Below are 57,321 nucleotides of genomic sequence, written 5' to 3'. Positions count from 1 at the left end.
GGAGCGGGCACGTGGGTTTCCCCGCACCGTGCACCACGCGCGTGCGGGTGTGCCGCGCCGTCTCGCGGAGACCCACAGCCTGTGGACAACCGGACGTGCCCCGAACCAATCGCGTTAACATGACGAGAAATCGTCCGGTACCCCGAGCGGACTGGAACGGGAAGGCCGCCGTCGCGTGAACACAACCCCACAGCCAGACCCCAAGGACCGCCCCGCGCGGCTCACCGTAGGCGTCGTCGGCGCCGGACGCGTGGGCCCCGCGCTGGCCGCGTCACTCCAGCTCGCCGGACACCGCCCGGTGGCCGTCTCCGGGGTCTCCGACGCCTCCAGACGGCGTGCCGCGGAGCTGCTCCCGGACGTGCCGCTCGTGTCGCCCGCCGAGGTCCTCCAGCGCGCCGAGCTGGTCCTGCTGACGGTCCCCGACGACGCCCTGCCCGGCCTGGTGACGGGGCTCGCCGAGACCGGGTCGGTGCGGCCTGGCCAACTGCTCGTGCACACCTCCGGGCGGTACGGCGCGAGGGTCCTGGACCCGGCGCTGCGGGCCGGCGCCCTGCCGCTGGCCCTGCACCCGGCGATGACCTTCACCGGCGCCCCCGTGGACGTCCAGCGCCTGGCCGGCTGCTCCTTCGGCGTCACCGCGCCCGAGGAACTGCGGCTGGCCGCCGAGGCACTGGTCATCGAGATGGGCGGCGAGCCGGAGTGGATCGCGGAGGACAAGCGCCCGCTGTACCACGCGGCGCTGGCCCTCGGCGCCAACCACCTGGTCACCCTGGTCGCACAGTCCATGGAGCTGCTGCGCACGGCGGGTGTCGAGGCTCCCGACCGGATGCTGGGCCCGCTGCTGGGCGCCTCCCTGGACAACGCCCTGCGCTCCGGCGACGCGGCCCTCACCGGCCCCGTCGCGCGCGGGGACGCGGGCACGGTCGCCGCGCACATCGTGGAGCTGCGCGCGCACGCCCCGCAGGCCGTCGCCGGCTATCTCGCGATGGCCCGCGCGACCGCCGACCGGGCGCTGGACCACGGGCTGCTGAAAGCCGAACTCGCCGAGGACCTGCTCGTGGTACTCGCCGACGGGACGGGCGGGACGAGCGGGACGGCCGGCCCCGAAGGCACCACCCGCGCCACCGATACCGACAGTACCGACCGCACTGACAGCACCACCGGCACCGATGACCCTGACGGCACCGATGACCCCGACGGCACCGACGGCACCGACGGCACCGAGGGAGACGCCCGATGACCACCACCCAGCCCGACCTGCTGCGCACCGCCGCCGAGCTGCACGCGCGCGTGCGGCACGGCCGCCGGGCCGTCGTGATGACCATGGGCGCCCTGCACACCGGCCACGCCACCCTGATCCGCACGGCCCGCGACCTCGTGGGCCCGGACGGCGAGGTCGTCGTCACCGTCTTCGTCAACCCGCTGCAGTTCGGCGCCGGCGAGGACCTCGACCGCTACCCGCGCACCCTGGACGCCGACCTGGAGATCGCCGGACGGGCGGGCGCGGACGCCGTCTTCGCCCCTGCCGTCGACGAGGTCTACCCGGGCGGCGAACCCCAGGTACGCGTCACAGCCGGCCCCATGGGCGAACGCCTGGAGGGCGCCTCCCGTCCCGGCCACTTCGACGGCATGCTCACCGTCGTCGCCAAGCTGCTCCACCTCACCCGCCCCGACCTGGCCCTCTACGGCCAGAAGGACGCCCAGCAGCTCGCCCTGATCCGCCGCATGGTCCGCGACCTGAACTTCGGCGTGGAGATCGTCGGCGTCCCCACCGTGCGCGAGGAGGACGGCCTGGCGCTGTCCAGCCGCAACCGCTACCTCTCGACCCGGGAGCGGCGCACCGCCCTCGCGCTCTCCCAGGCGCTGTTCGCCGGCCTGGACCGGCACGCGGCCCAGGAGGCGCTGTGCGCGAGGGCCCGCGAAGTGCCCGCCACCCAGGCGCGTGCCGAGGCGCTGAGCGCCCTGGGCGAGTCCCGCGCGGCGGCCGACGCCCACGCCGTCGCCACGTCCGCCCCGGGCAGTGCCACGGCCGTCCGGGCCGCCGCCCGCCTCGTACTGGACGACGCGGCCCGCGCCGACCCTCCGCTGGAGCTGGACTACCTCGCCCTGGTCGACCCCTCCGACTTCACCGAGATCGGTGACGACCACACCGGCGAGGCCGTTCTCGCCGTCGCCGCCCGGGTCGGCGCGACCCGGCTGATCGACAACGTCCCCCTCACCTTCGGAACGTTCGGAGCCGCCTCGTGACCAGCACAGGCATACGACTGCACGCCCCCGCGCCCGGCTGGGCCATCGCCGCGGACGTGGTCGTCGTCGGCTCCGGCGTCGCCGGCCTCACCACCGCCCTGCGCTGCGAGGCGGCCGGCCTGCGGACGGTCGTGGTCACCAAGGCCCGACTCGACGACGGCTCCACCCGCTGGGCGCAGGGCGGCATCGCGGCGGCCCTGGGCGAGGGCGACACCCCCGAGCAGCACCTGGACGACACCCTGGTCGCCGGCGCGGGCCTGTGCGACGAGGAGGCGGTCCGCACCCTGGTCACCGAGGGCCCCGACGCCGTACGCCGCCTCATCGCCACCGGCGCGCGGTTCGACGAGTCCGCCGAGGGCGGCCTGGAACTGACCCGCGAGGGCGGCCACCACCGCCGCCGCATCGCCCACGCCGGCGGCGACGCCACGGGTGCGGAGATCTCCCGGGCCCTGGTCGAGGCGGTCGACGACGTGATGCCGTCGGACACCCGCGCGCGCGGGATCCGCACGATCGAGAACGCCCTCGTCCTGGACCTCCTCACGGACGCCGACGGCCGCACCGCCGGCGTCACCCTGCACGTCATGGGCGAGGGCCAGCACGACGGCGTGGGAGCGGTCCACGCCCCCGCCGTCGTCCTCGCCACCGGCGGCATGGGCCAGGTCTTCTCGGCGACGACGAACCCGTCCGTCTCCACGGGCGACGGCGTCGCGCTCGCCCTGCGCGCGGGCGCGGAGGTGAGCGACCTCGAATTCGTCCAGTTCCACCCGACCGTCCTCTTCCTCGGCCCGGACGCCGAGGGCCAGCAGCCCCTCGTCTCGGAGGCGGTACGCGGCGAGGGCGCCCACCTGGTCGACGCGGACGGCGTGCGCTTCATGGTGGGACAGCACGAGCTGGCGGAACTGGCCCCCCGCGACATCGTCGCCAAGGGCATCACGCGCCGCATGCAGGAGCAGGGCGCCGAGCACATGTACCTGGACGCCCGGCACTTCGGCGCCGACATGTGGGAGCACCGCTTCCCGACGATCCTCGCCGCCTGCCGCGCGCACGGCATCGACCCGGTCACCGAGCCGGTCCCGGTCGCCCCGGCCGCCCACTACGCCTCCGGCGGCGTCCGCACCGACGCCCGCGGCCGTACGACGGTCGCCGGCCTGTACGCGTGCGGAGAGGTCGCCTGCACCGGCGTGCACGGAGCCAACCGCCTGGCCTCCAACTCACTCCTCGAAGGCCTGGTCTACGCCGAGCGCATCGCCGCGGACATAGCGGCCGGCCACGCGGACGGCACCCTCCACGCGCGGGTGCCGGCGCCCATCCAGCACCCCGACCACCCGGCCCACCCCCTCCTGCCGCCCGAGGCCCGCCTCACGATCCAGCGGACCATGACCGAGGGCGCCGGAGTCCTGCGCTCGGCCGGCTCCCTCACCCGGGCCGCCGACCAGCTGCGCCACCTGCACGACGAGGCCCGCGAAGCCCTGCACGAGAACGGCAAGACGTCCGAGCCGGGCGTCGACACCTGGGAGGCCACCAACCTCCTGTGCGTGGCCCGCGTCCTGGTCGCCGCGGCGGAGCGGCGCGAGGAGACCCGCGGCTGTCACTGGCGCGAGGACCACGCGGACCGCGACGACACGACGTGGCGCCGCCACATCGTCGTACGCCTGAACCCGGACCGATCCCTCGCCGTGCACACCACGGACACGCCAGAATTCCCCCCGACCACCCATGGCCCCCAGCCGGCGCACCGTCCCCAGGAGCAGTGACAGCAGTGAACACCCCCGATCTTCCCCTCGCCTCCACCGGAGGCTGCGGCGACGGCTGCGCCTGCGGCGCGGACACCGACGAAGAGACCTTCATGGAGTGCGGCCTCGACCCCGCGCTCGCGGCACTCATGCTGGACTCCGGACTCGACCCCGTGGAGGTCGAGGACCTCGCGAACCTCGCCATCCAGGAGGACCTGGCGGGCGGCGTGGACGTGACGACGGTCGCGACCATCCCCGAGGAGGCCGTGGCCACCGCCGACTTCACCGCGCGCGAGGCGGGCGTGGTGGCGGGCCTCAGGATCGCCGAGGCCGTGATGTCGGTGGTCTGCACGGACGAGTTCGAGGTGGAACGCCACGTCGAGGACGGCGACCGCGTCGAAGCGGGCCAGAAGCTCCTCTCCGTCACCACCCGCACCCGCGACATCCTCACCGCCGAGCGCAGCGCGCTGAACCTCCTGTGCCGCATGTCGGGCATCGCGACGGCCACGCGCGCGTGGGCGGACGTCCTGGACGGCACGAAGGCCAAGGTCCGCGACACCCGCAAGACGACCCCGGGCCTGCGCTCACTCGAGAAGTTCGCCGTCCGCTGCGGCGGCGGCGTCAACCACCGCATGTCCCTCTCGGACGCGGCCCTGGTCAAGGACAACCACGTGGTGGCCGCGGGCGGCGTGGCGGCGGCCTTCCAGGCCGTGCGCGAACGCTTCCCGGACGTCCCCATCGAGGTCGAGGTCGACACCCTGCACCAGCTCCGCGAGGTCGTGGACGCGGGCGCCGACCTGATCCTCCTGGACAACTTCACCCCGGACGAGTGCGAGGAGGCGGTCGCCCTGGTCGCCGGCCGAGCCGCCCTGGAGGCGTCCGGCCGCCTCGCCCTGGACAACGCCAAGGCGTACGCGGCCACGGGCGTCGACTACCTGGCCGTGGGCGCCCTCACCCACAGCTCCCCGATCCTGGACATCGGCCTGGACCTGCGAGCGGCGGAGTAGATCCCATGCTGCTGACGATCGACGTAGGCAACACACACACCGTCCTGGGCCTCTTCGACGGCGAGGACATCGTCGAACACTGGCGCATCTCCACGGACTCGCGCCGCACGGCCGACGAGCTGGCGGTGCTCCTCCAGGGCCTGATGGGCATGCACCCCCTCCTCGGCGACGAGCTGGGCGACGGCATCGACGGCATCGCCATCTGCGCGACCGTCCCCTCGGTCCTGCACGAACTGCGCGAGGTCACGCGCCGCTACTACGGGGACGTCCCCGCGGTCCTCGTCGAACCGGGCGTGAAGACGGGCGTGCCGATCCTCACCGACCACCCCAAGGAGGTCGGCGCCGACCGCATCATCAACGCGGTCGCCGCGGTGGAGCTCTACGGCGGCCCGGCGATCGTCGTGGACTTCGGTACGGCGACGACGTTCGACGCGGTCAGCGCGCGCGGGGAGTACATCGGCGGGGTCATCGCCCCCGGCATCGAGATCTCGGTCGAGGCGCTCGGCGTCAAGGGCGCCCAGCTCCGCAAGATCGAGGTGGCCCGGCCGCGCAGCGTGATCGGCAAGAACACGGTCGAGGCGATGCAGTCCGGCATCGTCTACGGCTTCGCCGGCCAGGTCGACGGGGTCGTCAACCGCATGGCCCGCGAGCTGGCCGACGACCCGGACGACGTCACGGTCATCGCGACGGGCGGACTGGCGCCGATGGTGCTGGGGGAGTCCTCGGTCATCGACGAACACGAGCCGTGGCTGACGCTGATGGGGCTGCGCCTGGTGTACGAGCGGAACGTGTCCCGCATGTAGGTGTACGGACGCGGACGGGCACGGGTGGACGCGGGGCGGGGCGGTTCGGGAGCGGGGACGAAGCGGCCCGCCTCCGGCCCGCCTCCGACCCGGCCCGCCGACGCGCCCACCCGCACCACCGCCGGACGCCCACGCCGGACGCCCACGCCGGATGCCCGGGCCGGATGCTCACGCCTCAGGCCCGGGCATCCGAGTGGCCCCCACGCCACACCCGCCCCCTATGCCAGGTTTGTCTGATTAGCGCGTATCGTCGCCGCATGCCCACGCCCTACGGATCCCGCGGCGGCATGGCGTTCGGTGCTCAGGAGCTGCGTGTGCTCCGGCGCGCCCTCGCCCTCGCCCTGAACCCCAGCCCCGTCTCGGCGGAGGAGGCCCAGGACTGTCTCCGCCTCGCCCGGTCGCTCGACGAGGCGATGCGGGAGAGCGCCCGGCTACGCGCCTTCCTGGTGGCCGACCTCGCCAGGTACCGCGCCGCCCTCCCCGGCACCGTCACCGGCTATCTCACGCTGCTGGACGAGGCGCTGGGTGCCGGACACCGGCCGGGCGCGGACGACCTCGCCGCCCTCGGAGCCCTGCGCGGCAACCCCGCGGCGGCCGCCCTCCTCGCCCGCTGCGGGCCCACGGCGGCCACGGCGGCCGCCGCGACCGGAGCGGCCACGGCGGCCACGGCGTCCACCGCGGTCACCATCACTCTGCCCGCCGCGCGCACCCACCTCCACGCTCTCCCCGGCGGTCAGCAGCCCGACAAGAAACCCGCGCAGAAGCCCGCCCAGAAACCGGCCCCCCAGCCCGTCCCCGCCGCCCCCAGGCGCCCCGTCCCCACCCCGGGCGAGGTCTTCCCCCGCCGCAGGCCGGCCCCGCCCGTCCCCGGCTCCCGGCACCACCTCGTCGCCGGCTGAGGCGGGCTGGCTACCCTGGTTCCATGGACTACGTCTCCGCGCTCCTGCCCCCGGCCGTCATGGCCGTGTTCTTCATCGGCGTGATCAGGGTGATCGTGAAGACCCAGGGTGGCGCCAACAAGGCCAAGGAGGACGCGGCCGTCGACGCCGCCCTCGCGCGAGCGGAGGGTGCCCGACAGGCGCCCGCGCACCCCGAGGCCTGACCGGGCCGCCCCGCGACGGGCATCGGCCCCCACCGCGTACGACTCCCCGCCCACCGAGGAGTCGTACGCCCTTTTTGTGACCGTTTGCCCGCAAAAGTGCACGTCCGGCACGCGGTCGCCGGGATCTCCCACTATCGTTCGGAGCGTGCCTCGCCCATTGGGAGAACTCGAAGACGCGGTCATGACGAGGGTGTGGAAGTGGAACCGCCTCGTGACCGTTCGAGAAGTCCTGGAAGACCTGCAACGGGAACGGTCCATCGCGTACACCACCGTGATGACCGTTTTGGACAATCTCCATCAGAAGGGCTGGGTGCGCCGCGAGGCGGAAGGCCGGGCCTATCGATATGAGGCGGTCTCCACCCGCGCTGCCTACGCCGCCGCGCTGATGAACGACGCGTGGTCCCAGAGCGACAACCCCACCGCCGCCCTCATCGCCTTCTTCGGCATGATGAGCGAGGAACAACGCGAGGCGCTCAGAGACGCCATCCGCATCGTGCAGGGACCGGAAACGTCCGCGCCCAACCCCGGCTCGGTGCCGGACGCGGGCGAGCGATAGCGTCCCCACATGTCAAAAGCCATCACCGTCCGGCGGGCCCGCACCAGCGATGTCCCCGACGTGCGCCGGCTCCTCGACGCGTACGTCCGTGACCGCATCCTGCTCGACAAAGCGATGGTGACGCTTTACGAGAGCATCCAGGAGTTCTGGATCGCCGAACGGGACGACAACGCCGAGGTGGTCGGCTGCGGTGCCCTGCACGTGATGTGGGAAGACCTCGCGGAAGTGCGGACTCTCGCGGTGAAGCCCGGCCTGAAGGGCGTCGGTGTCGGCCATCAGTTGCTGGAGAAGTTGCTGGAGACCGCGCGCTGGCTCGGTGTTCGACGCGTTTTCTGTCTGACCTTCGAAGTGGACTTCTTCGTCAAGCACGGCTTCGTGGAGATCGGGGAGACGCCGGTCGACACCGATGTCTACGCGGAGCTGCTGCGTTCCTATGACGAGGGCGTAGCGGAGTTCCTGGGTCTCGAACGAGTGAAACCGAACACCCTGGGCAACAGCCGGATGCTTCTGCATCTGTGATCGTCGGGCATCGGCAGGCATCCGCCGCTCTTCCCGGCCGTTCGTAGTCCTTGACGGACCATCGCAGCCCTTCGCATCCCTTCGCCAGGTTTATTCCACTGACGGAGCGTTCGCGGGTTCCCTATGTCCGAAACGCGTATCTTTCCGGCCCCGAGCCGGACTGCCGGTCTCCACCGGGGGTTTGTGTTTTTCCGGCAAAAGCGGTTTGCTTTCCGACGTACTGCAGTACTGCATATAACAAGGGACGGCGATACGGCGGACGCCGGCGGATCTCCGTCCCTCACGTTATCGATGAAAGGAAATCCAGTGGCACAGAAGGTTCAGGTCCTTCTTGTCGACGACCTCGACGGCGGCGAGGCAGACGAGACCGTGACGTTCGCGCTGGACGGCAAGACCTACGAGATCGATCTCACCACCGCCAATGCGGACAAGCTCCGTGGGCTTCTCGATCCCTACCTGAAGGGCGGTCGTCGTACCGGGGGCCGTGCTTCGGGCGGACGCGGCAAGGCGCGCGCTTCTTCCGGTGGCAGCCAGGACACCGCGGCGATCCGCGCCTGGGCCAAGGAGAACGGCTGGGACGTGAACGACCGCGGCCGTGTTCCCGCGAAGGTTCGCGAGGCGTACGAGCAGGCCAACGGCTGATCACCCGCACCCGACCCGCGCCCCGAAGAAGCGGGAGGGCGGGGAGAGCCGGACCCGGTGGCACTGGGTCGCCAGTGTGTGGACCAGGCGCGCGAGATCGGGGGCGGTTTCGGCGCCCCCCGTGGCCGACAGTGCCGGCAGCGAGGCCTCGACCCCGCACCCCGGCTCCGGGGGTCGCAGCCAGACGGCGGCCCCCTGTGGGCCGTCGCGACCCGGGGGACGCGGCGGCAGCCCGGCCGGGCCGGGCCGGGGAGTCATGGGCGCCTCCATGAGGCCGCCCGCACCGATCGCCGTCAGGTCGAGCGGCAGCGAGCCCCACTCCAGCCACTCCAGCAGCCCGGGCAGTTCGTCCGCGCCTCCCGTCGCCACGAGCAGCAGCATCCGCTCACCCCGGACGGCCACCGGGAAACCGGGCCGCAGCGGGGCCGCACGGGACCGCTCCAGCCGCTCCAGCCGTTCCAGTGCCGCGTGGCCGGCCTCGGCCGGGACGTCCAGCACGTCGAACCGGAGACCCACGCGCAGCCGCATCGGTACCCCGGGCACCGTCGGCCAGCCGAGCACGTCCTCGTACCACCACCGCACCCGCTCCCACGAGCACGAGCCGCCCGCTTCGAGCGGCCGGCGGGGGAACGGGACCGAGGGCGGGGCGCCAGCCATGCCAAGCGCAACAGTGGCGAGAGCGCCCGGGTTACGCTGGGTGTTGGTTCGAATGCGCAGAGTGCCGGTCGTGGAGGCGCGCGGGGGCGCGGGGAGGCGCAAGGTTGTTCGCCCGTAGCGGAGGGAACCGGTGTGCGCGGCATGGAGTGTCAGTCCCAGCGGGTAAGACATCCCTAGTGGGAGGGGGCGACACGCAGATCGGGCCGCTTCGCGTTCGCCATCGGCGTACTGGCGACTGGGGTAAGTGCTTGGCCTGCGGGAACATCGTCTCGCACCATCGGGTTGTGGCAGATGTCGGCGTCAGGGGTCAGGAGGCCATCGACGGTGTCGGCAGTTGGAATGAGCGGTCCCCGCTTGCGGGACTAAGCTGCGGAAGGACAGGGAGGGGAAGTTCCCCTTACTGCCTGACCGCTCTGAGGAGCGATTAACGATGTTCGAGAGGTTCACCGACCGCGCGCGGCGGGTTGTCGTCCTGGCTCAGGAAGAAGCCCGGATGCTCAACCACAACTACATCGGCACCGAGCACATCCTCCTGGGCCTGATCCACGAGGGTGAGGGTGTCGCCGCCAAGGCCCTTGAGAGCCTCGGGATTTCGCTCGAGGCGGTCCGCCAGCAGGTGGAGGAGATCATCGGGCAGGGCCAGCAGGCCCCGTCGGGTCACATCCCCTTCACTCCCCGTGCCAAGAAGGTCCTGGAGCTTTCGCTCCGCGAGGCCCTCCAGCTGGGTCACAACTACATCGGCACGGAGCACATCCTGCTCGGCCTGATCCGCGAGGGCGAGGGCGTCGCCGCCCAGGTCCTGGTCAAGCTGGGCGCAGATCTGAACCGGGTGCGGCAGCAGGTCATCCAGCTGCTCTCCGGTTACCAGGGCAAGGAGACCGCCACCGCCGGCGGTCCTGCGGAGGGCACGCCTTCCACGTCCCTGGTTCTCGACCAGTTCGGCCGGAACCTCACCCAGGCCGCTCGTGAGTCCAAGCTCGACCCGGTCATCGGGCGCGAGAAGGAGATCGAGCGGGTCATGCAGGTGCTGTCCCGCCGTACGAAGAACAACCCGGTCCTCATCGGTGAGCCCGGCGTCGGCAAGACCGCCGTCGTCGAGGGCCTCGCGCAGGCCATCGTCAAGGGCGAGGTGCCCGAGACCCTCAAGGACAAGCACCTCTACACCCTGGACCTCGGCGCGCTGGTCGCGGGCTCCCGTTACCGCGGTGACTTCGAGGAGCGCCTGAAGAAGGTCCTCAAGGAGATCCGCACCCGCGGCGACATCATCCTGTTCATCGACGAGCTGCACACGCTGGTCGGTGCGGGTGCCGCCGAGGGCGCCATCGACGCCGCGAGCATCCTCAAGCCGATGCTGGCCCGCGGTGAGCTGCAGACCATCGGTGCGACCACGCTGGACGAGTACCGCAAGCACCTGGAGAAGGACGCGGCCCTCGAGCGCCGCTTCCAGCCGATCCAGGTCGCGGAGCCGTCGCTGCCGCACACGATCGAGATCCTCAAGGGTCTCCGTGACCGGTACGAGGCCCACCACCGCGTCTCCATCACGGACGAGGCCCTGGTCCAGGCGGCGACGCTGGCCGACCGCTACATCTCGGACCGCTTCCTGCCGGACAAGGCGATCGACCTGATCGACGAGGCCGGTTCCCGGATGCGCATCCGCCGGATGACCGCGCCGCCGGACCTGCGCGAGTTCGACGAGAAGATCGCCGGCGTCCGCCGCGACAAGGAGTCCGCGATCGACTCGCAGGACTTCGAGAAGGCCGCCTCCCTGCGCGACAAGGAGAAGCAGCTCCTCGCCGCCAAGGCCAAGCGGGAGAAGGAGTGGAAGGCCGGCGACATGGACGTCGTCGCCGAGGTCGACGGCGAGCTGATCGCCGAGGTCCTCGCCACGGCGACCGGCATCCCGGTCTTCAAGCTCACGGAGGAGGAGTCGTCCCGCCTGCTGCGCATGGAGGACGAGCTCCACAAGCGGGTCATCGGCCAGGTCGACGCCGTCAAGGCGCTGTCCAAGGCGATCCGCCGTACCCGTGCCGGCCTGAAGGACCCGAAGCGTCCCGGTGGCTCGTTCATCTTCGCCGGTCCGTCCGGTGTCGGTAAGACCGAGCTGTCCAAGGCGCTCGCGGAGTTCCTCTTCGGTGACGAGGACGCGCTGATCTCCCTCGACATGTCGGAGTTCAGCGAGAAGCACACGGTCTCCCGTCTCTTCGGTTCGCCCCCCGGTTACGTGGGCTACGAGGAGGGCGGCCAGCTGACGGAGAAGGTGCGCCGCAAGCCGTTCTCGGTCGTCCTCTTCGACGAGGTCGAGAAGGCCCACCCGGACATCTTCAACTCGCTGCTGCAGATCCTGGAGGACGGTCGCCTGACCGACTCCCAGGGCCGGGTCGTGGACTTCAAGAACACGGTCATCATCATGACGACCAACCTCGGTACCCGGGACATCTCCAAGGGCTTCAACCTGGGCTTCGCGGCCTCGGGTGACAAGAAGACCAACTACGAGCGCATGAAGAACAAGGTCCAGGACGAGCTCAAGCAGCACTTCCGGCCCGAGTTCCTCAACCGTGTCGACGACGTGGTCGTCTTCCCGCAGCTCAGCCAGGAGGACATCCTGCGGATCGTCGACCTGATGATCGACAAGGTCGACGAGCGCCTCAAGGACCGGGACATGGGCATCGAGCTCTCCCCGTCCGCCAAGGAGCTGCTGTCCAAGAAGGGCTACGACCCGGTGCTGGGCGCGCGTCCGCTGCGTCGCACGATCCAGCGCGAGGTCGAGGACACGCTGTCGGAGAAGATCCTCTTCGGCGAGCTGCGTCCCGGTCACATCGTGGTCGTGGACACGGAGGGCGAGGGCGACGCCAAGACCTTCACCTTCCGGGGTGAGGAGAAGTCGGCGCTCCCCGACGTCCCGCCGATCGAGCAGGCGGCCGGCGGCGCCGGCCCGAACCTGAGCAAGGAGGCGTAGCCCTCCGGGGGTGCGCCGGAAAGGGGCTGCCCGGGACTTCGGTCCCGGGCAGCCCCTTTCGCTGCCTCAGCGGAACTCCAGGGTCACCTGCGCGCCGGGGAAGACAGCCTGGAAGTCGGACGCGGGGAAGAAGTGTCCGTACCTGTTCCCAAGAACCACGGAATGCACTCCGGGCAGTCGGGGCGCCAGGGGGGCGAGGTGCTCGGTGCCCTCCATCGCGGGGACATGCAGCACCTCAACGCCGGGCAGCTCGGGCATGCGGCCGATGGAGGCCGGCAGGTCCCGGATGATCGCCGCGTTCAGATACAGGTGATTGAGTCCGGGCAGTGCGGCGACCTCCCCCCAGTCGGATGCCGTCAGCTCCGTGGTCAGTGGTCCGAGGCTGAGCGTGTGCAGCGTTCGCCAGTGACCCAGCCCCCGCAGCCCGGTGGTGTCCGTGCTGCCGCCGCCCAGGAAGAGGAAGCCCAGCGGGGCCTCGGTCGGCAGCGCCTCGGTGAGGTCGGCGCCAGGCAGTTCCTGTACCAGGGAGAGAAGGCTCAGTGACGGCAAGGACCGCAGTCCCGTCAGGTCGGCGACGGGGGAGAGGACGAGTTCGGTAAGGGGCAACGGCGACAGTCGGTCCAGACCCGTCGCGTCCGGGCACCCCGAGAGTGTCAAGCGGTTCAGCGAGGTGAAGCGCCGAAGGGCATCAAGTTCGGTCAGCAGCGGATTGACGATGAGCTGGAGCGCGGTCACCGCCCTTGGTTCCGGTACGGCGGCCACGAGGTCTGCGGCTCGACGAGGGCCCGAGACGCGCAACCCGGTCCAGGGGCGCATCCTGGCGAGGGCCGCGAGCTGGGCGGGCGACTCGCAGTCGAGGAAGAGGTCCGTGCGGTCGAGGTGGTCGAGGACCTCGGCCGCGTACTCCTCAGTGCCGAACCGGTGCCAGGTGCCCGTGAGCTGCCGTCGGACGTCGAGGCCCGGGTGATCCCGGAATCGGCGCAGTACCGTGAGTGCCCCGTCGGGTTCCTCCCCGCCCAGGACCGAGGCGGTGACGGTGACGCCCAGGGCCTCCTCGTCCGTCAGTTCCGCTGGCCCCGGCAGGAGTTCCAGCACCAGCGGACCGGCTCCCGCCAGCTGCCTCGCCGCCTCGGTCGTGCGCGGTGGGACGAGTTCGGCGGCCCAGTTCTCCACCTCCTCCCGTACCGCCGGATCCAGCGGTGCCGCGTGCTCGAGAGAGGCCAGGGCAAGCAGCGTGAGCCGCGGTGAGTTCTTCGCCAGCAGCCTCTTCAGCACCGAGACGCGTTCGCGGGGCCGGGCATGCGCCACGGCCATGCGGATGACGTCCTCCCACTGGGTGTCGTCGGCACGGCTGACGAGTACGTCGAGGTGGCCCTCCTCCACGGCACATCGGGCTGCCAGGTAGTCCTGGAAGGTGCGGTGGACGAAATCAACGGAACCCTCGGCAGGGCGGCGCAGTACCCCGCTGCGCAGCAGCAGTGAGCGCAGCACCGTCGACGCGTCCACCTGCCCGACGGCGGACGCCAGGGTGGGCAGCGCTCGCTCCACGATTCTCTCGGCCGTCTCCACGGCCATCTCGCTGCCACCGCTCAACACCAGCGCGTAGGCGATCCGTTGCAGCAGGTCGAGCTGGGCCTCCTCGCCCATTTCCGGAAGTTCGACCGTGCCCATGCCCCGCTCCCGGTCCCGCCGGGAGAGAAGCATGGTGAAGGCCGCTTCGTACAACTCCTTGCGCCCGGTGGGCAGGTAGCCGCGACGCTCGCGGTGGAGGGCGCAGACCAGTCCGCACATGAGGGGGTTGGTGACGAGGCGCGACAGATCGCGCTTGGTGCGCAGAGAGTCCAGCAGCCTTCGCTCGTACTCCGGGGCGCGCGCTGCCTGGTGCCAGCGGTGGACGAAGGTGACGACCTCCGCCCGGCTCATCGGTGCCAGGGACAGTTCCCGGAAACCCTCCTGCGACAGCCAGTCGGAGCGTACGGCGGTGGGACGGGTGGTCACCAGCCAGCGGTTGCGGGGGTAGGCGTGGACGAGGGAGCGCAGCCAGTCCCGGGTGCCGTGGCGGTCGGCGTCCGGGATTTCGTCCAGTCCGTCGATCAGGACCAGGGCCCGCCCATCGGCCAGCACGCGTTCCGCCCAGCCGTCGGGTGGGGACAGCGGGCAGCCGACCGCTCTCAGGAAGGCTTCCGGTGCGGGCGGCGGGCCGGTGCGGATCAGGGTGCGCAGCGGGAGCACGTACGGAATACGTGTGCCTTCTCGAGCCGAGGTCACCGAGAGCCACTGCACCAGTGTCGTCTTCCCGGAGCCCGCGTCGCCCCGCAGCAGCACCCTGGATTCCTTGTCCAGGGTCTCGTCGGCGGGCATCCGACGAGTTCGGGCCGGTGGAGTCTCGCCGGGTATGGCGTCCTGGTCCGTTTCCTGGTCGGCGGTCGCCTCCAGCGTCAGGTACGCGACCTCCAGCGGCCACCGGTCCGGAGAGTCACGCAGGTCGATGCCGTAGATGGTGAGGTGGTTGTGCCGGTCGACCACGTAGGACAGGTACCGGCGTTCGAACGCGGTGTCCCGGGCGTCCGGACGGGGGACACGGGTGATCAGCTCGTCGACCTTCGCGATCAGCTCGGCCTGGGCCCGGGTCTGTTCCACCAGGGTTCGGGCGACGAAGGTGGAGCGCCGGGTGAAGAACTCCAGGATGTGCAGGCAGGCCCACTCGGTCGCCGTGTCGAGGAAGTAGCCGGCGTCGGCGGACAGGCCGGCAGCCGCCCCGGACCCGGAAGTCCGCTGCCGCAGCCGGACGGCCAGTTCCTCGTGCCCCAGCCGCACCGCCTGCACGTCGTCCATGTCCAGGTCGCCCAGGGCGAGCAGCCGCGCGGCCAGGGCGTCGGCGACGGCGGTCTCCTCGTCGCGTGGGAAGGGCGGCTCGCCCGGGGAGTCGAGGGAGTCCGCGACCAGTCGGCCCGCGAGCCTGCGGACCTCCTTCTCGCCGAGGGTGCGCTGCTCGCCCCTGAAGGAGACCAGGCGGGTCAGCCGGACCGGCCTGTCCACCAGCCCGGCGCCGGGCGCGCCCGCCACGAACAGCTTCTTCACCAGCGGGGCGACCAGACTGGACGCCAGCTTCCCGCCGAGTACCGCCGGTTCCATGTGCCACCCCCGTGGTTGATCGACGGGGAGGAGCTTATCGAGGGCCAGGACAACCGGCCGTCGCAGTCCGGCAGCTCGAAGGTCCTCGGTGTGGCCGCCCGACAGGTCGGTGGCGCTGTTGCCGATGTTCGCGGTGATCGTGCAGCCCTTCGACTCGATCTCCGCGCGCTGCTCGGTCTTGTACTCGGCGACGTCGCGGAACAGGTCGGGGAAGCCGCGGACGTACAGGCCGGCGGACTTCCGCTTCTTCAGGCAGGGCAGGGCCTTGTCCATCACGGCCCGGCAGTCCTGGCGCCGACGGGGTTACTGGGCAGTGGCCGGCCGTCCGGCCCGCAGTCACGCCGTGATGTCCACCCCGTCCGGCACGTTCCGCACCCGGGGCAGGCGCGGGTTGACCCGCAGTACCCGCAGCCGGGGGAAGCCGGACAGCCACGCGAGGTCCGTGTCGGGAAGCTCCGCGTTGAGCCAGAGGTGGGTCAGCTGACCGGGGGCCAGGCCCGCCAGCAGTTCCTCGGCGCGCATCACACCGGCCACCTGGATGCGCGGGCGCCCGCCCAGCTGGCGCAGGGCCGCCAGCTCGGCGGTGTCGGCGACGGGGAAGTAGAGGCCGTCCGGGTCGAGATGGGCGATGATCTCCTCGGCGTACCGCTCGGTGTCGAAGTGGCGCCAGCCACGGGCGAGTTCGGCGCGCACCGACAGGGCGGAGCGGGACCGCAGACGGGCCAGGTAGTCGATGGCGGCGTCGTCCTGGACGCGGGTCGCGGTGATGGCGAGCAGCAGCGCCTGCCGGTCGTCGGGGACGTGGCCGGGGTCAGGCAGCAGCTCCAGGACGATGGGGCCGACCCAGCCCAGTCCCCGGGCGGCCGGCTCGGTCGTCGGGCGCACCAGGTTCTTCGTGCGCTCGTGGACGAGCCGCTGGACGGCCGGGTCGAGTTCGGTGACGTGGTCCAGGCAGGCCGCGGCCATCAGCCGGCGGTGGTTGATCTGTGGGCGGCGCAGTCCGGGCGCCGCCGCGAGCAGCCGCTCCAGGAACTCGGCGCATTCCTCGGGGCGGGCGTGGGCGGCGGCCATGCGGATGACCTCCTCCCACTCGGACTGGTGGGCGTGGTCCACCAGCGTGGGGAACCGGCCGCGCGCCACGATCTCCTTGGCGGCCAGGTAGTCCTGGAAGGTGCGGTGGACGAAGTCGACCGACTCTCCCGACCGTTCGCGCAGCAGGCCGGTGCGGTGCAGCAGATGGCGGAAGATCTTCGCGCCGTCCCCCTGCGCACGGGCGGCGGGCATGGCCGGCAGCGCGGCGTCCAGGATGCCGACCGCACGCTCGCCGGTCAGCTCGGAGGCGTCCTCCTCCAGCATGGCGTGGGCCAGCTTCTGCAGCAGCCGTTCCCGGGTGCTCTGCTGGAGCCGCACGTCATCGGCGTACAGCACGTCCCGCTCGGGGTCGCGGCGCTGGAGCAGCATCTCCAGGGCGGCGTCGTAGAGCTCCTTGCGGCCGCTGGGCAGGGAGCCGGCGCGGTCCCGGTTCAGCGCGCATATCAGGCCGCACATCAGCGGGTTGGTGGCGAGCTGGCGCAGCTCGCGGTAGATCCGTACGGAGTGCAGCAGCCGCTGTTCGTACTCGTCCAGCGTGCCCCGTTCCCGCGGCCCGGCCGAGCGGCTCCGCTCGTCCAGCCGGGCCGCCGAGTGCCAGTCCCGGATGAACCGTGTCACCTGGTCCCGCGACATCGGCGCGAGGGACAGCTCGACGAAGTCCTCCTCGGCCAGCCCGCCCCCCGAGAGCCAGCCGTCCGACACGGCGGAGGGCCGGGAGGTGACCAGGCAGCCGTTGCCGGAGAAGACGCGCAGCAGCCGGCGGAGCCGGTCGCGCAGTTCGCCGCGGGTCTTCTCGGGCGCCTCGTCGATGCCGTCGACCAGCAGCAGGGCACGGCCGGAGAGCAGGGTGCGCACGACCCAGCCCTCCGGCGCCCGGCCGGCGAGCGGGTGCCGGACCGCGTGCAGGAAGTCGTCCGGGGCCGGGAAGCCCTCCCGGGCGAAGCGGCGTACGGGCAGGATGAAGGGGACCCGGGAACCCTGGCGGGCGGCGGCCACGGCCAGCCACTGGACCAGGGTCGTCTTGCCGGAGCCCGCGCCCCCGCGCAGCAGCACCCGTTCGTGGTCCTCCAGGGCGCGGTCCGCGAGCAGGACGGTGCGCTGATCGTCCTCCGCGCCGGCCACGCCGCCGCTGCGCTCCTCGGCCTCCAGGCTCAGGTAGGTCTCCTCCAGCGGCCAACGGTCGGGCGCGTTGGGGAAGTCCACGCCGACGATGGTCAGCCAGCCGTGCCGCCGGGCCACCCACTGGGCGTACTCGGCCTCGAACGCCGCGTCCGCCTCCGAGCGTTGCGGCTGCCGGGTCGCCGCCTCGGCGTCGCCCAGGTCGACCAGCTGGGCGATCCGGCCGGCCCGCCCGGCCAGGTGGCGCTGGAGGTAGGGCGAGCGCCGCACCAGATGGTGCAGGACGTGCAGGCACACGGAGACCAGCAGCGCGTCGTGGAACCAGGCGGCGTCCGGCGACAGTTCCCGGTCCGCGCCCTGCACCGCGCCCCGCAGGCGCCGCGCGTAGTCCTGCGGCCCGAGCCGCACGGCGTCGGCGTCGGTGACGTCGACCTCGGCGACGGCGAGCAGGGTGCGGGCCAGGACGTCGACGACCGGGGCCAGTTCGGCGGTGGGCGCGGCGTGCCGCTCGGCGGCGAGGTGGACCAGCTCGGCGGCGGTGCGGTGGACGTCGTCCGGGGTGGCCGGGGCGTCCGGACCGCGCCAGGTGACGAGGCCGGGGACCGGTTCGCGGAACACGGGCGGCCGGACGGGGACCCGGAAGAGTCTGCGGACGAGGGGGGCGGCGAGGTGGGAGGGGGTGCGGACGACGGCATCCATGTATGTGGGTTACCCCTGTGGTCGGGAGGGCGAGCCGGCTGGGACGATCTGGACCTTCACTCCGTCCGGCACCTGCCGGGTCACGGCCGCGTCCGTGTCGGTCAGCACGGCGACGGAGCGCAGGCCGGGGAAGGCCGAGAGCCAGGCCAGCCCCTCCACCGGATGTGCCGCCTCCAGCGTCAGGTGGACGAGGCGCTCGGCGACGATCAGTCCGGTCAGGTCGTCGACCCGGTACGCGCCGCGGACGAGGATGTGCTCCCAGCCGCCGAGCGAGCGGAGCGTACGCAGGTCGTCGGCCGTGGACACGTCGACGGACCACTGCCGGGGCAGGTGTGCGAGGATCTCGCGGGCGTACTGCTCCCGGTCGAACAGGTGCCAGGCGGCGGCGAGCGACTGCTGCACCCCGGAGCCGGGGTGCTCGCGGAAACGGCACAGGAACCGCAGCGCCGCCTCGCTTCCCACACCGGCGGCCGTGAACACCACCCGGGCCGCCGTGCGGTGATCGATCTCCTCCGGCCCCGGCAGCAGACCCAGCACCAGGTCGCCCCCGGCACGCGCCAGCTCCCGCGCCGCCTCGAAGTCCACCGGTGGTACGTGCGTCCGCAGACCGTCCTCCACCCGCTCGCGCACCTCGGGGTCGACCTCCGCCACGTAGCGGAGACCGGCGGCCGCCAGCAGGGTGCCGCGCGCGTGGCCCGAGTCCGCCAGCCGGCGCAGTATGTACTCCGCCTCCCTGGGCCGGGCGTGCGCGAGGGCGAGCAGGATCACGTCCTCCCAGTCGTCCCTCTCGGCGTGGTCGACCAGCAGGTCGAAGTCCATCTCCTGCACGGCCAGCCGGGCACCGAGATAGTCCTGGAAGGTGCGGTGGAGGAAGTCCACCCGCCCCTCGGCGGGCTCGCGCAGCAGTCCCGAGCGCAGCAGCAGGGCGCGGTAGACCTCCTCGTCGCCGCTGCCCGCCAGGTTCAGCGCGGGCAGCGCGCGGCCGATGATCTGGAGGGCCTCGGCCCGGTCCATCTCCTGGCGGCCGTTGCGGATCAGCCACCAGGCCAGCTTCTGGAGCAGCTGCACCTGGACCGCGTACGGCAGCCGCGCCCCGGCGGGGTCGTGCAGCTCCCGCTCCCGGTCACGGCGCTCCAGGAGCATGGCGAGCGCGGCCTCGTACAGGGATCTGCGGTCCTGCGGCAGGAAGCCGCGCCGGTCGCGGTGCAGGGCGCAGAGCATGCCGCACATCAGCGGATTGGTGGCCAGCCGGTTCAGCTCGGACGTGGTCCGCACGGACCGCAGCAGTGCCTCGCCGACCGGCTCCGGCGCGCCGGCCGCGCGGTGCCAGCGGCGTACGAAGGTGGTGACGTCGTCCTGGGACATCCGGGCCAGGACGCGCTCGCCGAAGCCCTCGGCGCCCAGCCAGTCCTCCGGTACGGCCGACGGGCGCGAGGTGACCAGCCACAGGTTGCCGGGGAAGGCCCGCACCAGCTCGCGCAGCCAGCGCCGGGCGGCGGCGCGGCGGTCGCCGGCGATCTCGTCGATGCCGTCGACCAGCAGCACCCCGCGCCGGGCCCGCAGCACCCGCTCCACCCACCCCGGCGGCTGCTCCCCGGCGACCGGGCAGCCGACCGCCCGCAGGAAGTCGCCGGGAAAGGGCAGCTCGGCCCCGGGCCGGACGATCCGGCGCATCGGCAGCACGAAGGGCACCCGCCCGATGAGGTGGGTCAGCCCGTGGTCGTAGGCGCGGCCGGCCGTGGTGACCGCCAGCCACTGGACGAGGGTGGTCTTGCCGGAACCGGCGACGCCGCGCAGGAACACCTGGTCCTGGCCGGCGAGCACCTGCTCGGCGGCCACGGCCAGGTACTCCGCCTCCTGGCGGCCGCCCTCCCGGCCGCCCTCCCGCCCGGCCAGGGGCCGGGCCGCCTCCAGGCTCAGATAGGCCGTGTCCAGCGGCCACTCGCGGGTCCCGGCGTCCAGACCGTAGATGGTGAGCGTGCCGTACCGGGCCGCGATGTGGTCCGCGTAACGCTCCTCGAACCCGGCGTCCTCGGCCGACCGGGACGGCAGCCGTTCCAGCAGTACGTCGACGGCCTGGACGAGCCGGGCCAGCTGCTGGGTCTGGACGGTCTGCTGGCGGGCGACGTAGGTGGAGCGCTGGGTGAGGAAGTTCAGGATGTGCAGGGAGGCGGTGTGCAGCAGCCGCTCGTACAGCAGCAGGCCGTCCGCGCCGAGCCCGTACGGGGCCAGCGGCACGTTCGCGCGCAGCTCGCGGGCGAAGCGCTCCGGCCCGAGCCCGACGGCCTCGTAGTCCTCGACGGTGATCTCGCCGAGCCGGGCGAGGGTGCGGGCCAGGGCGTCCTTGACGGCCGTCGCCTCGGCGGGGTCCACGGGCCCCTCTCCCGGGCCCGCCGCCTTCATCGCCCTGCGGACCAGTTCCCCGGCGACCTTGTCGACGTCCTCGGGCGTGACGCTCCGCTTCTCACCGCGGAAGGACACCAGCGCCGATATCCGCACCGGCCGGTCCACGAGGGCGGCCCCCGGCCCGTCCCGGACGAAGAGCCTGCGGACGAGCGGTGCGACCGCGCTGGACGCGACACGGGCCCCGAGTGCTGTGACGTCGACCATGCTCCGAGCCTAGGTGAACGCCCTTGTGGGAGTGGCGGGTTAACCGGGACGGGAGTAGCCCCCGTCACAATCCGGGCCCCTTCGATCATGGCCGCCGGTGACGTGCCGCACAGGTCATCTGCCCTGTACTACGAGGAATAGTGGAAGCCGCAAGAACTACGAAAACGGACATAGTGGTGTACGTCGATGGCCGTTTCGCGGGCCTCTGAGCTGGTTTTGTCCAGAATGAGGGCTCTGTCTGAGGTCGAGAAGTATCGTGCTGAAGTACTAAATAGCGTCGTAGGTCACACCTTTGTGCGGTTCGGGGGCCCCGGGTTACCAATGTGGAGCCGGCCCGGTGAGCGCATCAGCGTCACGCCGGAAAGGCATCCCTCTGTTCCCGTCCCCATGAGGTTCGAATGTTCCCGCGTGTCACGTCCCGTTCTTCCCGTACGACCATCCGCACCCGCGCCGCGGTGATGGCCGCAGGCCTCGGAGCCTCGGTCGCACTGGGAGCCGGGGTCGCGGCCGCCACCGGCACCCCGGCGGCCAGTAACTCCACCGCCGCGAGCGCCGTCGAGGCCCAGGCCGCGGCGCAGGCCAAGGCGGCGAAGGCCGGCGCGAGCACCGTCGACGCCAAGAAGACGGCCACCAAGAAGAAGGCCGCCTCCTGGGTGGACCCGGTGAAGAACTACAAGCTCACCGCCAGCTTCGCCCAGAACGGCGGCATGTGGGCGAGCAAGCACAGCGGCCAGGACTTCGCCGTGCCGATCGGCACCAACGTCGTCGCCGCCCACGGCGGCACCGTCGTCAAGGCCGGCGGCAACGGCGCCGGTGACGGCCCCGCCTACGGCAACGCGATCGTGGTCAAGCACGGCAACGGCACGTACTCCCAGTACGCGCACCTGTCCAAGATCAACGTGAAGGCCGGCCAGGTCGTGAAGACCGGCCAGTCCATCGCCAAGTCCGGCAACACCGGTAACTCCAGCGGCCCGCACCTGCACTTCGAGATCCGTACGACCGCGAACTACGGTTCGGCCGTCGACCCGGTCTCCTTCCTCCGGGACAAGGGCGTGACCGTCTAAGGATCGTCCAGGGCGGTCCTGGCCTGATCCGGCCAGGACCGGTCCCAGGCCAGGGCCAGGGCCAGGGTCAGTGCCAGGGCCGGGGCGGGGGGGGGCTACACGCCCCCCGCGCCCCGGTGTGCCTGCGTCACCAGATCGGTGGCGACCTCGAGAACGGCCGCGCGCCTCTTCTCGGGGTCGTCCTCCAGGTCCTGGAGGACGAACATCCCGGCGTGCAGCGTGAACAGCGCACTGACGCAGCGGACCTGGTCGACCAGGTCCGCTTCCGGGTCGATGAGGATGTCGCGCAGCCCGAGCATGCGGTTCTTGAACATCTCGCCGATGCGCAGGTCCCGCACCGTCGCCTGGTTCTCCTGCATGAAGCGGAACAGCGGTGCCGCGCCGGCCAGCACCTCGCCGTACCGGCGGAGGGCCTCCCGCTTCGTCTCCAGGGTGTGCGGCTGCTCCCGCCCCCACGCGATCAGGTCCTGGATCGGCCGCGTGAGGTCCTCGAAGATGCTGACGAGGATCTCTTCCTTGGTCTTGAAGTGGTAGTAGAGCGCGGCCTTGGTGACGTCCAGGCTCTCGGCGATCTCGCGCAGGGAGGTCTTCTCGTACCCCTGCTCGGCGAAGAGCTCGAGTGCCACGTCCTGGATGCGCTGGCGGGTGTCCCCGCGGCGTCGCTGCTGCTTGGTGCCGTCCATCGTGCCGCCCATCCTCCTATGCACCCCCTGCTCCGCGCACTTTCCGAAAAACTTACTTGACGCCCGGCTAGTTACGAGTCTACTTTCCCCAGTGTAGTGAACTTGCCGGTCGGCAAGTAAGCAGGCGAGTGCGCAGCGGCAGCTGGGGGAGTGGGAGCGATGGCGGACACACCGGAGACAGGGGCCGGCGACGGCGGGACCGGCGGAGCCGGCGCGGTGAAGCAGCCGAGGAGCGTGCGGGTGGTCCTGCTCGCGCTCATGATCGCGATGATGCTCGCGATGCTCGACAACATGATCGTCGGCACCGCGATGCCGACGATCGTGGGCGAGCTGGGCGGCCTGGAGCACCTCTCCTGGGTGGTCACCTCCTACACCCTCGCGACCGCGGCCTCCACCCCGCTGTGGGGCAAGCTCGGCGACATGTACGGGCGCAAGGGCGTCTTCATGACGTCGATCGTGATCTTCCTGATCGGCTCGGCGCTCAGCGGCATGGCCCAGGACATGGGCCAGCTCATCGGCTTCCGCGCCGTGCAGGGCCTGGGCGCCGGCGGCCTGATGGTCGGCGTCATGGCCATCATCGGCGACCTGATACCGCCCCGGGAGCGCGGCAAGTACCAGGGCATGATGGCCGGCGTCATGGCGCTGGCGATGATCGGCGGACCGCTGGTCGGCGGCACCATCACCGACCACTGGGGCTGGCGCTGGTCCTTCTACATCAACCTGCCGCTCGGCGCGGTCGCGCTGGTCGCCGTCAGCGCCGTACTGCACCTGCCGAAGAAGCGCAGTCAGGCGCGGATCGACTACCTGGGCGCCGTGCTGCTGACCGTCGGCATCACCGCCGTCGTGCTCGTGACCACCTGGGGCGGCACCGAGTACGCCTGGACCTCCGCGCGGATCATGGAGCTGATCGGCATCGGCGTCGCCGCGCTGGTCGGGTTCGGCTTCTGGCAGACCCGGGCCGCCGAGCCGATCATGCCGCTGCACATCTTCCGCAGCCGCAACTTCACGCTGATGTCCCTGATCGGCTTCATCGTCGGCTTCGTGATGTTCGGCGCCACCCTCTTCCTGCCGCTGTACCAGCAGTCGGTGCAGGGCGCGTCCGCCACCAACTCCGGGCTGCTGCTCCTGCCGATGCTGGGCGCGATGCTCGTCACGTCGATGGTGGCGGGGCGGGTCACCACCAACACCGGCCGCTACAAGATCTTCCCGGTGGCCGGCGGCGCGCTGATGACCGTCGGGCTCTACCTGCTGTCGACCATGGACACCGACACCAGCCGCTTCACCTCCGGGGTGTACATGGCCGTCGTCGGCCTCGGCATGGGCTGCCTGATGCAGATCACCATGCTGGTGGCGCAGAACAGCGTGGAGATGAAGGACATGGGCGTCGCCTCCTCCTCCACCACCCTCTTCCGCACCCTCGGCTCCTCCTTCGGCGTCGCGATCATGGGCGCCCTGTTCAACCACCGTGTCCAGGAGGTCATGTCGGAGAAGGCGGGCGCGCTGGGTACCGAGGTGACGGAGCAGTCGGCCCAGCTGGACGCGGCGAGCCTGGCCGAACTGCCGGAGGCGGCACGCGTGGCCTACCAGGACGCGGTGTCCTCCGGCACGCACGGAGCGTTCCTGCTGGGCGCCGTGGTGGCGGTGGCCGCCCTGGTCGCGGCGGTCTTCGTGAAGGAGGTACCGCTGAAGGGAGCGGGACCGAAGGACACGGAGGGCCCGGCCGACGGGGACGGCGACACGGCGGCGGCCAAGGCACCGGTGACCGAGGCGGTGTGAGTCCCCCTTCCACCCGCGCCAGGGCCTCCGGATGGTTCCCGCCACCCGGAGGCCTTCGCCGTGGGCCGGTCAGTCACGGCCGCACTCGAACCACACCGTCCTGCCCCGCCCGTCGGCGCACGGCGTGACGCCCCACCGGTCGGCCACCGCCCCGACGACCACGAGCCCGCGCCCGCCCTCGCCCAGCGCGTCGGCTGCCGCCGGCGCCGTCCCCGTACGCGACACCGAGAACCCGTCCGGCCCGGTCGTCACCGTCGGGGCCGGCGCCTGGCCGGCGTTCGTCGGCGGCCTGCGCTGCACCGTGATGTCCTCCCCGACACCAGACAGCGGTGTCGGGGAGGGACTTACGGTCACAAAGCGTGTCCGCCGGCCACCTGGAGTACCTGTCCGGTGATCCAGCGGGACTGGTGAGAAGCGAGGAAGACCACGGCGTCCGCGATGTCCTCCGGTTCACCCACCCGGCCCATGGGCACGACCGTCGCCGCTTGGGCCAGGAGGTCCTCTCCCATCCACCCGGTCTGTACCGGGCCCGGTGCGACGGCATTCACCCGAATGCCCCGACCGGCCAGGTCGAGCGCGGTGGCCCGGGTGAGTCCCTCCAGCGCCGCCTTGGACGTGCCGTAGCCGATCTGCCCGGGGAACGCCCTGGCGGCGTCGGTGGAGATGTTGACAATGGACAGCGACTGATCGCCGGTGCGTAGACGTGCCGCCTCCGTTGTGAGGACAGCCGGCGCGATGGCATTCACCCGGTAGTGCCGTTCCAGCGACTCGGCTGTCAGGCCGTCCACGGTGTCCGGCGTCTCGCAGTGGGCCGCGTTGTTGACCAACACGTCGATCGAGCCGAGGCGTTCGGTGGCAGCCACCGCCAGTCGGCGTGCCCCGTCGGGCTGGGAGAGATCCGCGCTGACGGCGAAGGAACCGTTGCCCAGTTCCCGGGCCGGCTTCTCGGCTTCTCGGGTGCCCGGTGTGATGTGGCCCCACTCCGCGCCCTCCGGAGTGGGAAGGTCCTGCGCGAGGTAGTGGATCGCCACCCGTGCGCCCTGCGCCGCGAAGGCTCGGCTGATCGCCGCACCGATGTTTCCGGCGCCGCCGGTGACCAGGACGTTCTTGCCTTCGAGTTGCGTATCGATCATGTGCGTCTTCCTGGAGGTTCGCTGCCGTTGGTCGCGTTGACGAGCGGGGCCCGTCGGGGCCTGGGCCACGCCGACGGGAAGGCAGGGCGGACCTCGGGCGCGAGCACACGGCTCGTCATGGGACGCGGACGGAAGGTGCGCACAGGAAGCGGCACTGTGCGGAGACGGGGGCACCGGAGACCTGATCTGCTGGACACTCGCCGACGCGAACGGCGCGGCGCCCTCGCGATCCGCGCCGTCGCAGACCTGGGCATGCTCCAACAGCCCCGCCCAGGCCCCGGCGAAACACTCGTAACCCGTCTGCCACGGACCATACCGCTCGGGAAGGTCCCGCCAGGGCCGCTCACGGCCGTCAGTACTCGGCAGCAACGGAGCGATCCGCTTCCACGCACCACGGCCAACCACAAACCAACTATCAGACAGGACCTGGCGCCGCCGCCGCGCCCGTCACTCCTCCAGGGCCGCCTGCCGGGCGAGGAATTCCTCGAACGCCGCCTTCTGCTTCGGGTCCATGAAGCCCTGGCGGACATTGCGGGCCGTCTCCTCCAGCCAGTGCGCCTCGCCCGGGTCCAGCAGCTCGGCGACCACCACTCCGTCGCGGGCGACCGCCGTGCGCCCTCCCACGCGACGGCGGTAGAGCGTGAAGGCGCCGTACTCCGCCGGATGAGCCGGCTCCGGCCCCTCCTTCTCCTCCGCCTCGGCCCGGTCGGCGGCGAGCCTCGGCGGGTAGGCGGCGGGAGCCCAGTGCTCCCACAGTGCCAGCGTCGCCGCGGGCACCAGCACCGCGTGTTCCGAAGGGCGTCCCCCCTCCCACACGAACGTGACCGTGACCGGCTCACCGACCGCCTCGGCCAGACCGAGCACCCGCTCCACCTCGTCGTCGACCGGGTGGCTCGCCTCTGCGTCGATCCGTATCCCCATGGCGCCCAAGGCTAGGGGTGGCCTCTGACATCGCCCGCAGACCAGACTTCGCCCGCTGGGTCTAGGACCGGCCCGGAGACGCTCCGGGCCGGTCCGGCAGCATCGGATGGCTCCCGGTGTTCGTCGGCGCGTGCTCCGGCAGCCACAGCACGGCGACCGCGCCCTCGGCCGGTACGTGTTCCGGCGCTCCCGCCGGCCGTACGTTGCGGAAGGTGAGCCGGGCGCCCAGTACCCGGGCCTGGCCGGCCGCGATGGTCAGGCCCAGCCCGTGCCCGCGCCCCGCCCGGTCCGTGCTGCCGGTGCGGAAGCGGCTCGGGCCCTCGGCGAGGAGCTTCTCGGGGAAGCCCGGCCCGTGGTCGCGGACCCGGATCACCCGGCCCTCGACACTGACCTCGACGGGCGCCCGGCCGTGCCGGGCGGCGTTGGCGAGCAGGTTGAACAGCACCCGCTCCAGGCGGCGCGGGTCGGTGGTCACCTCTGACTCGTGCACCACCCGCACCTCGACGTCCGGGTCCTTGGCCGTCACCCGTCGGGTCACGAAGGCGCCCAGCATGATGTCCTGCAGCTCGGCCCGCTCCGAGGCACCGTCGAGCCGGGCCACCTCCAGGACGTCCTCGACGAGCGTGCGCATCGCCCGCGCCCGGTCCAGCACCAGCTCGGTCGGCCTGCCCGGCGGCAGCAGCTCGGCGGCCGTCAGCAGTCCGGTGACCGGGGTGCGCAGTTCGTGCGCGATGTCCGCGGTGACCCGGCGCTCGGCCTCCAGCCGCCGCTGCAACGCGTCCGCCATCGCGTCCACGGCACTCGCGAGATCGTCGGTCTCGTCCCGCACGACACCGCCGATGGCGTCCCGGACGCGGATGTCCGGCTCGCCGTTGGCGACCTGGTGCGCGGCGGCGGCGGCCTTGCGCAGCCGGCGCGACAGCTGACCGCCGATGAGCACACCGAGCGCGCTGCCGCCCAGGACGACCGCGATGGAGCCGATGACCAGTGCCTGGTCGAGGTCCTCGAGGATGTCCGCGCTGCGGTCGGTGAACCCGGTGTGCAGGGACATCACGTGCCCGTCCTTGAGCGGCACCGCCGCCCAGATGTCCGTGACGCCGCTCGGCCGGTCGGAGACGTACGTCGCGCGCCGCCCGTTCTCGACCTTGCGGCGCAGCTCCGCGGGCAGGGCCGGGTCGTCGATCCGGGCGTTGGGGAAGTTCTGCCGCCCGGACAGCTCGTAGTTGCGCTGGGCGACCAGGATGCGCTCGTCCGCGAGGTCGCGGGCGTTGTCCAGCATCGACACCCGGGCCGCGTTGTGCACGACCAGGCTCAGTACGACCGCCACCAGCGCGCCGACCAGCGCGATGGCCGCGCTGAGCTTCCAGCGCAGTCCGGTACGGATGCTCAGTCCCCGGCGGATCCTCAGTGCCGCCCGCGTCCTCAGCCCAGCCCGCGTCCTCAGCCCAGCGCGGGTCCTCAGTCCGGCGCGGGTCCTCAGCCCAGCGCGGGTCCTCAGTCCGGCGCGGGTCCTCGGTCCCGTACGGATGTCCAGTCCCGTGGGCGTACTCGTCCCCGTACGGGCGCCCGGTACCGCCGGGGCGCCCGCGTGGTCGTCCGGGCGCCCCGGCGGCGAGGCGGTCCGGCGTCGGTAGAACGACCGCATATCCCTGTGTCCCCGCTCAGGCCTTCAACTTGTAGCCGAAGCCACGGACCGTCTCGATCCGGTCCTGGCCGATCTTGGTGCGCAGCCGCTGCACATGGACGTCGACGACGCGGGTGTCACCGCCCCAGCCGTAGTCCCACACGCGCTCCAGGAGCTTGTCGCGCGAGAGCACCGTGCCCGGCGCGGAGGAGAACTCCAGCAGCAGCCGCATCTCGGTCGGGGTGAGCGCCACCGGCCGCCCGGCCCGGCGCACCTCCATGCCGTCGGTGTCGACCTCCAGCTCGCCGAAGGTGAGCACGCCTCCGGTGTCCGCGGCGGTTCCCGCCTCCGCCCGGTCGACGCCGCCGGCGTGGCCGAAGCGGCGCAGGACCGCGCGGATCCGGGCGACCAGCACGGCCCCGTCGAACGGCTTGGTCACGTAGTCGTCGGCGCCCGCCTCCAGGCCGAGCACCACGTCGATGGAGTCCGCCCGCGCCGACAGCATGATCACCGGCACGGTGGACTCGTCCCGGATCCGGCGGCACAGGCTGACGCCGTCGAGGCCGGGGACCATGACGTCGAGGAGCGCGATGTCGGGGCGGTCGGCCCGGAACGCCTCCAGGCCGGAGAGCCCGTCGGGCATCGCGGTGACCGCGAAGCCGTCCCGCTCCAGGGCGAGCTGGGTGGCCTCGCGGATGACGTCGTCGTCCTCGACGAACAGGACGTGGGTCTGGTCTGCCATCCCGGTGCTCTCAGTCCTCGTTGTGATGGTCGGGTGCGGTCGCCGGAAGCGGTGCGGTCACCCGCGCCACGTGCGGTCACTCGGGCAGACGCCGGAAGCGCGCACCGCGTTCACTCGGTCATCGGTCCGAGCGGCCCGATCGGTTCACGTGCCGTGCGCGTCAGCTGTCCGGCTCCGGTTCCGGCTCCGGTTCCTGCACCGCCTCCGGAACCTCACTCGGTGCGGTCCCCACGGCGTTGCTGTAGTCGTTGTGGGTGCGGTACTCCTCGGTGAACCGGCCCGAGGTCCAGCGGTACGTGATCACGTTGGTGTTGGACGGACTCGACACCGGATCGCCCTTCTCGTACACCTGCTTGGTCACCACCAGGTCGCCGCGGTCGATCTCCGCGTAGACCGGAGGCTCCTCGGCCTTGAACACGTTCTGGTACGCGCCGTCCTGTTCGCGGTACACGTAACTGCCCACACCCACCGCGTCACCGCACGTCAGCACGTTGACGACGACGTCCTCCGCGGAGCCTTCGGTCATCTCCCCGTACGACACGTCGACGGGGTACTGGTCGCCGGCGCAGGGCTTCAGCTCGCGCTTGACCTCCGTGGCGACCTCGGGGTCGGCCTTGACGAGCCGCACCGCGTCCACGCGGTCGGGGACCTTGGAGGCGGAGGCCGCGGGTGAGGGGGAGGAGGAGGCGGCGCCGCCCACCGCCTCCGCGTGCGCCGGGCCCTCGTCACGGGCGCCGGTGCCGCCGGCGGCGCAGCCGGAGAGGGAAACGCCGAGGGCGACGAACACGGCCACCGCCGTACTCGCCGCCCGCACACTCCTCCGGCCCTCCGGGGGCCTCCGGCCGACGGTCAGGCAGCGCAACGCTCCCGCTCCTCACGCTCCAGCGCCCGTGCGTCCAGATCGCGGGCGACCAGCTCCTCGCGGAGCCGGGCGAGCGCCCGGTGCAGCGTGCTCTTGACGGTGCCGGCCGACATGCCGAGGGCGGCGGCCGTCTCCTCCGTTGACATCTGCTCCCAGTGTCGCAGCACCACGACGCTGCGCTGCTTCGGGGCGAGCACCTTCATGACGTCCATCAGCAGGGCGCGGTCCGCGTGCTGCGCGGTGGAGTCGTCCACGCAGGCCTCCGGGAGCTGCTCGGTCGGCACCTCCTCCAGCTTCCGCGCCCGCCACCACTCGGTCCGCGTGTTGATCATCACCCGGCGCAGGTAGGCGTCCGCCAGCCGCTTGTCCTCGATCGTCTCCCAGCGGCGGTACGTCCGCGCCAGCGCGGTCTGCAGCAGGTCCTGGGCGTCGACGGGGTCCGGTACCAGCCGGCGTGCGCTGCGCAGCAGCGCGTCCTGCCGGGTACGGACGTACTCCTCGAACTCGAGCACCTCGCCCTGCGCCATGGTCAACCGCCTTCCGATCCCCGTTTTCCGGCGGTTGGTCATCCGCCGGCCCACTGCCTGTGGTCCGTAGTCGTCCTGTGCCCGCGGGGCACATGAACGAAGGTAGGGAAGCGTTGTCACGGCGCTGTGCGAAGCAGCCTGCGGCAAACCCTCGGCTGTCCGTCGGTTGTGTAACAGAAGCGGGGACGGGTCGAAGCGGTAGGTTGCTTGGGGCGGGTAAAGGGTGATTCGCCTGGCGGCGCCGCTGTCACAGAAGCCACAGCGGCGTCATCCACCACTGGTCCACCACTGGGGACCTCCACTGTGCTCCACCGCTGTGCTCCAGCTCTGTGATCCACCCCGTGATCCACCGCTGGGCTCCGGCTTCAGCTCAGCGGCAGTCGGTACATCCCGTCCGCCAGGGGTTCCACCAGGCCGTCGGCGACGAGGCCGTCCAGGGCGCGGGCGCGCTGGACCGGTTCGTGCCACACCTGGCCGAGGGCGGCCTGCGGCACCGCTCCGTGCGCGTCACGCAGCACGGCGAGCAGCCGGCCGCGTACCTGCCGGTCGGTTCCCGCGTACGTCTGGCCGCGCCGCGGCGGCCCGTCGTGCGCGGGCTTGCCGGCCAGCCGCCAGGCGCACTGGGCGGCGATCGGGCAGCGGTGGCACGACTCGTTCTTCGCCGTGCAGACGAGTGCGCCCAGCTCCATCGAGGCGGCGGCCCAGCGCGCGGCCCTCGCCTCGTCGTCCGGGAGCAGCGCGCGCGCCAGTTTCCGCTCGGCGGCGGTGGTGGCGTTCGGCGGGTACTGCGCACCGGTGACCGCGCGGGCGAACACCCGGCGGACGTTGGTGTCCAGTACGGCGTGCCGCTGGCCGTAGGCGAAGGAGGCGACCGCGGCGGCCGTGTACTCGCCGATGCCGGGCAGCGCCAGCAGCTGGGCGTGGTCCGCCGGTACGTCGCCGCCGTGCCGTTCCGTTATGGCCGCGGCGGCGCCGTGCAGGCGCAGGGCGCGGCGCGGGTAGCCGAGCCGGCCCCAGGCGCGGACGGCCTCGCCGGGCGCCTCCGCGGCGAGGTCGGCGGGGCGTGGCCAGCGGGCCAGCCACTGCTCGTAGACGGGCAGGACGCGGCTCACCGGCGTCTGCTGGAGCATGAACTCACTGACCATCACACCCCACGCGCCGGCCTCCGGACGCCGCCACGGCAGATCGCGGGCGTGCTCGTCGAACCAGCCGATGACGGGGGCGTGCAACGGCACACCGGACGCGGAGACGTCGGCGGTGGCCGGGGTGCCGGAGACGGCGGGGTGTCCCGGGTACGCGGAGACGGCGGCGGAGGCCGGGGCCGCGGTGGGGTCGGAGGGGCCGTTGTTCGAGGGTTTCGTGGGCGCAGTCATGACCCTTCGATCCTGCCACGGGAGGGCCACCGCGCGGGTGCACCGCCACCCGGTGGCGGGCGTGACACCTGACGATCGGCAGGGGCGCCACCCTGCTCGCCGCTTGTAGCGTCCGTCCCATGGAAGGTACCCGTCCGGCCTACGACGCCGGGACCGGCGACGCGGGGCCCGGCAGCGGCGCGGGGTCCGGCAGTGGCGCGGGGTCCGGCAGCGGCGCGTGGCACGGTCGCGGCGACGGCTTGGGGCCCGGTCGCGGCGGCGACGTGGGGCCCGGTCGCGCCCCCGCCCGCCTCACCCCTCTCGGCAGCGGTGCCCTCCTCTGGGGCACCCTCGCTCTCCCCGCCGTCACCGCCGACCGACTGGGGCTGAACGAGCCGCGTCCCCTCTGGCAGCAGCTGGCCGGCCTGGGGATCCTCGCCGTGGCCGTCGCGCTCTCCCGGCGCCAGCCGCTCACCGCCTTCGCGCTGGCGGCGGGCCTGGGCCTGGCCGCGGCCCCCGCTCTCTTCAGCGTGTCCTACGGTCCCGCCCTCGGCGTCTTCGCCCTGCTGCTGGGCCTGCGCGCCCAGCGGGCGCGTCGCGCGGTGGCCTGCTTCGTCGGTGCCGGCGTCGTCGGCACGGTGCGGATCGTGCTGGTCGGCGTCGACCCGGTGCCCGAGTGGCTGGTGCTGACGGGGACGTTGCTCTTCGGCTGCGTCTTCCCCTGGCTCGGCGGACGCTACTGGCGGCAGAGCCGGGCCCTCGCGGAGGCCGGCTGGCTCAGGGCGGCCCGTCTGGAGGACGAACAGCGGCACGCCGAGGAACGGGCCAGGCTGCGCGAACGCGCCCGGATCGCCCAGGACATGCACGACTCCCTCGGCCACGAACTGAGCCTGCTCGCCCTGCGCGCCGCCGCCCTCCAGGTCGCCCCCGGGCTCGCGGCCGGCCACCGTGCCGCCGCGGCCGACCTGCGCGTCGCCGCCGCCGACGCCACCGACCACCTGCACCGCATCATCGGCGTACTGCGCGAGGTGTCCGTCCACGACGAACCCGCCCCGCTGACCCCGGCCGGTGAGAGCGTCGAGGAGCTCGTCGCCCGGGCCGCCGAGTCGGGGCTCCCCGTCCGCTGGGAACCGCAGGACGCCACCACCCCGGCCCCCGGCGGCGTCGCCGAACGCCTGCATCACCGTGTGGTGCGCGAGGCGCTGACCAACGCGGCCCGGCACGCGCCGGGCGCACCCGTCGTCGTGGCGGTCACCGGCCAGGCCCACGGTACGACGGTCACCGTCACCAACGGGCGGGCCACCGAGGCCGGGGCCCCCTCGTCGGGCGGTTCGGGGCTGCTCGGACTGCGTGCCGCCGTCGCCTCGGTCGGCGGCGACTTCCGGGCCGGCCCGGACGGCGAGGGGTTCCGCGTCCGGGCGTACGTCCCCGCACAACAGACATCCGCGCCGGCCCTCGTCGCCACCCCCTCGGCCCCCTTCACCCTCGCCCGCCGCCGGGTCGCCCTCGGTCTGGGTGCCGCCGCCGGTGCGGGCGTCGTGCTGGTCGGCTCGGCCTTCGGCTGGTACGCGTACACCGAGACGCACTCGGTGCTCGGCCCCGCCGAGTACGCGCAACTGCGCCTGGGCACGCCGTACGAGGAGGTCGCCCCCGTACTGCCGGACCGCGCGGTCCACGACCCACCCTCCGAACGCGCGCCCGAGCCCCCGAAGGGCGCCGACTGCCGCTACTTCCGGTCGAGCGGGGAGCTCCTGGTATCCGTCGACCACTTCCGGCTCTGCTTCGACGACGACGGGCACCTGGTCGCCAAGGACGTCGTCCCCCGTGCCGGACCGTCCGGCGAGGGACTCCGGCAAGACGAGCAAGACGAGCAGCACAAGCAGGGCGAACAGGGCGAGCAAGACGAGCGGTACAAGCAGCGCGAGCAACACGAGGAGTCCGTACGGTGATCCGGGTACTGCTGGCCGATGACGAGGCGATGGTGCGTGCCGGGGTGCGCGCCATCCTGGCGAGCGGTGGCGAGAGCGAGGTCGTCGCCGAGGCGGGTGACGGCCGCCAGGCGGTCGAACTGGCCCGCGCCCACCGCCCCGACGTGGCCCTGCTGGACATCCGCATGCCCCGCCTGGACGGACTCGCCGCCGCGCGGGAGATCGTACGGTCCGTCCCCGGCACGGCCGTCGCCATGCTGACGACCTTCTCCGAACAGTCCTACGTGGCGCGCGCGTTGGCCGGTGGTGCTACCGGCTTCCTGCTCAAGTCCGGAGACCCCTACGAACTGATGGCGGGCGTACGGGCCGTTGCCGAGGGTGCCGCCTTCCTGTCCCCGAAGGTCGCCCGCTACGTCATCGAGGACCTCGGCAGGGGCGGTGGCGGCGGCCGGCTCGCCCGTGAGGAACACGCACGTGCGCGTGTGGCGCGGCTCAGCCCCCGTGAACGCGAGGTCCTCGGCCTCGTCGGCGCCGGCCTGTCCAACCCGGAGATCGCCGCCCGGCTGCACCTCGTCGAGGGCACGGTGAAGGCGTACGTGAGCGCGGTGCTGGACCGGCTGGAGGTACGCAACCGGGTGCAGGCGGCGATCGTGGCGTACGAGGCGGGCCTGGTCGAGACGGATACCTGACGCCTCTCAACGGCGCCGGTGCGAGGGGGCGTACGCGGTGGCGGAAGCGGCGGGCGCTCCGGGGCCGGTCAGCCACCGCACCGCGGGCGCCGACGACGCGCGCATCGCCTCGGCCAGTCGTATCACCGGGTGTCTGCCCAGGCGTACGGCCGTGGCGGCGACGACGGCGCCGAGCAGCAGCCCGGTGGCGACGTCGTGCGGATAGTGGACGCCGACGAAGACCCGGGAGAAGGCCATCAGCAGGGCGAGCGGGGCGGTCAGCCAGATGACCGTCCGCCGGATCAGGGCCAGGCCGACGGCCGAGGCCCCCGCTATCGTCGCGTGGTTGCTCGGAAAGGACCAGTCGCCGGTCGGCGGGCACTCGGCCAGGGACGGCACCGCCGCAGTGACCGCCCGGCACGGACGTTCCTCGCTGAAAACGGACTTGAGCAGCTCACTGCACACATACGCCATAGCCGTGGCCACAGGTGCAAGGACCGCGATCGCGAACGCATGGGTGCTGCCGTGGCGCGACCGCCACCAGGCGACCACGAACAGCGCGCCGAACAACAGGATTCCCGCCTCTGTCCACACCTCCACCGTGTGCTGTACCCACGTCGGGGTGTCGTCGGCGAAGCCGGTGATGTCGCGGTAGAGCTCGTCGTCCTCGAAGGTCATGCTCACTGACGGTAGGCGGCGGCGCGTTACGGTCACACCCTGCGATCGACACATGGCCAACCTGACGATCGGCAGGGGGTCGTGACCGGTTTCCGGAATGATGATCCGTAAAAGTTGCCGCTCTGAACGGCGGGTGGGACAGGGGAACGCGCCGATCTCTCGTACAGTTTGCGCCGTGGGATCTCTGCGCAATCCGGTCGGGCCGCTTCCCTCCACCATCTACTGGCGACGGAGGGCCGTACTGCTGTCCCTGTTCGCCCTGTTGGCGCTACTGATCACGTGGGTCGTGGTCGCCGGCGGCGGGGGTGACGGCAAGGACCGCGAGGACGGCGCCAACGGCAAGAACCCGGCTCCTTCGATCACTCCCGGCCCGTCGGGTTCCGGGCCGGTGACCAGTCAGGCGCCGGGCGGGCGCGACGAGTCGGGGAGCGGGGACTCCAACGGGTCGGGTCCGGGCTCAGGGAGCGGTGGCTCCGGCGACGGGTCCGGTTCCGGTTCTGATTCCGGTTCCGGTTCCGGCGGTGGTGAGTCGGGGGGCGGCGCCGGGTCCGGTGGATCGGGCAGTGCCGGCGGAGGCGGCTCGGCGGGCGGTGCGGTGACCGGCGTCGGTGCGGGCGACGCCCTGCCGGGTGGGTCGAGCCTTCCCAACTGCTCTCCGGGGGCGGTGAAGCTGAGCCTGCGCAGCGTCCGCAACGACTACACGCCCGGTCAGACACCCACCTTCGAACTGACCGCGCGGAACACCTCCGGCAGCGACTGCAAGGTCGATCTCGGCCCGAAGCACACGGTGTTGACGATCACGCCGGCCGACGCCGACGACGCCTACTGGTCCTCCGACGACTGCGTCAAGGGCGCGGGCAGCCTGCAGTACCGGGTGGGCGCGGGCAGCGGCATCACCTACACCGCGAAGTGGGACCGCAAGCCGAGCGCCCCCGAGTGCGGGACGCCTCCGGCGGGTTCGGCCAAGGCCGGGACGTACCTGGTGGAGGCCAAGGCCGCGGGGTTCGAGAAGGTACGGGCGTCGTTCGTGCTGAAGAGCGACTGACGCCGGCACGACCCTCCCGGCCGCACCGGCAGCCGTACGGCCGGCCGCACCGACAGCTTCCGTTACGTCCAGCCGTGACGACAGCTGCGCATGCGGCCGCACCGACAGCTGTACATGCAGCCGTGACGACCAGCCGTACCGCTCCACGTACCGCCAGTGCCGCTAGACGTACCGCTCAAGGATCGACGACTCCGCCAGCCGTGACAGACCCTCCCGCACGCTGCGCGCACGCGCCTCGCCGACGCCGTCCACCGTCTGGAGGTCGTCCACGCTGGCGGCGAGCAGCTTCTGCAGGCCGCCGAAGTGCTCCACCAGCCGGTCGATGATCGCGCCCGGCAGCCGCGGAACCTTCGCCAGCAGCCGGAAACCGCGTGGCGACACCGCCGAGTCCAGGGCCTCCGGGGAACCCGTGTAGCCCAAGGCGCGGGCGACCGTGGACAGTTCGAGCAGCTCGGCGTGGCTGAGTTTGTCCAGCTCGGCGAGCGCCTCGTCGACCGTGCGGGAGCGCTTGGCGGTGGGCTCGGGCACGTAGTCCCGCACGACCAGCTCGCGCTCGGGTTCCACGCCGGCGATCAACTCGTCCAGCTGGAGCGCCAGGAGCCGGCCGTCCGTGCCCAGCTCCACCACGTACTCGGCGATCTCGGTGGCGATGAGGCGCACCATCTCCAGGCGCTGGGCGACCGCCGACACGTCCCGGACGGTGACCAGGTCCTCGATCTCCAGCGCCGACAGCGTGCCCGCGACCTCGTCGAGGCGGAGCTTGTAACGCTCCAGGGTCGCCAGGGCCTGGTTGGCGCGGGACAGGATCGCCGCGGAGTCCTCCAGCACGCGGCGCTGGCCGTCGACGTAGAGGGCGATGAGCCGCATGGACTGGGAGACGGAGACGACGGGGTAGCCGACCTGCTTGCTGACCCGGTCCGCCGTACGGTGCCGGGTACCGGTCTCCTCGGTGGGGATCGTCGGGTCGGGGAGCAGCTGCACGCCCGCCCGCAGGATCTTGGACAGGTCCGAGGAGAGCACGATGCCGCCGTCGAGCTTGCACAGCTCGCGCAGCCGGGTCGCGGTGAACTCGACGTCCAGCACGAAGCCGCCCGTGCACATCGACTCGACGGTCTTGTCCCAGCCCAGCACCATCAGACCGCCGGTGTTGCCGCGCAGGACGCGCTCCAGGCCGTCCCTCATGAGCGTGCCGGGCGCCACCGCGCTCAGCGAGGCGCGCATCAGGCCATCGGCACCGGCGCTCCCACCGGACCTTCCGGGAGCTGCTGCCCGGTCGTTGGCTGCCACTGCACTCCTCCGGTCGCAGGTTCTCAGGTGCTGCCCTGTCGCACACTCGGTCGTACGGACGGGCGAGACCAGGGCAAAGTCTACCGGCGGTCCTCCTCCTCCCGTGGGGCCTCTCGCCGACGCGAACGCGGAAGTACGCGCAGGGCGTCCCCCATGTCCGCGACTTCCAGGACCTTCATGCCGTCAGGGACCCTGCCGGGGTCGGTCGGTACCAGGGCGTGCGTGAAGCCCAGACGGTGCGCCTCGGAGAGCCGGCGCTGCACGCCCGTGACCCGTCTCACCTCACCGGCGAGGCCGACCTCGCCGATCGCGACGAGGTTCTTGGGCAACGGGCTGTCGCTGGCGGCCGACGCGAGGGCGAGCGCGATGGCCAGGTCGGCGGCCGGCTCGGAGAGCTTCACACCGCCGACCGTGGCGGAGTAGATGTCCCTTTTGCCCAGGGCGCTGATGCGGCCGCGCTGCTCCAGGACGGCCAGCATCATGGACACGCGGGACGTCTCCAGGCCGGAGGTCGTCCGCCGCGGGGACGGGATCTGGGAGTCGACGGTGAGCGCCTGCACCTCGGCCACCAGCGGGCGGCGGCCCTCCAGGGTGACGGTCAGGCAGGTGCCGGGCACGGGCTCCGCGCGGCGGGTGAGGAACAGCCCGCTGGGGTCGGTCAGGCCGGTGATGCCCTCGTCGTGCAGCTCGAAGCAGCCGACCTCGTCGGTGGTGCCGTAGCGGTTCTTGACGCCCCGGACCAGCCTGAGGCGCGCGTGGCGGTCGCCCTCGAAGTGCAGGACGACGTCCACCAGGTGCTCGAGGAGGCGGGGGCCGGCGATGGCTCCGTCCTTGGTGACGTGGCCCACGAGGAGAGTGGACATGCCGCGGTCCTTGGAGGCGCGGATCAGGGCGCCCGCCACCTCCCGCACCTGCGCCATGCCGCCGGGGGCGCCGTCGATCTCGGGGGAGGCCACCGTCTGCACGGAGTCGAGGATCAGCAGGGACGGCTTGACCGCGTCCAGGTGTCCGAGGACCGCCGCGAGGTCGGTCTCGGCGGCGAGGTACAGATGGTCGTCGATGGCCTTGATGCGGTCGGCGCGCAGCCGCACCTGGCTCGCCGACTCCTCACCCGTGACGTAGAGGGTCTTGTGCTGCTCGCTCGCCGACTTGGCCGCCACGTCCAGCAGCAGCGTGGACTTGCCGACGCCGGGCTCGCCTGCGACGAGCACCACGGCGCCGGGCACCAGGCCGCCGCCGAGCACCCGGTCCAGCTCGGGCACGCCGGTGGAGCGGGCGGTCGCCTGCCGGACGTCCACCTGGCCGATGGGCAGCGCCGAGGTGGTGACGCGCCCCGGCGTCGTCGTACGCACCGCGGGCGCGCCGTACTCCTCGACCGTGCCCCAGGCCTGGCATTCGGGGCAGCGGCCGAGCCACTTGGCCGTCTGCCAGCCGCACTCGGTGCAGCGGTAGGACGGCCGTTCCTTGGTGGACTTCGTACGGGCAGCCATGCACGAACCGTAACCGCCCGCACTGACAACACACGCCACGAGAACCAAGCCCCCACGAGACCGGCCGCCCCACCCCGTCGCCGATGAGCCGTTCCCGCCGCCCCGGCGCCCCGCCGCCGGTTCAGCCCCGCGGCCGGGTCGCCGCCGCCCCGTCCCCGCCCCGTCGTCCGCCGCCTCCGACCGGCCTCCAACCGGTCTCCGACCGGCCCCATCCACCCCGAACGGGCCACCGCTCACCCTGGTCCAGCCGCGGAACGACAGCTTCCTGTCCCCTTATGAGGGATCGTTTCACCCGTACGGATTAAAAGCGGCCAATGCGCCAGTCCGCGCCACCCATAGCCCCCTACGGTCGCCGGGTGATGAGGAGCAGTCCGGAGACCACGACCCGCACGACCGGCGCCCACCGGACGCGCCGGGAGGCGCGCGACCGCATCGCGGCGCGCACGCTGGCGCAGCGCCCGCCCGCGCGCTACGACGCGTACGACGCGTATCTGGACGGCCTGTTCACGTACTGCCTGTCCGTGCTCTGCGACCACGACGCCGCGACCGCCGCCCTGGGCGATGTCCTCGTGCTCGCCGACCGCCGCGGCCACCGAGGCCCGGAGTCCGCCGGGGACCGCAGGGCCTGGCTGTACGCGCTGGCCCGCTGGGCCTGCCTGCGCAAGCTGGCCGAGGCCAAGCGGCAACGTCCGAGCAGTCACGCGGCGGGCCGCCCCGGCGTCGGCCGACAGCGCCCCGCGCCCTCGGCCGCCGCGTACGGCGAGCGGGACGGACACGACGGACACGACGGGCATGACTGGTGTGACGGGCATGACGGGCAGAAGGCGGCCGACGAGGAGCAGCGGCGGTCCCACCGCGACCGCGACCTCGCCCTCCTCGCCTGGCCGGAGGCCGCCGGCACCACCCCGGAGCAGCGCGAGGCCCTCGAACTCGCCGTGCGCCACCACCTCGCCGCCCATGAGGTCGCCGCCGTCCTGGGCATGGACCTGGCCGTCGCCCGGGAGCTGCTCGCCTCCGCCGCCTGCGAGGTCGAGCGCACCCGCGCGGCCCTCGCCGTCGTGGAGACCGGCACCTGCCCGGGCGTCGCCCGCCTGACCGGCGACGACCAGTACGTGTTGAGCGCGGCCCTGCGCCGCGAGCTGGTCCGGCACGTCGACGACTGCCCGCGCTGCCGCCGTACCGCCGAACGCGCGATCCCCGGCCGCTGGCCCGGCACGAGCGTGACGCCCGCCGAGCTGCCCGTCCTGGTGGCCCCCCGCGCGGCACTGCATGTCGCCATGGAGCATCCCCCCCGCGCGCGGGGCTCGGCCCCCCGCTTCGACCGGCGCGGCTTCCCGATGGCCCCCAAGGACCGCGCGGCCCGGCGGGACCGCCTCCGCGCGCGTGCCGTCACCACGACCGTCGTCGCCACCGTCATCGCCGCCCCCGTCCTCGCGCTGTGGGCCGCCTACCGCGGCACCCCGGTGGGCGAGGGCGAGGACGGCCGCTCGGCCACCGCCAGCGAGGCCCAGCACCCCGACGGCCCGGACGGCGAGTCCGCGGACGGCGGCCACGGCTACGAGAACACCGGCAACGCGACCACCACCCCCGGCACCCGCTTCGGCAGTAACGGCAAGGCCGACGTCTCCGTCGAGGTCGTCAGCGTCCCCGGTGCCGCCGAGAAGGGCGCCGGCCACCTGGAGGTGACGGCCGGCCACTACGGCGACACCACGCTGGTCGCCCTCACCGCGACCGGCGACGCACCGGTGCGCTGGGCGGCGTCCACCAGCGCCCCCTGGCTCTACCTGAGCCAGTCGTCGGGCACCCTGCGCCCCGGCGAGACCCTGACGGTCAAGGTGTACGTCGACCACCTGCGCGAGCCGTCCGGCCACTGGAGGGCCCGGGTGGCCGTCTCGCCCACCGGTGCCGTCGTCTCCATCGAGGGCTACGGCACCGCGCCCAGCCCGTCGCACCCGGGCCCGCGCCCCGGTGCCCCCGGCGACTCCACGTCCCAGCCCTCCCCGTCCGACCCCGGCCCGGAGCCGTCGTCGTCCCCCTCGGCACCCACCGACCCGACGCCCACCACCGACCCGTCACCCACCGACGACCCGTCGCCCACGTCGCCCGATCCGGACCCGACACCCACCGGACCGTCCCCGACCGGCGGCACGGGCGGTTCGTCACCGCTGCCGGGCGACAGCGGCACCCCGGGCCCGACCGGCTCGTAGAACGCCCTGAGACCGTCCCCGGCTGCCCGGCACCTACGATCCCGAGCCTCCCGCGGCCGAGCCTCAGCGGCTCCTGGCCTTGTGGCGTCGGCTTCGTGCCCCCGCCTCAGCGGCTCTCGGCCCAAGTGGCGTCCGGCCTGAGTGGTTCCCGGCCTTGTGACGCCCCGCCTCAGCGGGCAGGGTCCGCCGGATGCGGTGCCAGCAACGGCAGCTGCGAGGCCAGCCGCTCCTCGCAGAGCTCGGCCAGCCGGTCGTAACCCGCCTTGCCCATCAGCTCGACCAGTTCCGGCCGGTAGGAGACGTACACCGGGTCACCCGCGCCGTGCGCCGAGGTCGCCGAGGTGCACCACCAGTGCAGGTCGTGCCCGCCCGGGCCCCAGCCGCGCCGGTCGTACTCACCGATCGACACCTGCAGAACGCGCGTGTCGTCGGGCCGGTCGATCCACTCGTACGTCCGCCGGACCGGGAGCTGCCAGCACACGTCCGGCTTGGTCTCCAGCGGCTCCCGGCCCTCCTTCAGAGCCAGGATGTGCAACGAGCAGCCCGCGCCTCCGGCGAAGCCGGGCCGGTTCTGGAAGATGCACGAGCCCTGGAAGGGCCGGGTCTGTCGGGAGCCCTCGTCGTCCTCGGAGACCCAGCCGTGCTCGGTGCCCTCGGCGTGGTGCTGCCAGACGTCCGGCGTGAGCCTGGCCACGTGCCCGGCGACCCGCTTCTCGTCGTCCTCGTCGGAGAAGTGGGCGCCCAGCGAGCAGCACCCGTCGTCCGCGCGGCCCGCCTGGATGCCGTGGCAGCCGCTGCCGAAGATGCAGTTCCAGCGGGAGGTCAGCCATGTCAGATCGCACCGGAAGACCTGTTCGTCGTCCGCCGGATCCGGAAACTCCACCCACGCGCGCGCGAAGTCGAGGCCCTTCTCGTCAGCGAAGCCCTTCTCGTCGCCCTGGCCGCCCATTGTGTTCTTCTTGTCCTTCTTGGCCGACTTTTCGTCCTTCGCCTTTTTCGTCTTTGGCACGGCTCCAGGGTAAGACGCCCGAGCCGGATGACGGCACCGCCGCCCGGCCCGCTGGCAGTAGCGTTCCGTACATGAGACTCGGTGTCCTCGACGTGGGTTCGAACACGGTGCATCTGCTGGTGGTGGACGCGCACCCGGGCGCGCGTCCGCTGCCCGCCCACTCGCACAAGGCGGAACTGCGCCTCGCCCAGCTCCTCGACAAGGACGGGGCGATCGGCCCCGACGGCGTCGACCGGCTGGTCGCGGTCGTCCGGGAGGCGCTCCAGGCCGCCGAGGACAAGGGTGTCGAGGATCTCCTGCCGTTCGCCACCTCCGCCGTGCGCGAGGCGACCAACGCGGACGACGTCCTCGCGCGCGTGCGCGACGAGACCGGCGTCGAGCTGGCGGTCCTCAGCGGTGCCGAGGAGGCCCGGCTCACCTTCCTGGCCGTCCGCCGCTGGTTCGGCTGGTCCGCGGGCAAGCTGCTGGTCCTCGACATCGGCGGCGGCTCCCTGGAGATCGCGTACGGCATCGACGAGGAACCCGACACCGCCGTGTCGCTGCCGCTCGGCGCGGGCCGGCTGACCGCCGCCCGGCTGCCCGGCGACCCGCCCCACGCGGACGACGTCAGGGCGCTGCGCCGCCACGTCCGTACCGAGATCGCCCGTACGGTCGGCGACTTCAGCCGCTTCGGCGCCCCCGACCACGTGGTCGCCACCTCCAAGACCTTCCGGCAGCTGGCCCGCATCGCAGGCGCCGCCCGCTCCGCCGAGGGTCTCTACGTCCAGCGCGAGCTGAAGCGGGCCTCCCTGGAGGCCTGGGTGCCCCGCCTGGCGGCCATGACCAGCGCCGAACGCGCCGAACTCCCCGGTGTCTCCGAGGGCCGCGCGGGCCAGCTCCTGGCCGGCGCCCTGGTGGCCGAGGCCGCGATGGACCTCCTCCACGTGGAGAGCCTGGAAATCTGCCCGTGGGCGCTGCGGGAGGGCGTGATCCTGCGTCGGCTGGATCACATGGGCCAGGGATGACGCGCCCCGCAAACGGCACGGGGCCGTGTCGGCGCGCGGCTCCGCGGGGTGGGGTGCGGGTGGTGTCGGTGTGCGGCTCCGCGGGGTGGGGTGCGGGTGGTGTCGGTGTGCGGCTCCGTCGGGTGGGGTGCGGGTCGTGTCGGCGCGCGGTCCCGCCGGGTGGTCGCGGGCCGTGTCCCCGCGCGGGCGCGACAGGCCACCACCCACCCCGCGCTCGCCCTATGGCACTCACCACAACGGCGAAAGGGCCCCCCGCGCCCACCCGGCCCCACCCCGTAACCTGACCCTCGTGGCAGAACCAAGGGACGTCGTCCGAACCCCGGACGTGAAGGTCGCCCTGTCGACGGCTTCCGTCTACCCGGAGTCGACGGCGACGGCCTTCGAGATCGCCGCACGCCTCGGATACGACGGGGTCGAGGTCATGGTGTGGACCGATCCGGTCAGCCAGGACATCGACGCGCTGCGCAGACTCAGCGACTACCACCGGATGCCGATACTCGCCGTGCACGCGCCCTGCCTGCTCATCACCCAGCGCGTCTGGTCCACCGACCCCTGGGTCAAGCTCCAGCGCGCCCGCGCCGCCGCCGAGAAGCTCGGCGCGTCCGCCGTCGTCGTCCACCCGCCGTTCCGCTGGCAGCGGCAGTACGCCCGGGACTTCGTCAGCGGCATCTGGCGGATGGCGGACGAGACGGACGTGCGGTTCGCCGTCGAGAACATGTACCCCTGGCGCTACCGCGACCGCGAGATGCAGGCGTACGCCCCCGACTGGGACGTCACGAAGGACGACTACCGCCACTTCACCATCGACCTCAGCCACGCCTCCACGTCCCGCACCGACGCCCTCGACATGCTCGACCGCATGAGCGACCGCCTCGGCCACGTCCACCTCGCCGACGGCAAGGGCTCCGCCAAGGACGAGCACCTCGTCCCCGGCCGCGGCGACCAGCCCTGCGCCGAGGTGCTGGAGCGCCTCGCGCACACCGGCTTCGACGGCCACGTCGTCATCGAGGTCAACACCCGCCGCGCGATGTCCAGCGCCGAACGTGAGGCCGATCTCGCGGAGGCACTGGCCTTCACCCGCCTCCACCTGGCGTCGCCGGCGTCGGCGGGTCCCTCGGGCCCGGCGACGAAGACGGACCGCAGGTGAGCGACGCCGCCGACGGGACCCGCCGACGCGGCCGCCCCCCGCGCACGGAGTCCGCCGGCACCCGCGACCGCATCCTCTCCACGGCCCGCGAGGAGTTCTCCGAGCGCGGCTACGAGAAGACGTCCGTACGCGGTATCGCCAAGGCGGCGGGCGTGGACCCGGCGCTGGTGCACCACTACTTCGGCACCAAGGAACAGGTCTTCGAGGCGGCCGTCGAGGTCGCCTTCGCACCGGTGCTCGGGGCCCCCGAGGCGATCGGCGACGGCCCCCTGGACGGGGTCGGCGAGCGCCTCACCCGCTTCTTCTTCGGCCTCTGGGAGAACCCGGCCACCCGTACTCCGCTGCTGGCCATCGTCCGCTCCGCCCTGAACAACGAGACCGCCGCCGCGGTCTTCCGCCGCCTGATCGCCACCCAGCTGCTGCGCCGCATCGCCGCCCGGCTGGACCTGCCGGACGCGGAGCTGCGCGCCGAGCTGGCGGCCGCGCAGCTGGTGGGGTGCGCGGTGCTCCGGTACGTGATCAGGGCGGAGCCGCTGGCCTCGGCGGACCCGGAGCGGATCATCGCCCGCCTGGCCCCGGTCGTACAGGGCCACCTCACCGGCCCCTGAAGCCCCCTTCACACGGCGTCGCCGGCGAGACGGGCATCCCGTAATCCCGTAATACGGACACCCTGTCCCGGCCCCTGGATGACCGGCGTACGCTCGACGACAGTCATTACCCTCCGAAGGAGCGAGCGACGATGCCCGAACTGAGGTCCCGCACAGTCACCCACGGCCGCAACATGGCGGGCGCCCGCGCCCTTATGCGTGCCTCCGGTGTACCCGGCGCGGACATCGGGCGGAAGCCGATCATCGCGGTCGCCAACAGCTTCACGGAGTTCGTGCCGGGCCACACCCACCTCGCCCCGGTCGGCCGGATCGTCGGCGAGGCGGTCGTCGCGGCCGGCGGCATCCCGCGCGAGTTCAACACGATCGCGGTCGACGACGGCATCGCGATGGGCCACGGCGGCATGCTCTACTCCCTGCCCTCCCGCGACCTGATCGCGGACAGCGTGGAGTACATGGTCGAGGCCCACTGCGCCGACGCCCTGATCTGCATCTCCAACTGCGACAAGATCACCCCGGGCATGCTCAACGCGGCGCTCCGCCTGAACATCCCCACGGTCTTCGTCTCCGGCGGCCCGATGGAGTCCGGCCGCGCCACCCTGGTCGACGGCACGGTCCGCACCCTGGACCTGGTCGACGCGATGTCGGAGGCGGTCAACGACAAGATCTCCGACGCGGACATCCTCCGTATCGAGGAGAACGCCTGCCCGACCTGCGGCTCCTGCTCCGGCATGTTCACCGCCAACTCGATGAACTGCCTGACCGAGGCCATCGGCCTCTCCCTCCCCGGCAACGGCTCGGTCCTGGCCACCCACACCGCCCGCAAGGCGCTCTACGAGAACGCCGCGCACACGGTGCTGGACCTGACCCGCCGCTACTACGAGCAGGACGACGACTCGGTCCTGCCCCGCAACATCGCCACCTCGGCGGCCTTCGAGAACGCCATGGCGCTGGACATCGCGATGGGCGGCTCCACCAACACGATCCTGCACCTGCTGGCCGCCGCCCAGGAGGCGGAGGTCCCCTTCGGCCTCACCGAGATGGACGCCCTCTCGCGCCGCGTCCCCTGCCTGGCCAAGGTCGCGCCCAACGTCGCCAAGGACCGCACGTACTACATGGAGGACGTGCACCGCGCCGGCGGCATCCCCGCCCTCCTCGGCGAACTGCACCGCGGGGGCCTGCTCAACGAGGACGTGCACTCCGTCCACAGCCCGTCCCTGGCCGACTGGCTGAAGACCTGGGACGTCCGCGGCGGCTCCCCGTCCCCGGAGGCCCTGGAACTGTGGCACGCGGCTCCCGGCTGCGTCCGCTCCGCCGAGGCCTTCTCCCAGTCCGAGCGCTGGGACACCCTGGACGAAGACGCCGAGGGCGGCTGCATCCGCTCCGCCGAGCACGCGTACTCCAAGGACGGCGGCCTCGCGGTCCTGCGCGGCAACCTGGCGGTCGACGGCTGCGTCGTGAAGACGGCCGGCGTCGACGAGTCGATCTGGACCTTCGAGGGCCCGGCGGTCGTCTGCGAGTCGCAGGAGCAGGCCGTCGAGAAGATCCTCACCCAGCAGGTCAAGGAGGGCGACGTCGTCGTCATCCGCTACGAGGGCCCCAAGGGCGGCCCCGGCATGCAGGAGATGCTCTACCCGACCTCGTACCTGAAGGGCCGAGGCCTCGGCAAGGCCTGCGCCCTGGTCACCGACGGCCGCTTCTCCGGCGGCACCTCGGGCCTGTCCATCGGCCACGCCTCGCCCGAAGCGGCGGCCGGCGGCACCATCGCCCTCGTCGAGGACGGGGACCGGATCCGCATCGACATCCCGAACCGCTCCATCGAGCTGCTGGTCGACGACGCCGAGCTGACCCGCCGCGAGCAGGCCCTGAACGGCGTGTACGCCCCCAAGAAGCGCGACCGCAAGGTCTCCGCGGCCCTGAAGGCGTACGCCGCGATGGCGACGAGCGCGGACAAGGGCGCGGTGCGCGACGTCAGCAAGCTGGGCTGACCGCCAGCCCCGCCAGCCCCGCCAGCCCCGCCAGTCCCGTCTGCCCCGCCAGTCCGGCGGGGCCGCCGGGCGGGGTCACCAGGCGGCCGGGTCCCGTCCCTCCACGCCGAAGACGGTCCCGTCGGGCGCACCGGCGTAGACGTGACCGCCGGCGAGTACGGGCGCCGGCAGCGCGGCGGGGACGCGGTCGGAGCCGGCGCCGAGCCGCGGCCGGGTCTGCCCGAGCAGCCTGCCCTCGCGCGCGTCGACACCGAGCAGTCGCCCGTCGGGAGCGGTGACGTACACGTGCCGTCCGTCACAGACGGGCACCGAGCCCCGGCTCACGCCCGTCTCCAGCCGCCACTCCTGCTTTCCCGCGGCCATGTCGACGGCCACCAGCGAGCCACCCGCACCCATGAGGTAGACGGTGTCACCGCGCACACCGGCCTCCGCCTGTGCGACCGGCACGGGCAGCTCCACCCGGCGGGTGGTCCCGGTGCCGGGTGTGTACCGGACCACCCCCTTGGCGTCCCCGTAGACGGCCCCGTCGGCGAGGAGGTACACGGACCCGTCGGCCGCCGTCCCCACGGGCGTCAGCGACCCCTCCAGCCGCGCGTCCCACCGCACGTCGCCCGTCGCCGGATCCACCGCGGTGACCCTGGTCCCGGCCCCGTCCGCGGACGGACTCGCCGCGTACGCCGCCGCTTCCCCCGGCTCCCCGACGACCGACGAGAAGTACGGCACCGCCTGCCCCGGAATCCGGCGGGACCACTTGGTCTCGCCCGAGGAACTGTCCACGCCGGTGACCGTGCCGTCGGAGCGGGTGAGCAGGAGCATGTCGCCGACCGCCCGCAGCCCGTCGTACTCGGGCACGTCTTCCTGCCACACCGGCTCGCCCGTGGCGGGGTCCAGCGCCTCCAGGTCACCGATCCGGCCGAGGGAGGGCTGGACGAGGCCGCCCGACACGACCGGCGGTTCGCTCCGGGTCGCCCCCGCCACGTCGTGCCGCCACAGCGTGCCGCCGTCGGCCGGATCGACGGCGAGGACCAGCCCCGGTCGCGCGCACAGCAGCCTGTCCGCCGCATACGAGCACTGCGGCATGCCGGAGCCGGCCGCCGAGGCGGGCACCGCCTCCCATTCGCCGAAGCCGCCCGGCGCGCTCTGTGCGGCGGCGGTCTTCCGCGTCTGCTCCGTGCCGTCGAGCACCTGGACCGAGGCCAGCCCGCCGATCACGGCGAGGCAGAGCGCCCCGGCCACCAGAACCGTCCGCCGGCCCAGGCGCCGCGCGGACCGCTCCCGGGGCACGTCGGCCCGGGCCCCGGGCTCACCCGCCCCTGCCTCCGGCGTGTCCTGGGGATTCGGCGCGTCCTGCCTCCGTGTCCCCGGTGTGTCCTGCGCCCGTGTCCCCGGCGCCGGTACGAACACCTGCGTGTCGTACGCCGCCGCCGCCGACCGCAGTTCCCGCATCAGCTCGTCCGGCGTGGGGCGGTCCTCGGGCTCCTTGGCCAGACACCGCAGCACCAGTGGCGCGAGCGTCTCCGGCACGCCGGTCAGGTCGGGCTCGTCGTGCACGACCTGGTAGGCGACGACGTACGGGCTGTCGGAGTCGAAGGGCCCGCGCCCGGTCGCCGCGTGCACGATGAGCGACCCGAGCGCGAAGACGTCGGCCGCGGGGCCCACCTCCCGGGGCCGCCGGAACTGCTCGGGCGCCATGAACGGCGGCGTACCGATCAGCTTCCCGGTCTCCGTGCGCAGTTCGCTGTCCTTCGGCCGGGAAATGCCGAAGTCGATGACCTTCGGCCCGTCCTCGGCCAGCAGTACGTTGCTCGGTTTCAGGTCACGGTGCACGACCCCGACCCGGTGGATGTCGCGCAGCGCCTCCGCGAGCCCGGCCATCAGCCGGCGCGACTGGTCCGGGTCCATGGGGCCGTTCCGCTTCACCTGCTCGGAGAGCGTCGGGCCGGGGATGTACAGGGTGGCCATCCAGGGGCGCCCGGCATCCGGATCGGCGTCGACGACGGGCGCCGTGAAGGCCCCGCTCACCCGCCGCGCGGCGGCCACCTCCTGCCGGAACCGCCCTCTGAACTCGGGGTCCATGGCGTACCGGGCGTGTACGACCTTCACCGCGACCCGCATCCCGGAGGTGCTCCGGGCCAGATGAACGACGCCCATGCCACCCGAGCCCAGACAGGACTCCAGACGGTAGTGACCGGCGTACTCCGGAAGTTCCGCTTCCGCGCCCGCTCCGGCGTTCCGCTGCGGCGCCATGGAACCACCCCCGTGCTGTTCGTCCCCGCGCGCGACGTTTCGGAGCCTAGTCGATGGGTCGTACGGGACCGAGGCGGCTTGCTAGCCTCCGTGTGCGAGTCGCGAACTGATGTTTCGTGGCTGGTTTTTACGCGTGTTCCATGGAGATCAACGTGACCCCACGAGACTCGCGGGGCGCGACGGGGGAGGCTTTTCATGTCTGTCGACCAGATCACGGACGTCGAGGGCGGGGACGAGACGGCGACCGCGGTGGCAGCCGCGGCGGCAGCCGCGGGGACGACCGCGGAAGCCACCGCGGCACCGACCGCGGAGGCCGTCACCACGGCGGCGTCGGCTGCCATGGCCGCGGGCTCCTACCCGGTCGCTCCGGGCTACCGGCTGAACGTCCGCAGCGGCCCCGGCACCAACTACTCCGTCGTCCGGGCCCTGCCCGAGGGCGCCAGCGTCCGGATCAACTGCCAGTCACCCGGCACCCGCGTGTCGGGCCCGTACGGCACCTCGAACATCTGGGACAACATCGGCAGCGGCCAGTACGTCTCCGACGCCTACATCCGCACCGGCAGCGACGGGTACGTGGCCCCCCGCTGCTAGAACGCGCCCGTCCCGCCCCGTCTCCCATCCCACCCGGAGCCCGCGGCACCCCCGGCGCCATAATCGACCCGTGAGCGCAGAGAACGGTACGAACGGCATCCCGGACACCCCCGCGGGCTCCACGCCCCCCGCCGGTCCCCGCCCCGAACCCATCCGGTTCTACGGCACGACCTGGGTGAACCACGACAACGGCTACGCCGCGCGCCGGGCCGGCCTGGCCGTCGGCTCCCTCGCCGCGGCGGCCGCCGCCTGTTTCGTGCTCCGCATCGCCTACCAGGGCCTCCAGATCGCCGACATCGGCAGCTTCGTCTCGCTGCTGGTGATCGTGATGTTCGCGATCTGCAGCGCCCTGGCCTTCCGCCACACCTGGTCCGCCTTCACCAGCCGACCCGACCCGGACCGTCAGGCCTCCCTCCGCGGGCTGCTGGCCATCGGCTTCGTCGGCTCGCTCCTCGCCTACTTCTTCCGCACCTTCGCCGAGGCCCCGGGCGAGAAGCTCCACCGTGCCGAGTACGACAAGGCCCGCGAGGACTACGAGAAGCGCACCACCCGCCGCTCGGGCAACCCGTCCAAGAAGCGCCGCCGCCGCTAGGACCCGCCCGAGCCCCCGCCGACCGCCCGTCTCCTTCCCGAAAAACCCGCTGCGCGCCAGAACCCCCCGGCCACCATGGCCGTATGACGACACCCGTGCCGCCCGGGCCCTCCGTGGCCCCCGGACCCGCCACCCACACCGCCCGAGCCCGCTCCTTCAACGCCGCCGCGGCCCAGTACGCCGCCAACCGGCCCTCCTACCCGCCCGCCCTCTTCGACACGATCGAGGAGCTGACCGGCCGCCCCCTGGCAGGCTCCCGCGTCGTCGACGTCGGCGCCGGTACGGGCATCGCCACCGCCCGCCTGCACGCGCGGGGTGCCGACGTGATCGCCGTCGAACCCGGCGCGGGCATGGCCACCGAGTTCCGCCGCACACTGCCCGGCGTGCCGATGGTGCGGGGCGACGGCAACGCCCTCCCCCTCGCCGGCCACTGCGCCGACCTCCTCACCTACGCCCAGGCCTGGCACTGGACCGACCCCGCCCTGGCCGTCCCGGAGGCGCTGCGTGTGCTGCGTCCGGGCGGCGCGCTCGCGCTGTGGTGGAACACCAGCGCTCTCGACGTGCCGTGGATCGCGGCTGCCGCGGAGCGCGCCGACCGGCACTTCGGGCTGGACATCTCCGCCGAGCAGCGAAACCTCGACGCCCACGTCGCCGACCCCGCCGGCCGTCTCGACCTCACCCACCGCGACGTCCGCTGGAGCCGCCGCGTCCCCCTCGCCACCCACCTGGCCAACCTCGGCAGCCACTCGGTCTTCCTGACCGACACGGAGGAACGCCGCACGGCCTTTCTGGCCGAGGAGCGCCGGCACCTCCTGACCCTCTTCCCGGACGGAATCGTCGAGGAGACGTACGACGCCCGCCTCCTGCTCGCGACGACCCCGACGGCTTGACGCGACCCACACCCGGGAGGAGTATTCATCGCATGATGAATTACTCCTCCCCACCCCCCGAAGGACCACCCCCCGAAGAAGAGGGCGGCGGCGTCCCCGCCCCACCGGCCGTCCGCGCCGAGAACCTCACCGTCGTACGCGGCTCCCGCACCGTCCTGCGCGCCCTCGACTTCACCGTCCCGCGCGGCCGGATCACCGGCCTCCTCGGCCCCTCCGGCTGCGGCAAGTCCACCCTCATGCGCGCGATCGCCGGCACCCAGGCCAAGGTCACCGGCACCCTGGACGTCCTCGGTCACCCCGCCGGCCACCCCGCCCTGCGCACCCGCATCGGCTACGTCACCCAGGCGCCGTCCGTCTTCGACGACCTGACCGTCCGCCAGAACCTCGACCACTTCGCAGCGATCCTCGCCCCCGGCCGCGCGGCCGCCGACCACCGCCACGACGACGTCACCCGCGCCATCACCGACGTCGACCTCACCACCCACGCCGACGCCCTGGCCGGGAAGCTCTCCGGTGGCCAGCGCAGCCGGGTCTCCCTCGCGGTGGCCCTCCTCGGCGCCCCCGACCTCCTGGTCCTCGACGAACCGACGGTCGGTCTCGACCCCGTCCTGCGCCGCGACCTCTGGAACCTCTTCCACTCCATCGCCGCGGACCGCGGTGCCACCCTCCTCGTCTCCTCCCACGTCATGGACGAGGCCGAGCGCTGCCACCGCCTCCTCCTGATGCGCGAGGGCGAGATCCTCGCCGGGGACACCCCAGGCGCCCTGCGCACCCGCACCGGCTCCGAGACGGTCGAGGAGGCCTTCCTGCACCTGGTCGACGAGGCGACGGCGACGGCCCGCACGAAGGAGCCCACCCCATGACCACTCCCACGACCCGCACAACCACCCCCACGCCCCCGGCCGCCACCCGCCCCCGCCCTCGCCCCCTCACCCTCTCCCGCACCACCGCCACCGCGACCCGGGTCCTGCGCCAGCTGAGCCACGACCCCCGCACCATCGCGCTCCTGATGCTGATCCCCTGCGTGATGCTGTTCCTGCTCCGCTACGTCTTCGACGGCAGCCCGCGCACCTTCGACAACATCGGCGCCTCGCTCCTCGGGATCTTCCCGCTGATCACGATGTTCCTGGTCACCTCCATCGCGACCCTGCGGGAGCGCACCTCGGGCACCCTCGAACGCCTCCTCGCCATGCCGCTGGGCAAGGGCGACCTCATCGCCGGCTACGCCCTCGCCTTCGGAGCCCTCGCCGTCGTCCAGTCGGCCCTCGCCACCGGACTGGCGGTCTGGTTCCTGGGCCTCGACGTGACGGGCAGCCCCTGGCTCCTCCTCCTGGTCGCCCTGCTCGACGCCCTCCTCGGCACGGCACTGGGCCTCTTCGTCTCGGCCTTCGCGGCCTCCGAGTTCCAGGCGGTCCAGTTCATGCCGGCCGTGATCTTCCCCCAGCTCCTCCTCTGCGGCCTCTTCACGCCGCGCGACCGGATGCACCCCGCCCTGGAGGCCGTCTCCGCCGTCCTCCCCATGTCCTACGCGGTCGACGGCATGAACGAGGTCCTGCGCCATCCCGGCATGACCACCGCCTTCGTACGGGACGCCCTGATCGTCGCGGGCTGCGCACTCCTGGTCCTGGCCCTGGGCGCGGCCACCCTCAAACGCCGGACGGCATAACCGCCCCACCGGCACACCCGCCTCCACCGGCATCCCGCCCACCGGACGCCCCACCCCCACCCACCCCCGGGATGCGAGGATGACGCCGACGGACGACGCACCCCAGACAGGGCACCGGAGGGCACCGAAAGCCATGACCCACAAAGTCGCAGTCCTCGGCACCGGCAAGATCGGCGAAGCCCTGCTCAGCGGAATGATCGGAGCCGGCTGGGCCCCCGCCGACCTCCTGGTCACCGCCCGCCGCGAGGAACGGGCCGAAGAGCTCCGCACCCGCCACGGAGTCACCCCGGTCACCAACGCCGAGGCCGCCAAGTCCGCCGACACCCTGATCCTCACGGTCAAGCCGCAGGACATGGGCGCCCTCCTCGACGAACTCGCCCCGCACGTCCCAGCCGACCGCCTGGTCATCAGCGGCGCGGCCGGCATCCCGACCGCCTTCTTCGAGGAACGCCTCGCCCCCGGCACCCCGGTGGTCCGCGTCATGACGAACACCCCGGCCCTCGTCGACGAGGCCATGTCCGTCATCTCCGCCGGCACCCACGCCACCGCCGCCCACCTGACCCACACCGAGGAGATCTTCGGCGCCGTCGGAAAGACCCTCCGCGTCCCCGAGTCCCAGCAGGACGCCTGCACCGCCCTCTCCGGCTCCGGCCCTGCGTACTTCTTCTACCTGGTCGAAGCCATGACCGATGCCGGCATCCTCCTCGGCCTGCCCCGCGACAAGGCCCACGACCTGATCGTCCAGTCCGCGATCGGCGCCGCGACCATGCTCCGCGACAGCGGCGAACACCCGGTCAGGCTCCGCGAGAACGTCACGTCCCCCGCCGGCACCACCATCAACGCCATCCGCGAACTGGAGAACCACGGCGTCCGCGCCGCCCTCATCGCCGCCCTGGAAGCCGCCCGCGACCGCAGCCGCGAACTCGCCTCCGGCACCAAGGACTGACCTCCCGGCGGACCGGTCGACCAGGCCGCTCGCCCAGGCACGTCGCCCCAGTCGCGGCCGCCCCCCAAATGCCTTGACGCCGTATGAGCAGGGAGATTGAATCCGTGCTCATGCCAAGATCGTGAAGGAAGAGAGGGCATTCCGTGTCACTGGGGTGGGGACGAACAGGCGGGAACGGACATGACCGAAGACGGCGCAGGGGATACGGGGTCACGGCCGCCACGCTCGCCGTGGCGGCAGCCGCTCTGACGCTGCCCACGACGACGGCCCACGCCGCGTCCGCAGGGCCGGACGTCCCGCCGTCGCAGCACGCGAGCGAGCGGGCCCGAGCGGCGGTCACCCAGGCAGCCCAGCGCCAACAGGGCTCGGAGGAGGCCGATACCACGGCACCGCTGCCTCCTCGTATCACCCTGGCCGCTCCGTACACGGAGTGTTCGTCCAACGACTGCCGCAAGGGCGGCGGGCCAGGAGTGGCCGCGAAGATCTCGTTCGCCCCGAACGAGGCCGACACCGGCATCGTCTCCTACCAGTACATAATCTCCTCGCAGGACACTTGGTCGTCGGTGACAGGCGCGACCGCCACGGTCACCCACACCCCGCAGCAGTCGGGGTTGTACCGGCTCCAGGTCAAGGCAGTGGACGAGACCGGCTGGCCCGGGTCACCCGCCTACCTGGACTTCATGGTCGCGGCCGGCCAGAAGGACATCGGCCGCTGGCACTTCGACGAGGTGAGCGGCGCCGCACTCGACTCCGGCGCGGAGGAGGGGACGGCGCGGCACGACGCGACGCTCACCGGCGGCGCGACCCGCGACGACCGGGGACGGCGCGGGGTCCGGACTCACGACTCCCTGGGGACGGATCTGCCGTCCCCGGTCACGGACCGCGGCCTGGCCCTGGACGGCAACAGCGGATACGCGGCGACGAGCGGCCCCGTGGTGGACACCCGCGAGTCCTACACCCTGTAGGCCTGGGTACGCCCCGACACGCTGGGTGGCACCGACCGGACCGTGCTGGCACAGGACGGCGGCTTCCGCCTGTCCTATGACGCGGCCCGGGGCGCCTGGGCGCTGCGGCCGTCCCTGCCCGCCGGCGCCGGCCACAGCACCCTGGTGGCCGAACAACCGGCGACCTCGGAGGTATGGACCCATCTCACCGCGGTGTACGACGCACCGGCCGATGAGACACGGCTGTATGTGAACGGCCGCCTCCAGGCCACCGGCACCGCGCCCGTTGAGGGTGCGGCGGACGGACCGCTGCAGTTCGGCCGCGCGCTGTCGGACGGGTCGCCCACTGAGTACACCGACTACTTCGACGGCTCCATCGACGAGGTCGCCGTCTGGCAGCGGACCCTGACCGACACCGAGATCGCCGACGAGGCACGGCTCACGCTCAACGGCGGCCGCAACGCCGTCGAACTGGTGGCCGGCTGGTCGGCCGGTGGAGCGACCGGCACCGCACTCACCGACACGGTCTCCGGATACGGCCCCGAGCTGGCGCTGTCCGGCGGCGCGACCCTGGACGGCGAGACGCTCGTACTGGACGGCGTGGACGGAGCGGCGGCAGCGGGCGGCCCACTGGTGGACGGCACCGGTTCGTTCACGGTGAGCACGGAGGTCACGCTGGACGGAGCCGCCGTTTCCACGTGGGACGTCGGCCGCGTCGGCCAGGTCGTGGGCAGGCGCGCGGCAGACGGCTCCACCTGGGGACTGTGGTACCGAGCCAGTAAGGAGACGGTCTTGGACGAGGACACCTTTGAGGAGAAACAGGTCCCCGTCGGCTACTGGTGCTTCGGCCGCCTGAACGCCGACGGCACCCACGACGCGATCACCTCCGTAGACGCCGCCCAGCCGGACGAACCCGTCCGGCTGACCGGGGTATACGACGCGCAGGACGGAACGATCGAGCTCTACGTCGGACACAACCAGAACTACGACGCGATGCCCTTCACGAACACCTCCGGCCTGGGTGAGTTCACCGTCGGCGGCACGACGGACGGCGACACCTGGACGCGTCACCTGCCCGTGCGCATCAAGGACATCGGGGTCTGGGCCGGCGCGATGGCCTCGGCCCAGCAGATCACGGAGGTGACAGGCGTCTGACCGAGGCCGCCCGGCCGGTGCGGGTTCACCGCACCGACTGGGCGTCGGCCACGCCCGCCCCGCGTCAACCGGCGAATCCGGGAACGCGGGGTTCATGTCGCCTCGGTCAGGACCTCGCGCCTACCGGGCCGCGTTCACGGGAGGCAGCAGCCCGATAGCCCGGTAGGCGGCGTCCACGGTCGGCCGCGCCATCGCCCGGGCCTTCCGAGCACCCTCCCGGAGCACGCCCTCCACATACCCGGGGTCCGCGCACAGCTCCTGGTGCCGCTCCCGGACGGGCCGCAGCACCTCGACGACGGCCTCCGCGGTGTCCTTCTTCAACGCGCCGTACGAGTCGTAGGCACCGGCCAGCTCCGCCGGCTCCCCGCCCGTGCAGGCGGCGAGGATCTCCAGCAGGTTCGCGAGCCCCGGCCGCTCCTTCCGGTCGTACACGACCTCGCGCCCGCTGTCGGTCACGGCCCGCATGACCTTCTTCCGCACCACGTCCGGCTCGTCCAGCAGATAGACGATCCCCGGCCCGACGTCGTCGCTCTTCCCCATCTTCGACGCCGGCTCCTGCAGGTTCATCACCCGTGCCGCCACCGCCGGACTCGTGGCCCGCGGCACCACGAACGTGTGCCCGTACCGCTGGTTGAACCGCACCGCCAGATCCCGCGCCAGCTCCACGTGCTGCGTCTGGTCGTCCCCCACCGGCACGTCGTCCGTCCCGTACGCCAGGATGTCGGCCGCCATCAGCACGGGATACGTCAGCAGCGACAGCCGCACACTGCCGCCCCGCTCCCTTTCCCGCGCGGCCTTCTCCTTGTACTGGATCATCCGCCGCATCTCCCCGTCGGTGGCGACGCACTCCAGTACGTACGACAGCCGGGCGTGCTCGTCCACGTGGCTCTGCACGAACACGGTGCACAGATCCGGATCCAGTCCCGCCGCCAGCAACAGGGACGCCGCCTGCCGGCTCAGTCTGCGCACCCGTGCCGGATCGTGGTCCACGGTCAGTGCGTGCAGGTCCACGACGCAGAACAGCGCGTCCGACCGGTGCTGGTCCTCCCCGGCCCACCGCCGCACGGCTCCCAGATAGTTGCCCAGCGTCAGGTGCCCGGTCGGCTTGATCCCACTGAAGACCCGTGTCATCTCTCCACCTCCTGGTCAGGGCCGCCGCCACCCGCCGGCCGCCCCTCCTGGAGGGAGATACGAGAACGGCCGCCGAAGCGGCGGCCGTTGAGTGCATACGTGCGTACGGCCGCCGTCAGGCGGCCCACCAGAGCTGGGTGCACGTACGCGTCGTCACGCCTCCCACGGTACGCCCGCGCAGGCCGTATGGCCCGAGGTTTGACACGCCCGTCCCACACTCGTAGTGTTCTCCGAGTTGTCCGACGTGAGCGCCGACCCCGGTCGGTCCCCGGACAGCGATTCCGCAAGTACCAACCACGTCTCGACGAACAGTCGCGCTGTCGGCGTCGTCGTCCTGTCGGTGCGTGCAATTGCGGAATGAGGAATCCGAGTCCGAAAGGACACGGTCCCCGATTAGCTCGGGAGCCGGGAATCCGCTAGAGTCTCACCTCGTCGGAACGGCCCAAAAGCCGCGAAGACAAACCCCGCTGACTGGGAATCAGGCCCGAAAGGATCTGATAGAGTCGGAACCGCCGGAAAGGGAAACGCGAAAGCGAGAACCT

47 protein-coding genes and 1 pseudogene are annotated in these 57,321 nt (G+C 72.4%); 30 read left to right on the top strand and 18 right to left on the bottom strand.

The annotated features are described in order from the left end of the window. The first annotated feature begins 175 nt into the window (after positions 1 to 175). From ACH4NX_RS35875 to ACH4NX_RS35830, 10 genes are all read left to right on the top strand, one after another. Positions 176 to 1,240 (top strand): Rossmann-like and DUF2520 domain-containing protein, encoded by a 1,065-nt coding sequence (locus ACH4NX_RS35875; RefSeq protein WP_398130126.1) that lies wholly within the window; start codon positions 176 to 178, stop codon positions 1,238 to 1,240. Next, on the top strand, positions 1,237 to 2,247 hold the full coding sequence (panC, locus tag ACH4NX_RS35870; protein WP_398130125.1) for a pantoate--beta-alanine ligase: 1,011 nt from the start codon (positions 1,237 to 1,239) through the stop codon (positions 2,245 to 2,247). The genes ACH4NX_RS35875 and panC overlap by 4 nt, the downstream gene beginning before the upstream one ends. Then, the gene (locus ACH4NX_RS35865) at positions 2,244 to 4,001 is read left to right on the top strand and encodes an L-aspartate oxidase (protein WP_398130124.1); all 1,758 of its coding nucleotides are present in this window, start codon (positions 2,244 to 2,246) and stop codon (positions 3,999 to 4,001) included. Before panC ends, ACH4NX_RS35865 begins: the two co-directional genes overlap by 4 nt. Positions 4,002 to 4,006: 5 nt before the next feature. Further along, positions 4,007 to 4,987, top strand: coding sequence for a carboxylating nicotinate-nucleotide diphosphorylase (gene nadC / locus ACH4NX_RS35860; protein ID WP_351387711.1), 981 nt, complete (start codon positions 4,007 to 4,009; stop codon positions 4,985 to 4,987). 5 nt (positions 4,988 to 4,992) lie between these two features. Next, positions 4,993 to 5,790: a type III pantothenate kinase gene (locus ACH4NX_RS35855; protein ID WP_003975453.1), complete on the top strand. Its 798-nt coding sequence runs from the start codon at positions 4,993 to 4,995 to the stop codon at positions 5,788 to 5,790. Positions 5,791 to 6,047: 257 nt separating this feature from the next. Beyond that, a complete protein-coding gene (locus ACH4NX_RS35850) occupies positions 6,048 to 6,689 on the top strand; it encodes a hypothetical protein (protein WP_398130123.1) in 642 nt (213 codons plus the stop codon). A gap of 23 nt (positions 6,690 to 6,712) precedes the next feature. Further along, positions 6,713 to 6,892 carry a hypothetical protein gene (locus tag ACH4NX_RS35845; RefSeq protein ID WP_279564289.1) on the top strand — a complete coding sequence of 60 codons (180 nt, stop codon included), beginning with the start codon at positions 6,713 to 6,715 and terminating at the stop codon, positions 6,890 to 6,892. 157 nt (positions 6,893 to 7,049) lie between these two features. Then, complete coding sequence (locus ACH4NX_RS35840; RefSeq protein WP_351387709.1) at positions 7,050 to 7,448, top strand: BlaI/MecI/CopY family transcriptional regulator; 399 nt, start codon at positions 7,050 to 7,052, stop codon at positions 7,446 to 7,448. Positions 7,449 to 7,457: 9 nt separating this feature from the next. Next, positions 7,458 to 7,967 carry an amino-acid N-acetyltransferase gene (locus tag ACH4NX_RS35835; RefSeq protein WP_279564291.1) on the top strand — a complete coding sequence of 170 codons (510 nt, stop codon included), beginning with the start codon at positions 7,458 to 7,460 and terminating at the stop codon, positions 7,965 to 7,967. 306 nt (positions 7,968 to 8,273) lie between these two features. Then, on the top strand, positions 8,274 to 8,609 hold the full coding sequence (locus ACH4NX_RS35830) for an Lsr2 family protein (RefSeq protein WP_279564292.1): 336 nt from the start codon (positions 8,274 to 8,276) through the stop codon (positions 8,607 to 8,609). Here the strand turns inward: ACH4NX_RS35830 and ACH4NX_RS35825 are convergent, their stop codons facing one another. Beyond that, positions 8,610 to 9,266, bottom strand: a complete 657-nt coding sequence (locus ACH4NX_RS35825) for an SCO3374 family protein (RefSeq protein WP_398130121.1) — start codon at positions 9,264 to 9,266, stop codon at positions 8,610 to 8,612. 430 nt (positions 9,267 to 9,696) lie between these two features. On the opposite strand from ACH4NX_RS35825, the gene ACH4NX_RS35820 reads away from it, so the two are divergent. Next, a complete protein-coding gene (locus ACH4NX_RS35820; RefSeq protein ID WP_351386745.1) occupies positions 9,697 to 12,222 on the top strand; it encodes an ATP-dependent Clp protease ATP-binding subunit in 2,526 nt (841 codons plus the stop codon). 66 nt (positions 12,223 to 12,288) lie between these two features. Here the strand turns inward: ACH4NX_RS35820 and ACH4NX_RS35815 are convergent, their stop codons facing one another. The 3 genes from ACH4NX_RS35815 to ACH4NX_RS35805 form a co-directional block, all read right to left on the bottom strand. After that, positions 12,289 to 15,630, bottom strand: coding sequence for an NACHT domain-containing protein (locus ACH4NX_RS35815; RefSeq protein WP_398130136.1), 3,342 nt, complete (start codon positions 15,628 to 15,630; stop codon positions 12,289 to 12,291). Between the two features lie 63 nt (positions 15,631 to 15,693). Next, on the bottom strand, positions 15,694 to 18,267 hold the full coding sequence (locus ACH4NX_RS35810) for an NACHT domain-containing protein (protein WP_351386743.1): 2,574 nt from the start codon (positions 18,265 to 18,267) through the stop codon (positions 15,694 to 15,696). 9 nt (positions 18,268 to 18,276) lie between these two features. Next, positions 18,277 to 20,877 (bottom strand): NACHT domain-containing protein, encoded by a 2,601-nt coding sequence (locus tag ACH4NX_RS35805; protein WP_398130120.1) that lies wholly within the window; start codon positions 20,875 to 20,877, stop codon positions 18,277 to 18,279. Between the two features lie 398 nt (positions 20,878 to 21,275). On the opposite strand from ACH4NX_RS35805, the gene ACH4NX_RS35800 reads away from it, so the two are divergent. Then, positions 21,276 to 21,941, top strand: coding sequence for a M23 family metallopeptidase (locus ACH4NX_RS35800; RefSeq protein WP_351386739.1), 666 nt, complete (start codon positions 21,276 to 21,278; stop codon positions 21,939 to 21,941). A gap of 95 nt (positions 21,942 to 22,036) precedes the next feature. Here ACH4NX_RS35800 and ACH4NX_RS35795 read toward each other — a convergent pair whose 3' ends face one another. Further along, on the bottom strand, positions 22,037 to 22,636 hold the full coding sequence (locus ACH4NX_RS35795) for a TetR/AcrR family transcriptional regulator (protein WP_398130119.1): 600 nt from the start codon (positions 22,634 to 22,636) through the stop codon (positions 22,037 to 22,039). A 147-nt stretch (positions 22,637 to 22,783) separates the two neighbouring features. Between ACH4NX_RS35795 and ACH4NX_RS35790 the strand changes: the two genes are divergently transcribed. Together ACH4NX_RS35790 and ACH4NX_RS35785 are read left to right on the top strand one after the other, a co-directional pair. Further along, positions 22,784 to 24,400, top strand: coding sequence for an MDR family MFS transporter (locus ACH4NX_RS35790; RefSeq protein WP_398130118.1), 1,617 nt, complete (start codon positions 22,784 to 22,786; stop codon positions 24,398 to 24,400). Between the two features lie 31 nt (positions 24,401 to 24,431). Then, complete coding sequence (locus ACH4NX_RS35785) at positions 24,432 to 24,794, top strand: DUF397 domain-containing protein (RefSeq protein WP_398130117.1); 363 nt, start codon at positions 24,432 to 24,434, stop codon at positions 24,792 to 24,794. Here ACH4NX_RS35785 and ACH4NX_RS35780 read toward each other — a convergent pair. The 7 genes from ACH4NX_RS35780 to ACH4NX_RS35750 form a co-directional block, all read right to left on the bottom strand. Further along, positions 24,751 to 25,533 carry an SDR family NAD(P)-dependent oxidoreductase gene (locus tag ACH4NX_RS35780; RefSeq protein ID WP_398130116.1) on the bottom strand — a complete coding sequence of 261 codons (783 nt, stop codon included), beginning with the start codon at positions 25,531 to 25,533 and terminating at the stop codon, positions 24,751 to 24,753. The genes ACH4NX_RS35785 and ACH4NX_RS35780 overlap by 44 nt on opposite strands. A 447-nt stretch (positions 25,534 to 25,980) precedes the next feature. Continuing rightward, a complete protein-coding gene (locus ACH4NX_RS35775; RefSeq protein WP_351401028.1) occupies positions 25,981 to 26,454 on the bottom strand; it encodes a hypothetical protein in 474 nt (157 codons plus the stop codon). Between the two features lie 61 nt (positions 26,455 to 26,515). Continuing rightward, positions 26,516 to 28,099, bottom strand: a complete 1,584-nt coding sequence (gene cseC / locus ACH4NX_RS35770) for a two-component system sensor histidine kinase CseC (RefSeq protein ID WP_398130115.1) — start codon at positions 28,097 to 28,099, stop codon at positions 26,516 to 26,518. Between the two features lie 16 nt (positions 28,100 to 28,115). After that, entirely contained in the window at positions 28,116 to 28,820 is a 705-nt protein-coding gene (cseB, locus tag ACH4NX_RS35765; protein ID WP_345597570.1) for a two-component system response regulator CseB, read from the bottom strand. Between the two features lie 160 nt (positions 28,821 to 28,980). Continuing rightward, positions 28,981 to 29,682: a hypothetical protein gene (locus ACH4NX_RS35760; protein WP_398130114.1), complete on the bottom strand. Its 702-nt coding sequence runs from the start codon at positions 29,680 to 29,682 to the stop codon at positions 28,981 to 28,983. Beyond that, the gene (locus ACH4NX_RS35755; protein WP_279566414.1) at positions 29,670 to 30,209 is read right to left on the bottom strand and encodes a SigE family RNA polymerase sigma factor; all 540 of its coding nucleotides are present in this window, start codon (positions 30,207 to 30,209) and stop codon (positions 29,670 to 29,672) included. The genes ACH4NX_RS35760 and ACH4NX_RS35755 overlap by 13 nt, the downstream gene beginning before the upstream one ends. Before the next feature lie 365 nt (positions 30,210 to 30,574). Beyond that, complete coding sequence (locus ACH4NX_RS35750) at positions 30,575 to 31,582, bottom strand: A/G-specific adenine glycosylase (protein WP_398130113.1); 1,008 nt, start codon at positions 31,580 to 31,582, stop codon at positions 30,575 to 30,577. 119 nt (positions 31,583 to 31,701) lie between these two features. On the opposite strand from ACH4NX_RS35750, the gene ACH4NX_RS35745 reads away from it, so the two are divergent. Together ACH4NX_RS35745 and ACH4NX_RS35740 are read left to right on the top strand one after the other, a co-directional pair. Further along, complete coding sequence (locus ACH4NX_RS35745; RefSeq protein WP_398130112.1) at positions 31,702 to 33,510, top strand: sensor histidine kinase; 1,809 nt, start codon at positions 31,702 to 31,704, stop codon at positions 33,508 to 33,510. Beyond that, complete coding sequence (locus tag ACH4NX_RS35740) at positions 33,507 to 34,178, top strand: response regulator transcription factor (RefSeq protein WP_351401041.1); 672 nt, start codon at positions 33,507 to 33,509, stop codon at positions 34,176 to 34,178. Before ACH4NX_RS35745 ends, ACH4NX_RS35740 begins: the two co-directional genes overlap by 4 nt. Before the next feature lie 6 nt (positions 34,179 to 34,184). On the opposite strand, the gene ACH4NX_RS35735 is transcribed toward ACH4NX_RS35740, so the two are convergent. Further along, positions 34,185 to 34,835: a phosphatase PAP2 family protein gene (locus tag ACH4NX_RS35735; protein WP_398130111.1), complete on the bottom strand. Its 651-nt coding sequence runs from the start codon at positions 34,833 to 34,835 to the stop codon at positions 34,185 to 34,187. A 175-nt stretch (positions 34,836 to 35,010) separates the two neighbouring features. Between ACH4NX_RS35735 and ACH4NX_RS35730 the strand changes: the two genes are divergently transcribed. Continuing rightward, a complete protein-coding gene (locus tag ACH4NX_RS35730) occupies positions 35,011 to 35,880 on the top strand; it encodes a hypothetical protein (RefSeq protein ID WP_398130110.1) in 870 nt (289 codons plus the stop codon). A gap of 162 nt (positions 35,881 to 36,042) precedes the next feature. Here the strand turns inward: ACH4NX_RS35730 and disA are convergent, their stop codons facing one another. Then, positions 36,043 to 37,167 carry a DNA integrity scanning diadenylate cyclase DisA gene (gene disA / locus ACH4NX_RS35725; protein WP_345597267.1) on the bottom strand — a complete coding sequence of 375 codons (1,125 nt, stop codon included), beginning with the start codon at positions 37,165 to 37,167 and terminating at the stop codon, positions 36,043 to 36,045. 80 nt (positions 37,168 to 37,247) lie between these two features. Continuing rightward, positions 37,248 to 38,657, bottom strand: a complete 1,410-nt coding sequence (gene radA, locus ACH4NX_RS35720) for a DNA repair protein RadA (protein ID WP_351401048.1) — start codon at positions 38,655 to 38,657, stop codon at positions 37,248 to 37,250. A 359-nt stretch (positions 38,658 to 39,016) separates the two neighbouring features. On the opposite strand from radA, the gene ACH4NX_RS35715 reads away from it, so the two are divergent. Beyond that, positions 39,017 to 40,864: a hypothetical protein gene (locus tag ACH4NX_RS35715; RefSeq protein ID WP_398130109.1), complete on the top strand. Its 1,848-nt coding sequence runs from the start codon at positions 39,017 to 39,019 to the stop codon at positions 40,862 to 40,864. A 169-nt stretch (positions 40,865 to 41,033) separates the two neighbouring features. Here ACH4NX_RS35715 and ACH4NX_RS35710 read toward each other — a convergent pair whose 3' ends face one another. Then, positions 41,034 to 41,873: a hypothetical protein gene (locus ACH4NX_RS35710; protein WP_351401053.1), complete on the bottom strand. Its 840-nt coding sequence runs from the start codon at positions 41,871 to 41,873 to the stop codon at positions 41,034 to 41,036. A 71-nt stretch (positions 41,874 to 41,944) separates the two neighbouring features. On the opposite strand from ACH4NX_RS35710, the gene ACH4NX_RS35705 reads away from it, so the two are divergent. From ACH4NX_RS35705 to ilvD, 4 genes are all read left to right on the top strand, one after another. After that, complete coding sequence (locus tag ACH4NX_RS35705; RefSeq protein ID WP_351401055.1) at positions 41,945 to 42,877, top strand: Ppx/GppA phosphatase family protein; 933 nt, start codon at positions 41,945 to 41,947, stop codon at positions 42,875 to 42,877. A gap of 289 nt (positions 42,878 to 43,166) precedes the next feature. Continuing rightward, on the top strand, positions 43,167 to 44,024 hold the full coding sequence (locus tag ACH4NX_RS35700) for a sugar phosphate isomerase/epimerase (protein ID WP_351401057.1): 858 nt from the start codon (positions 43,167 to 43,169) through the stop codon (positions 44,022 to 44,024). Continuing rightward, entirely contained in the window at positions 44,021 to 44,632 is a 612-nt protein-coding gene (locus ACH4NX_RS35695) for a TetR family transcriptional regulator (RefSeq protein WP_398130108.1), read from the top strand. The genes ACH4NX_RS35700 and ACH4NX_RS35695 overlap by 4 nt, the downstream gene beginning before the upstream one ends. Before the next feature lie 131 nt (positions 44,633 to 44,763). Further along, positions 44,764 to 46,617 (top strand): dihydroxy-acid dehydratase, encoded by a 1,854-nt coding sequence (ilvD, locus tag ACH4NX_RS35690; RefSeq protein WP_398130107.1) that lies wholly within the window; start codon positions 44,764 to 44,766, stop codon positions 46,615 to 46,617. 75 nt (positions 46,618 to 46,692) lie between these two features. Here the strand turns inward: ilvD and ACH4NX_RS35685 are convergent, their stop codons facing one another. Then, the gene (locus tag ACH4NX_RS35685) at positions 46,693 to 48,864 is read right to left on the bottom strand and encodes a serine/threonine-protein kinase (protein WP_398130106.1); all 2,172 of its coding nucleotides are present in this window, start codon (positions 48,862 to 48,864) and stop codon (positions 46,693 to 46,695) included. A gap of 195 nt (positions 48,865 to 49,059) precedes the next feature. On the opposite strand from ACH4NX_RS35685, the gene ACH4NX_RS35680 reads away from it, so the two are divergent. The 8 genes and pseudogenes from ACH4NX_RS35680 to ACH4NX_RS35645 form a co-directional block, all read left to right on the top strand. Continuing rightward, positions 49,060 to 49,455: an SH3 domain-containing protein gene (locus ACH4NX_RS35680; RefSeq protein WP_351401065.1), complete on the top strand. Its 396-nt coding sequence runs from the start codon at positions 49,060 to 49,062 to the stop codon at positions 49,453 to 49,455. Between the two features lie 70 nt (positions 49,456 to 49,525). After that, positions 49,526 to 50,047: an EamA/RhaT family transporter gene (locus ACH4NX_RS35675; RefSeq protein WP_398130105.1), complete on the top strand. Its 522-nt coding sequence runs from the start codon at positions 49,526 to 49,528 to the stop codon at positions 50,045 to 50,047. An 83-nt stretch (positions 50,048 to 50,130) separates the two neighbouring features. Continuing rightward, positions 50,131 to 50,937: a class I SAM-dependent methyltransferase gene (locus ACH4NX_RS35670; RefSeq protein WP_351401070.1), complete on the top strand. Its 807-nt coding sequence runs from the start codon at positions 50,131 to 50,133 to the stop codon at positions 50,935 to 50,937. Positions 50,938 to 50,969: 32 nt separating this feature from the next. After that, positions 50,970 to 51,800, top strand: a complete 831-nt coding sequence (locus ACH4NX_RS35665; protein ID WP_398130104.1) for an ABC transporter ATP-binding protein — start codon at positions 50,970 to 50,972, stop codon at positions 51,798 to 51,800. Then, positions 51,797 to 52,603, top strand: coding sequence for an ABC transporter permease (locus tag ACH4NX_RS35660; RefSeq protein ID WP_351401074.1), 807 nt, complete (start codon positions 51,797 to 51,799; stop codon positions 52,601 to 52,603). The genes ACH4NX_RS35665 and ACH4NX_RS35660 overlap by 4 nt, the downstream gene beginning before the upstream one ends. A 133-nt stretch (positions 52,604 to 52,736) precedes the next feature. Then, complete coding sequence (proC, locus tag ACH4NX_RS35655) at positions 52,737 to 53,549, top strand: pyrroline-5-carboxylate reductase (RefSeq protein ID WP_351401076.1); 813 nt, start codon at positions 52,737 to 52,739, stop codon at positions 53,547 to 53,549. A gap of 230 nt (positions 53,550 to 53,779) precedes the next feature. Continuing rightward, on the top strand, positions 53,780 to 54,514 hold the full coding sequence (locus tag ACH4NX_RS35650; protein WP_398130103.1) for a hypothetical protein: 735 nt from the start codon (positions 53,780 to 53,782) through the stop codon (positions 54,512 to 54,514). Between the two features lie 12 nt (positions 54,515 to 54,526). Next, positions 54,527 to 55,648 (top strand): annotated as a pseudogene (locus tag ACH4NX_RS35645) (LamG domain-containing protein); the annotation flags it as partial. A gap of 120 nt (positions 55,649 to 55,768) precedes the next feature. Here the strand turns inward: ACH4NX_RS35645 and trpS are convergent. Then, positions 55,769 to 56,779, bottom strand: coding sequence for a tryptophan--tRNA ligase (gene trpS, locus ACH4NX_RS35640; RefSeq protein WP_398130102.1), 1,011 nt, complete (start codon positions 56,777 to 56,779; stop codon positions 55,769 to 55,771). Positions 56,780 to 57,321 lie beyond the last annotated feature (542 nt).

The sequence above is a fragment of the Streptomyces sp. NPDC017225 genome (assembly GCF_044331465.1).
Lineage (GTDB): Bacteria > Actinomycetota > Actinomycetes > Streptomycetales > Streptomycetaceae > Streptomyces.
This window is presented reverse-complemented; position numbering and strand designations above follow the sequence as displayed.

What these genes read in the sequence shown, in the direction of transcription:
- panC (WP_398130125.1), top strand. Translation starts at nt 1,237, where the DNA reads ATGACCACCACCCAGCCCGACCTGCTGCGCACCGCCGCCGAGCTGCAC.
- ACH4NX_RS35855 (WP_003975453.1), top strand. Translation starts at nt 4,993, where the DNA reads ATGCTGCTGACGATCGACGTAGGCAACACACACACCGTCCTGGGCCTC.
- ACH4NX_RS35850 (WP_398130123.1), top strand. Translation starts at nt 6,048, where the DNA reads ATGCCCACGCCCTACGGATCCCGCGGCGGCATGGCGTTCGGTGCTCAG.
- ACH4NX_RS35845 (WP_279564289.1), top strand. Translation starts at nt 6,713, where the DNA reads ATGGACTACGTCTCCGCGCTCCTGCCCCCGGCCGTCATGGCCGTGTTC.
- ACH4NX_RS35835 (WP_279564291.1), top strand. Translation starts at nt 7,458, where the DNA reads ATGTCAAAAGCCATCACCGTCCGGCGGGCCCGCACCAGCGATGTCCCC.
- ACH4NX_RS35825 (WP_398130121.1), bottom strand. Translation starts at nt 9,266, where the DNA reads ATGGCTGGCGCCCCGCCCTCGGTCCCGTTCCCCCGCCGGCCGCTCGAA.
- ACH4NX_RS35820 (WP_351386745.1), top strand. Translation starts at nt 9,697, where the DNA reads ATGTTCGAGAGGTTCACCGACCGCGCGCGGCGGGTTGTCGTCCTGGCT.
- ACH4NX_RS35815 (WP_398130136.1), bottom strand. Translation starts at nt 15,630, where the DNA reads ATGGACAAGGCCCTGCCCTGCCTGAAGAAGCGGAAGTCCGCCGGCCTG.
- ACH4NX_RS35810 (WP_351386743.1), bottom strand. Translation starts at nt 18,267, where the DNA reads ATGGATGCCGTCGTCCGCACCCCCTCCCACCTCGCCGCCCCCCTCGTC.
- ACH4NX_RS35805 (WP_398130120.1), bottom strand. Translation starts at nt 20,877, where the DNA reads ATGGTCGACGTCACAGCACTCGGGGCCCGTGTCGCGTCCAGCGCGGTC.
- ACH4NX_RS35800 (WP_351386739.1), top strand. Translation starts at nt 21,276, where the DNA reads ATGTTCCCGCGTGTCACGTCCCGTTCTTCCCGTACGACCATCCGCACC.
- ACH4NX_RS35795 (WP_398130119.1), bottom strand. Translation starts at nt 22,636, where the DNA reads ATGGGCGGCACGATGGACGGCACCAAGCAGCAGCGACGCCGCGGGGAC.
- ACH4NX_RS35790 (WP_398130118.1), top strand. Translation starts at nt 22,784, where the DNA reads ATGGCGGACACACCGGAGACAGGGGCCGGCGACGGCGGGACCGGCGGA.
- ACH4NX_RS35785 (WP_398130117.1), top strand. Translation starts at nt 24,432, where the DNA reads ATGGTTCCCGCCACCCGGAGGCCTTCGCCGTGGGCCGGTCAGTCACGG.
- ACH4NX_RS35780 (WP_398130116.1), bottom strand. Translation starts at nt 25,533, where the DNA reads ATGATCGATACGCAACTCGAAGGCAAGAACGTCCTGGTCACCGGCGGC.
- ACH4NX_RS35775 (WP_351401028.1), bottom strand. Translation starts at nt 26,454, where the DNA reads ATGGGGATACGGATCGACGCAGAGGCGAGCCACCCGGTCGACGACGAG.
- cseC (WP_398130115.1), bottom strand. Translation starts at nt 28,099, where the DNA reads ATGCGGTCGTTCTACCGACGCCGGACCGCCTCGCCGCCGGGGCGCCCG.
- cseB (WP_345597570.1), bottom strand. Translation starts at nt 28,820, where the DNA reads ATGGCAGACCAGACCCACGTCCTGTTCGTCGAGGACGACGACGTCATC.
- ACH4NX_RS35755 (WP_279566414.1), bottom strand. Translation starts at nt 30,209, where the DNA reads ATGGCGCAGGGCGAGGTGCTCGAGTTCGAGGAGTACGTCCGTACCCGG.
- ACH4NX_RS35750 (WP_398130113.1), bottom strand. Translation starts at nt 31,582, where the DNA reads ATGACTGCGCCCACGAAACCCTCGAACAACGGCCCCTCCGACCCCACC.
- ACH4NX_RS35745 (WP_398130112.1), top strand. Translation starts at nt 31,702, where the DNA reads ATGGAAGGTACCCGTCCGGCCTACGACGCCGGGACCGGCGACGCGGGG.
- ACH4NX_RS35735 (WP_398130111.1), bottom strand. Translation starts at nt 34,835, where the DNA reads ATGACCTTCGAGGACGACGAGCTCTACCGCGACATCACCGGCTTCGCC.
- radA (WP_351401048.1), bottom strand. Translation starts at nt 38,657, where the DNA reads ATGGCTGCCCGTACGAAGTCCACCAAGGAACGGCCGTCCTACCGCTGC.
- ACH4NX_RS35715 (WP_398130109.1), top strand. Translation starts at nt 39,017, where the DNA reads ATGAGGAGCAGTCCGGAGACCACGACCCGCACGACCGGCGCCCACCGG.
- ACH4NX_RS35705 (WP_351401055.1), top strand. Translation starts at nt 41,945, where the DNA reads ATGAGACTCGGTGTCCTCGACGTGGGTTCGAACACGGTGCATCTGCTG.
- ilvD (WP_398130107.1), top strand. Translation starts at nt 44,764, where the DNA reads ATGCCCGAACTGAGGTCCCGCACAGTCACCCACGGCCGCAACATGGCG.
- ACH4NX_RS35685 (WP_398130106.1), bottom strand. Translation starts at nt 48,864, where the DNA reads ATGGCGCCGCAGCGGAACGCCGGAGCGGGCGCGGAAGCGGAACTTCCG.
- ACH4NX_RS35680 (WP_351401065.1), top strand. Translation starts at nt 49,060, where the DNA reads ATGTCTGTCGACCAGATCACGGACGTCGAGGGCGGGGACGAGACGGCG.
- ACH4NX_RS35670 (WP_351401070.1), top strand. Translation starts at nt 50,131, where the DNA reads ATGACGACACCCGTGCCGCCCGGGCCCTCCGTGGCCCCCGGACCCGCC.
- ACH4NX_RS35665 (WP_398130104.1), top strand. Translation starts at nt 50,970, where the DNA reads ATGATGAATTACTCCTCCCCACCCCCCGAAGGACCACCCCCCGAAGAA.
- ACH4NX_RS35660 (WP_351401074.1), top strand. Translation starts at nt 51,797, where the DNA reads ATGACCACTCCCACGACCCGCACAACCACCCCCACGCCCCCGGCCGCC.
- proC (WP_351401076.1), top strand. Translation starts at nt 52,737, where the DNA reads ATGACCCACAAAGTCGCAGTCCTCGGCACCGGCAAGATCGGCGAAGCC.
- trpS (WP_398130102.1), bottom strand. Translation starts at nt 56,779, where the DNA reads ATGACACGGGTCTTCAGTGGGATCAAGCCGACCGGGCACCTGACGCTG.